Origin of the sequence: Catellatospora coxensis (genome assembly GCF_016862635.1) — a bacterium.
Classification (GTDB): domain Bacteria; phylum Actinomycetota; class Actinomycetes; order Mycobacteriales; family Micromonosporaceae; genus Catellatospora; species Catellatospora coxensis.
Window position 1 is genome coordinate 1 of record NZ_BONI01000030.1, and the last position, 55,255, is coordinate 55,255.

The following is a 55,255-nucleotide window of genomic DNA, read 5'->3' on the forward strand; positions in this document are numbered from 1 at the left end:
GGGCGGCGCGGATGACGTCTGACATGGTGCGATCTCCGTCCTGCTAGCGGTTCGCCGGTGCCCGCGGGGATCAGCACCACCAGGCCCGTCGCGCGGCGCCGGATGCGGACGACGAGGTCGGCATGCTTGGAGTCAACCGGCACGGCCGCCACAGAGGAATTGGCGCATGGTCCGACATCGGCCCGCCCGACCCCTAAGCCGTTTGTACTGTCCTACAAACCGTTCGCCGCCAACTGCTGGGTCATGAGGTTCGTTCACGACACGAAAATTTCCTTTCCGATGAATCGTCACCTATGTTGGTGCCGCGGGCCCCTGACCGGCTCAGCGCTGTTTCCGGCCGGGCACCCTGCCGCGGCACCGATCAGGGGGAGACGCCGGTGGCACAGCCAGATCCCGGGCAGGCAGCACAAGCGCGCAAACTGGTCGTCCAGTTAGGGCAGCTGCTCACCGACATCACCGCGGGCCGACCCGCCGCCAAGGTGCACCAGCAGCTGCTCGACCAGTTCGACGCCGCCGTGCACGACTACCGCATCGACGCGATGCAGCTCGGCGCGCAAGAGTTCGCCGACACCTGGCACGCGCTGCAGTACGGCCTCGACCTGCCCGTCGACGCCTGGGAGCAGATCGTCCTGCCCACCGTCGTCGGCTTCAGCGGCATCCAGAAACTGAAGATCCACCTGGAGCTCGCCACCTCGTACTGGCTGGCCGCCCGCGCCGCCGTCGACGCGGTGCCGGGCTACGCGGCCGCCGCCGCGGCGCTCCCCGATCCGTCCACCACCGACGACTCCCTCCCGGCCGTGCCGGCGCAGCCGTCGGCCCAGCCCGGCACGCCCCGGCACGCCTTCGCCACCGAGCCCGCCACCCCCACGGCGTACGCCGTCACGGACCGCCCGGCCCGGCCCGGCCCCGACCGGCGCGTGCTGGTCGCGATCGCGGTCGCCGTGCTGGCCACCGTCACCGTCATGCTGGTCTTCGTCATCAGGCCCACCGGTGACGACCCGGCATCGGCGACGCCGCAGGGGCTGCCCTCCCCGATGCTCTCGGCGGGCATGATGGCCGGCGACGGCGGCCAGCCGGTCACCCTGCCGACCGCACCACCGTCGGCGAGCCCGCAGCCTTCTCCGATGATCACCACGGAGCCGACTCCCGCGCCCAGCTGGACCCCGCCGACACCCTCGACCACCAAGCCCGGTGCTCCGTCCCCGGCCCGGCCGGTCGCGCCGTCCGCACCGACCCGCCTGATCGCGGTCGCCGCCGACGAGCACAACGTCTGGCTGTCGTGGTCTGCACCGGTCAACGGCGGGTCCGGTGGGGTCGCGTACTACCGCGTCGTCCGCGACGGGCAGCCGATCGGCTGGACCCGCGACAAGAGCGTCACCGTCACCGGGCTCGCGCCGGGGAAGGCGTACCGGTTCGCGATCATCGCGGTCAACGGTGCTGGGCTGCCGTCCGCGCCGAGCAACCAGATCACGACGATGACCGCGTCCCCGTCGCCTTCAGCGCCACCACCGTCGCCGTCCACGGTGCCGCCAGTGCCGACCGATGCGCCGACGCCGTCCCCGACGGAGACGACCGCCGAACCCACGTTGTCGCCGGTGGAGCCTTCCCCGCCGCCCTCGCCGGAGAACCCGTCACCGACCACGGAACCGCCCGTGGAACCGGAAGACCCGGCTTAGGCCTGTTCTAAGTTGATCCAGAAAAGGTCCGCTCAGAGCCCAATGCCGACTCTCCTAGCTCGCCAGTGGGCGGGCGCACGGGTAACCACCGCGCGTCCGCCTTGACGACAGGCTCCGGAACGGGACCGGGGCGCACCACCGGCAAGCGTACGGTGGCCTCGACGAGCGCCAACCTGGTCAGGAAGTGCTCACGCATCCGCACACACGTCGCGGCGACCGGGCAGGGCCAAAGCCGACCGCAGCCACACATGTTGCCCCACGACCTGCCGTGGTCGGCGAGAATGCCGTCTGCGGCCTTGATCTGCCGACGAGCGTATGTCGCGAACTGTTCGGCAGTCAGCAGGCGCATCATTCCTCCTTGGGCAACGTGAGGCCCCACGACGGGCACGCGTGCCCGCGTACGTCGTGGGGCCAATCGGCAGGGCGAGCTGGGAGACAAACCGCTGCGAATTCAGCCTCCTTTGCCTGAGGTCTGTTGTGAACCGGTTCGCTGTTGCGGCAACATCGGCAACAACAGATGGGGGCGACGGCGTGGGTCGATACGATGATCCGCTGTGCCGACTGTTCGGCGCGGCACTCCGGCAGCTACGTGAGCAGGCCGGCATCTCCCTGCGCGAACTCGGCAGACGCTGCCTCTACGACTACAGCCGGATCTCTCGGGTGGAGCGAGGTGAACACCTCATCGACGCAGCCCTGGTGCCCGCCCTCGACCAGGCGCTCGACGCGGGCGGCCTACTGACATCGCTCCGGTCGCTGCTGCCTGAGCCCGGCAACGCTGGAGCCGCCTCGGTGGCCGGCCTCATAACCGCGCTGCGCCAGGACGCTGGCGATAACGTGATGTTAGAGGTCAGCTCGCCAGGCGGGAGGATGGTCAAGGTGAACCTGCCCAGGCGTGAGTTCAACGGCCTTTTGGCCGGAGGTGCGCTGCGGGCACTGCTGCCTGGCGGACTGATCGACCTCGACCAGGCTGAACGTGTCAGCGGCGCCATCGACAATCCGCAACGCACCGACTCGCAGGTCCTCGATTACTTTCGTGACCTTCTCGCACAGCACTACACCGCCGACAAGGTGCTCGGACCGCGCCACCTGGTCGAAGTGGTGCTCGCCCAGATCGCTGTGCTCGACAAACTGCGATACGGCAGCCGACCGGGCACCGCTGAGCCCGCGATACGACTATTGGCCCAGTACGCCGAATTCGCGGGCTGGCTGTACCAGGACCTGGGGAACACAGCTGCGGCCATGCGCTGGACCGACCAGGCCGGCCAACGAGCACAGGCCATCGGCGATCATCAGCTGGCGGCTTACCTCCTGGTGCGCAGGAGCAACATCGCGCTGCTCGACGCCGACGCTGTCGACGTGATTGAGCTGGCCTCAGCGGCAAGGCGGACGCCTGGGCCGATCAGCCCCAAGCTGGCGGCGCTCGCCGCCCAACAAGAAGCTCGCGGGTGGGCGCTACACGCTAAACCCGATCGGTTCCGCCGGTTGATCGACTCCGCAGCGGACCTGCTGCTCGGTCACCCGAACGACGTCGACGACGACGCTCCGGTGTACCTGCGCAGCTACGACGTGGACACACTGGAGGAGCAGTCCGCGAGCGGTTATCGCACCTGCGGTCAGGCGGATACCGCGGTCGCGATTCTCGAACGCAGGATCATCGCGACTCCCCCCGATCAGCAGCGCGACCGGGCCCACCAACTCGCGAAACTTGCCAACGCCGTGCTGCAGTCCGCACACCCCGACCCCGAGAGGGCTGCCACCATCGGGTTGAGCTGCGCCCATGTCGCCCGCTCCACGGGATCGTCGCGCATCACCACCGAACTACGTGCGCTCGACCGAACTCTGTCAGACCGCTGGCCAGGCTTGCCTGGCACCAAGGAACTCCGAGAGGCCCTGACGATCACATGATCGCACGAGCCCACGCAGCCACCGGCTGAGCCTTCGCCCCCGGAGACCTCGTCACCGGCGACAGAAGCCGCGCGTGGAGCCCGGAGGCGACGTCTGAGGATCCACCTCGGACCAGCCGGCCCGGCAACCGTTCCATCATGACGGCCGGGGACTTCGACCTGTCGTACGACCTCGGCCAGCCCGCACGTGCCTTTCGACGACTCTACGATCTCATGGTGGCAGACTCCCCCATCCTCGGGCTCTACGACAGCTTGCTGACCCAGCCCCTCGCACAGCAGGTCAGCCGTTGGCAGGCCGCCGGTCATGTGGTCGACCTCGACCACGTCAGCGAGGCCGACGTGGCTCACCTGCTCGGCCGGTTCATCGGCGAGGCCTCGGCACGGGCACTTGCCGCGGTCCGTGGCACCGATGCTCAGGTGGAGCTCGCCAACCAGCTGCTGCGCAGCCTCGACCACACCGCGCTCGTCGAGGCCGGTCCCCGGCGGCTGCTCTCCATCATGGGCGGCGAGCCTGGCACCGACCCGCTCACCCGGCCGCTGACCTCGCTCTCCGAGGCCGCGCTGCTGACCAACGCGCGCGAGGACCCGAACCTCGCCCACGAACTGGCCGCAGAACTGACCAGCGTCGATCACGTCGACCTGCTCTGCGCATTCGTGAAGTGGTCGGGGCTGCGAATCCTGGAACGGCGGCTCGAAGATCTGCGACGGCGCGGCGTGCCACTGCGCGTCATCACCACGACGTATATGGGTGCGACCGAGCGACGTGCTCTGGATCGCCTCGTCACCGACTTCGGCGCCCAGGTGAAGATCAGCTACGAGCAGAGCTCCACGCGGCTGCACGCCAAGGCCTGGCTCTTGCGCCGCGCGACCGGCTTCGACACTGCGTATGTGGGCAGTTCCAACCTGTCCAAAGCCGCACTGCTCGACGGCCTGGAATGGAACGTACGCCTGTCCTCCGTCACCACGCCCCGCCTGCTGGACAAGTTCCGGGCGACGTTCGACTCCTACTGGGACCGCGCCGAGTTCGAGCTCTACAACCCGGCTGAGGACGGCGACCGGCTCGACCAGGCACTCGCATCGACATCGTCCGGCAAGCGGCTGTTCCAGGTACCCGCGCTCGTCCCGCATCCGTTCCCGCACCAGCGGGAGATGCTCGAAGACCTCGACCTGCAACGGACCGCCTACGACCAGCACCGCAACCTGCTGGTTGCGGCCACCGGCACGGGCAAGACCGTCACAGCCGCCTTCGACTACCGCAACCTGCAGCAACGCCTCGGCAGGTTGCCGAGCCTGCTGTTCGTCGCCCACCGGCAGGAGATCCTCGCCCAGGCACTGCACACGTACCGGCAGGTCCTCGCCGTAACCGACTTCGGCGAATTGCATGTCGGCGAGGCGCGCTCCCGACAGTGGCGGCATGTCTTCGCTTCGGTGCAGTCGCTGCACCGCGCTATCGGCGACCTGGCACAGGATCACTTCGACGTCGTGGTCATCGACGAATTCCACCACGCGGAGGCCATGACCTACCGCCGCATCCTCGATCACCTGCAACCGCAGGAGCTGCTCGGGCTCACCGCCACGCCTGAGCGGGCCGACGGCAAGTGGGTGCAGGACGAGTTCTTCGACGGGCGCATCGCCTCCGAGCTGCGCCTTTGGGACGCGCTGCACGCCGATCTGCTGTGCCCGTTCCACTACTTCGGCGTCAACGACGAAACGGATCTCACCGGCATCGCCTGGAGCCGAGGGGTCTACGACAAGGAGGGTTTGGAGGCAGCTTTCACCGGCAACGAGCAGCGGGCCAGGCTGATCTTCAACGCGCTGCGGGACAAGGTCGGCGACCTCGACGACGTACGCGGCCTGGGCTTCTGCGTCTCCGTCGCGCACGCGCACTACATGGCGGAGTTCTTCGACAAGCACGGCATCCCGGCCCGCGCCGTCGACGGGTCAACGCCTGCCGGGCAGCGCAAAGCCGCACTGGCAGCGCTGCGCAGCGGCGAGGTGAAGTTCCTTTTCGCGGTCGACCTGTTCAACGAGGGCTTGGACATCCCCGACATCAACACGATCCTGATGCTGCGCCCGACCGAGAGCTCCACCGTCTTCCTGCAGCAACTCGGACGCGGGCTGCGGCGCACGTCCGACAAGGCCGTGCTGACCGTGCTGGACTTCGTCGGGCTGCACCGGGCCGAGTTCCGGCTGGAGAATCGATTCCAGGCGCTGACCGGATTCGCCCGCGGCCGGCTGAAGGACCAGGCCGAGTCCGACTTCCCGCTACTGCCGCCGGGCTGCCAGGTCGTGCTGGACCGGGTGGCGAAAGAACGTCTCCTCGGGAGCCTGCGCGAGCACCTCAGCGTCAAGGTCAACGTCCTGGCGCAGGAGGTCCGCAGCTACGACCAGCCGACGCTTGCCGGCTACCTGGAGGCCAGTGGACGGGACATCACCGACGTCTACCGCAGTAACCGGTCCTGGACGTCGCTGCTGCGCAGGGCCGGTCGGCTCGACCAGCAGCCGTCTGCGCTGGAAGCCGAGGTCGGCAAGCGGATGCGGGCGTTCCTGCACGTCGACGACGCACGCCGGGCAGCGGCATACGCACGGCTGGTAGCCGTGCACGGGCCTGCCTACGGGGACCTGTCGCCGGCCGAGCAGGCATACGCCAGAATGCTCATCTTCTCCGTATGGCGTGACGGCGGCGGCTTCGCCGCCTACGACGACGGGTTGGCGCAGCTGCGCGGCGAGCCGCACCTGCGCGACGAGATCCGCCAGATCGTCGAGTACGGCGTCGACCGGCCGCGGCGGCTGGCCAAGCCACTGCCCGACGTGCTGTCACGGGTGCCACTGGCCATCAACGCGCGCTACTCCGCCGAGGAGATCCTCGCCGCGCTCGGCTGGGCGGAACTGGGCGGCGGCCGCGTGCCGGAGAACATGCGCGAGGGGGTGGCCTGGTCACCCGCGACGCAGTGCGACGCGCTGCTGGTCACGCTGCGTAAGAACGAGAAGGAGTTCTCACCGCAGACGATGTACCGCGACTATGCGCTGACCCCTGAGTTGTTCCACTGGGAGTCGCAGAACCGCACCGGCGCGAACTCCGTCACCGGGCAGCGCTACCGCGCCCACGCCAGTGAGGGCAGCCACGTGCTGCTGTTCACCCGGGAGAGCACGTCGACCGAGCACGGGTATCCCGAGCCGTACGTGTTCCATGGGACAGCGCAGTACGTCGAGCACCGGGGCGAGCGGCCGATGGCCGTCACCTGGCGGCTCGACGAGCCGATGCCGGAAGACCTGTTCCGCCGCGCGGCGGTGGCCGCGTAGACGCATGGAACTCCTCAGGCCGAGCGCGTGACCTCGACGCGCTGCTCGGTGCCCGGTGGCACGCTGCACGAGGCATGGGAGATCGACAGCGTGAAGCGTCGTACGGTGATGAGATCCCCGCTCGCGCTGGTGCCCGGCATGCTGGCCAACCTGCGGTGAGCTTCGCCTTCCTCATTTCGCCTCCCCGGTCAGCTCGCGGTACAGCTCGATCAGCAAGCCTGCCTGGTCGAGCGCGTCAGTCAACGCCTCGATCTCGTCGTCGTTGCTGTCGCCGTCGGCCGCGTCCAGGGCCACCGCCTTCAACTCGCAGTACGCCATGTACGCCTGCTCGATCTGGTCCATGCGTTGCCTCCTTTGTCGGGACATCGGTCATCGGTGCCGGTGTCCCACATAGCACACCTGGGCGTCAGGCGCGGCGAGCGCCATGTTCCAAGCCCGCCGTCTTGACAACCTCGACCGGCAGCCACCCCGACGTTCGCATCGTGCGACGAGCCCAGACGGTCGCGCTCCTGGCCGAGAACATCAGTGAGCGCAGGGTTTCCAAAGGTCTGCGGAGGCCCCTGCCGAGATGGCGACGTGCCACGAGTCGCATCGACCTGCGGCACGTCGGACAGACATCACCCGACCAGACCATGGTCGCGGCCGAACCTAACGACGTCACCGGCCGGGCGACCGGTGACCTGCGCGAAGTCCGGGGTGACCAGGTCACCCCAGTTCGCGGCGTACGCCGTCAGGTACTCCCCGGTGACCTCCGCCATCCACGCGGACAGACCGGCCGTTCGCATGCCGGCCACCACGTCGGCTCCGGGCACGGCCTGGTAGTCCAGGCCCAGCCGGGCCGCCACGTCGCGCATGGACAGGCTCTCCGGCCCGGTGATGGTGTAGATCCGGCCCGCATGACCGGACGGCTCGGCCAGGACCCGTGCGCCGAACGCCGCGATGTCGCGTACGTCGATGGGGCTCAGCCGCCCCTCGCCGGTGGCCCCGTACAGGGTGCCGCCGTGCACCGAGCCGAGCAGGTTCTGCTGGAAGAACGCGGGCCGGATGACGGTCCAGCCGATGCCGGAGGCCTGCAGTTCGGCGTCGGACAGCGCATGCAGGCGGCCGTTGCGGGTCGGCGCGTCGGGTGCGGCCCCGATGGCCGACAGCCGCACGATGTGCTTGACCCCGGCATGCCGCGCGGCCCAGACCGCGTTGGAACTCGCGTGCGGCGCGGTCGGACCCATGGCGGTGAGCAGCCACAACGTGTCGACGCCGGCGAACGCCTCGGCGAGGGTGTGCGGCTGTTCGAGGTCTCCGACCGCGACCTCCACGCCGGCCGGCGCTTTGGCCGGGTCGCGGACCAGGGCCCGTACGTCGGCCGACGCGTCGGCGGTGAGGGCGGCGATGAGGGCGCTGGAGACGGTTCCGTTGGCACCGGCGACCAGGATGGTCATGGCGGATCCTTTCCGTGGGATGCTGACGCGGAAGACAGTACTAGTGATAGTCAGCATTAGTGACTATCAAGTTTGGTGATTAAATTCATGCGTCGCAGTGAGCAGAAGCGGAATAACCCCGACCTCGGTGCGCTGACCGCGCGGTTGCTGTTCGCCGTGCAGCGGCAGCTGGCCGACAGCCACGCGCGGACCAAGCCCCGGCACGGCGCCGTCATGGCCTATCTGGACGAGCAGGGCAACCGCGCGACCGAACTAGCCGAGCTGTCCGGGCAGCACAAACAGGTCATCGGCACGCTCGTCGACGAGCTGGAGGCGCTGGGCCTGGTCACCCGCGAACCCGACCCGGCCGACCGCCGCGCCAAACTCGTCGTGCCCACCGCCACCGGCCTGGCCGCGATGAAAGCCGGCGACGAGGCGATGGCCGCTGTCGAGCAGCGGCTGGCCGGCGCCATCGGGCACGAGGACTACCTGGCCTTCAAACGCACCCTGCAGCGGCTCGCGGAACTGAGCACGCCGGGCGACGGCGCACCGGACTGACCGTCCAGGGCACGGCCCGAGCCGTGACTCACCGTCCCCGCCTCGTCCGGCGGGCCAGCACCAGCACCAGCACCAGCCAGAGCACCAGGCCGGCCGCGCCCAGCCCCAGCTCGAAGGCGGCGAACTGGTACGCGTCGCCGTGGGCCACGTAGACCCCGTCCGGGTCGCCGGTGTCCAGGGCCCGGAACACCGCACCGGGGCGGGTCTTCCCGCCCGGGCCGTCGTGCAGGTGCACGCCGGACAGTTTCCGGAGCCCGTCGTCGGAGGTCCAGGTCCCGATCGGGCACCCGCCCTTCTGCGGACAGCTGACCACCGTGAACACCCCGGACGTGCCGGACCCCTGGTGGGCGCGCCAGGCGGGGCCGATGCCACGCGCGCCCGTCACCGCCAGCAGCAGCAACAGTCCGGGCACGATGAGCCACCCCAGCACGGCGGCGGCGGTCGTCTCCCGGTCCACGGGGGCGCTGCCCGGAGCCCAAACCCGATCGCCCAGTTCCTCGGCCACTCGGAACCTCCCCGGTTCGCGTTCCTCCGGGGTGAATCATGCGTGTCCCCCGCCACAGGACCGCGCGCCGGGCCCTGCGTACCGCCTTGTGCGACACGCTTGCGGACCCGACCCGCCTGGACGATCCGGCGCAGCGCCGTAGGCTGACAGGCGTGACCGAGTTCGACGGCCTTCCTGTCCTGCGTTCCCCCGTCGCCATCGCCGCCTTCGAGGGGTGGAACGACGCCGCTGACGCGTCCACTGCCGTGGTCGAGCACCTCGAGCAGGTATGGGACGCGCGCGAGGTGGCGTCGGTGGACCCGGAGGAGTTCTACGACTTCCAGGTGAACCGGCCGCTGATCACCCTGGTCGACGACACGCGGCGCATCGAGTGGCCGAGCACCAAGTTCATGGTCGCCTCGCCGCCCGGGGCGCAGCACGACGTGGTCCTGATCCGCGGCATCGAGCCGAGCCTGCGCTGGCGCACGTTCTGCAACGAGATCCTGGAGATCTGCCACAGCCTGGCCATCGAGAAGATCGTGCTGCTGGGCGCGCTGCTGGCTGACGTGCCCTACAGCCGGCCGCTGCCGATCAGCGGCACGGTGACCGGCAAGCACGCCGGCGAGGAGAAGATCCAGCTCACCCCCACGCGGTACGAGGGACCGACGGGCATCGTCGGGGTGCTCCAGGACAGCGCGTCCCGCGCCGAACTCGACGCGATGTCGTTCTGGGTGCACGTGCCGCACTACGCGAACAACCCGCCGTGCCCGAAGGCGACGCTGGCCCTGCTGCACCGCATCGAGGAGGTCCTCGACCTGCCGGTGCCGATGCTGGACCTGGCCGAGGAGTCCGCCGAATGGGAGGACCGGGTCCGCGCCGCGGCCGCCCAGGACGCCGAACTGGCCGAGTACCTCCGCGACCTGGAGGAGCGGGCCGGCGACGTGGCCAAGCCGCTGTCCGGCGACGAGATCGCCGTCGAGTTCGAGAAGTACCTCCGCCGCCGCGGCGGCTCCCCCGGCCCCACCCACGGCACCTGGTAACCCGCCACCCACCGCCCCGCCCCGCCCCGCCCCACCCCGTGGCGCAACTCTTAACGAGTTGCGCCCTGCGGCGTGCCCGGAGGCCGCAAGTCTTTAAGAGTTGCGGCGGGGAGGTTGCCGGCGGTGTGGGGGGCGGCGCGTTGTGTTGGGCTTCCTAGGTCGCTAGGTATTCGGACATTTGTGCGGCATGATCGCCTCATGACCGAGACGGGCATCGGCGGGATCAATCCGGGCGCGGCGGAGCACCCGCACCGGCAGATCGCCGCCCAGCTGCGCGCGAAGATCAGACGAGGCGACTGGGCAGCCGGGGAGCAGCTGCCCTCCATCCCGGCGCTGGCGCAGCTGTTCGGCGTCGCGAAGCAGACCGTGCAGCGCACCATCGATCAGCTGCGCGTCGAGGGGCTGCTCATCACCAAGCCGGGCTCCGGCACGTACGTGCGGGGCACCCGGCGGCGGCTCAACCGGCTGTCCCGGGGCCGTTACGGCGCGCAGCGCGGCTACCACGCCGACCTGGCGGCCCGTTACCGCCAGCAGCTCACCGAGGTGACCCGGTCGGTCCCGCCGGCGGAGGTCGCGGACGCGTTCGGCGTGCCGGACTCGACGCTGCTGGTGGTGCGCCGCCATCTGGTGCGTACGCAGGACGCCGTGGTCGAGGTCGGCGCGGCCTGGCTGCGCCCGCAGGACACGGCGGGCACCTCGCTGGAGCGCCTGGAGTCCTTCGGCCGGCCGCTCTACCAGGAGGTCGAGGAGGTCACCGGCCGCCGTTACGTCACCGCGACCGACACGATCAGCGCCCGGCTGCCCACCCGCGAGGAGGCCGAGACGCTGCAGATCCGGCCGGACACGCCGGTGCTGCACCTGCTGCACGTCGCGTACGACGGCGAGCACAAGGTGATCGAGGTGGCGCAGGCGACGTGGCCGGGGCCGATGACGACACTGACGGAGGAATACCGGGTGCCCACGCCACGCCCGGACGCCGACCTGGACGGAGATCCCGATCCTGGCCTTGTCCTGGGCTAATCTGCGGGTTGTCGGGTGCCCGACACCTTTTCGCCTGCGCACCCGCGCGTTCGCCGCAAGGATGGTCCCATGACCCTTCGCCGATCCTCCGACGGAGCACAGCGAGGTGCCGAGAACCCGCCGGACGGCGCGGTTCCGCGGTCCCCCCAGGCGCTGGTGGCTCTGCTCGGCGCACTGGTCGTCCTCGTGATCGGACTCGCCCTGCTCGGGGTGCTGATCGTCGGCATCGCCGACGGCGTGCCCAGCACGGGCGTGCTGCTGCTCGGCGCACTGACCGTGGGCGTCTTCGCCCTGGCAGCCCGCCTGGGCCACGTCGCCCTGACCCTGCGCCGCCAAGCCGGCCAGCCGACCCGTCAGGCGCGCCCCCGCCAGGCGCCCCCGCAGCGGCCGTCCCGCGCCGCCGTACGCCCCCGCCCGCAGCCCCGCCCCCGCGCCTAACCCGCCCCGCGCCAAACCCCCACTCGCGCCTAACCGCGCTGAGCCGACCCGCGCCGACCCCACATGATCACGACGATCTTGCGCGAACTGTTGCCCTTTTGCCCGGTACGAGCGTGTCGTACCCACAGTTCGCGCAAGATCGCCGCGGCGAGCGGCGGTGGGGCGTGGGGCGGGGTTGGGTTAGAGCTTGAGGCCGAGGAGGGCGTCGAGGGTTTCGGTCATGAGGGTGGGGGCGTGGCGGTCGGTGCCGACGCCGGCGAGGGTGTCGTCGGCCCAGGCGTCGATGAGGGCCAGGGCGCCGGGGGTGTCGAGGTCCTCGGCGAGTTTGGCGCGTACGCCGGCGAGGAGTTCGGCTCCTGAGGGGGCGGTGGGGGACTTGGCGGCCTGGCGCCAGCGGCGCAGGCGGTGGGCGGCGGTGGCGAAGACCTCGTCGGTCCACTGGCGGTCGGCCCGGTAGTGGTCGCCGAGCAGGGCCAGGCGTACGGCCATCGGGTCGACCTTGTCCGAGCGCAGGCGGGACACGAAGACCAGGTTGCCGCGGGACTTGCTCATCTTCTCGCCGTCCAGGCCGATCATGCCGGCGTGCACGTAGTGCGCCGCGAACGGGGCCTTGCCGGTGAGCACCTCGGCGTGCGCGGCGCTGCACTCGTGGTGCGGGAACAGCAGGTCGTTGCCGCCGCCCTGCACGTCGATGGTCTCGCCGAGCAGCTCCAGGGCGATGACGGCGCACTCGATGTGCCAGCCGGGGCGGCCCGCGCCGAGCACGCCACCGGGCCAGGACGGCTCGCCGTCGCGGCGGCCGCGCCACAGCAGCGGGTCGAGCGCGTCGCGCTTGCCGGCGCGCTCGGGGTCGCCGCCGCGCTCGGCGAAGAAGGCCAGCATCTGCTCGCGGGACAGGTTCGACTCGTACCCGAACCGGGGCGCGGACGTGATGTCGAAGTAGACGTCGCCGGTGCCGTCCTCCAGCCGGTACGCCGCGCCGCGGTCGAGCAGGTCGACGACCCGCTCGGCGATGACGGGGATCGACTCGACCGCGCCGATGTAGTGGCTCGGCGGGATGATCCGCAGGGCCTCCATGTCCTCGCGGAACAGGGCGGTCTCGCGCATGGCGAGGACCTTCCAGTCCTCCCCGTCGCGGGCGGCCCGCTCCAGCAGCGGGTCGTCGATGTCGGTGACGTTCTGGACGTAGACGACGTCGTGCCCGGCGTCGCGCCACATCCGGTTCACCAGGTCAAATGTGATCATGGTCGCGGCGTGGCCCAGATGGGTCGCGTCGTACGGCGTGATGCCGCAGACGTACATCGTCGCGTGACCGCCCACCGGGCGGCTCGGGAAGGCGCCCTGGCGAGCGGAGTCGAACAGCGCCAGCGGCTGCCCGGCGCCGGGCAGGCGCGGGACGTCAAGACCGGACCACGTTTCCATGGCGCCAGCCTAACCAGCTTTATGCCGAGAGCGGATCTCCCCTTGCGCGGTTACCCGCTTGCGCGGGCGTGACGCTAGGGTCGCAGGTATGACCCATCAGGTGTACGCATTCGAACCGCCCGAGCGGTTCGTCGCCGGTACGGTGGGTCCGCCGGGCGAGCGCACTTTCTATCTGCAGGCTCGCGGCGGCGGCCGCCTGGTCAGCGTGGCTCTGGAGAAGATGCAGGTCGCGCTGCTGGCGGAGAAGCTCGAAGAGCTGCTCGCCGAGGCGCACCAGCGGTTCGGGGCGGAACTGCCCGCGGCGGCCGAGGGGCCTGCCGACAACGAGCCGCTGGACACCCCCGTGGACGAGGAGTTCCGCGTCGGCACGCTGGGGCTGGCCTTCGACGTCGAGACCAGCACGGTCATCATCGAGGCGATCGCGGCCGAGGAGGCCGAGTTCGACGCCGAGACCGAGACGGCCGACGACGAGGACGAAGACGAGGACGCGACGCCGGAGATCTCCGACGATCTCGACCGGCTGCGGGTGCGGCTGACCCCGGCGGAGGTGCGGCAGTTCATCGACCGCGCCAAGCGGGTGGTGGCCGCGGGCCGGCCGCCGTGCCCGCTGTGCGGGCAGCCGCTGGACCCGGCCGGGCACCTGTGCCCCCGGCACAACGGCTATCACCGCAGGTGAGAACGTCCGGTGACGGAGTAGCGTCACCCGGATAGCACGCAGTCCCATCCGAAGGTGAGGTCCGTCATCCCTCCCACCGGCGACCAGACGCACACCGGCAGCGCCGGTGAGCAGAGCGTGTCCCACGGCCCCGGCCGGCAGGCCCGGTCCGGCGAGGGCCGAACCGAGCTCGGCAGGCTGCTGCGCGACGCCGAGATGGAGATCGAAGGCCGGCTGGTCGAGGCGTCCAACACCACGCTGCGGGTGATCCTGTCCGGTGGGGGGCGGTCGGTGCGGGCGGTGTACAAGCCGGTGCGCGGCGAGCGCCCGCTGTGGGACTTCCCACACGGCACGCTGGCCGCCCGCGAGGTCGCCGCGTACGCGGTGAGCGAGTCACTGGGGTGGGACCTGGTGCCGCCGACGGTCATGCGGGACGGGCCGCTCGGGCCGGGCTCGTGCCAGCTGTGGCTGGACGAGACGGTCGAGCCGCCGGTGGACTTCGTGCCCGCCGACGAGCTGCCGCAGGGCTGGCTGCCGATCGCCGCCGCGCAGGACGAGGACGGGCGGCCGTACCTGCTGGCGCATGCCGACGACCCGCGGCTGGCCCGGCTGGCCGCCTTCGACGCTGTGATCAACAACGCGGACCGCAAGGGCGGTCACGTGCTGGCCACCCCGGATCAGCGGTTGTACGGCGTCGACCACGGCATCTGCTTCCACACCGAGGACAAGCTGCGCACCGTGCTGTGGGGGTTCGCGGGCCGGGCGGTGCCACCGGAGGTCGCCGCGGCGCTGCGCGCGTTCGATCCGGGCGTGCTCGACGACCTGCTGACCACGGCGGAGGTCGACGCCGTCGGCACCCGCATCAAGCAGCTCGTCGCCGACGGCCGGCTCCCCCAGCCCCCCGAGGACCGCCACGCCATCCCGTGGCCCCCGATCTGACGCTCACCCACTCCTCATTTGACTCGGCGGGTGCCGTGGGCGGTGATGTCGGCGTATTCGGGGTGCTTTTCCAGCCAGCCGGCCAGGAACGGGCAGATCGGCACCACGGTGCGGCCCTTGGCCCGGGAGTCGTCCATCACGGTGCGGGCCAGCTTGCCGCCCACTCCCTGGCCCTCGTACGCCGGGGCCACCTCGGTGTGGGTGAACACGATGACCTTGCCGGTGAGCTGGTACGTCATGAACCCGGCCACCGTCTGCTCCGCGCTGTCACGGGCCTCGAACCGTTCGCGTTCGGGCGCGTCCGCCACGTCGATCGACATCCGGTCATCGTAGCCCCGGTCGGGATCCCGACCGGGGTTGCGGCTGGTGGCGGTGGTGCGGCGGGCGGCGGCCGTGGGCGTGAGAGGATCGGCGGCGGTCTGCCCGTTCCCGAACCCGGAGGTACGCGTGTTGGTCGCGCACTGCGTGTACAGCGGTGACGGCAGCTGGGAGTTCTGGGCCGAGGACGCGAACCTGCAAGCCACCCTTCCCACGCAGCGGGGGCGTCGCCGGACCCGCGGGCCGGGGTTGCATCCGTTCGCGGTGGCCTCCGAAGACCTGGGCAAGGCGCTGGGCGCGGCAGGCGACGTCGCCGAGTACACCGGCTGGTCGGTCCTCGCCCTGCCCGCACAGCACAACCGGCCGACGCCGTCGGCGGAGCTCGGCGCGGGCGCGGAGCCCGACCGGCTGGCCCCGTTCCTCGTGCCCACGCTGCGGGTGGACGCAGCGGCGGCGTTACGGCTGCTGCCCGGCCTCGCCCCGGTCGGCGGGGCGACCGTGCGCTTCGCGACCGCGCTGGCCCGCACCGCCGCCCACCTGGTCGGCAGCGGGCTGGTCACGCCGGCACTGAGCTGGGAGGAAGAGGACGAGTACTGGTTCGCCGACTGGCGGGCGGCGTCGTCGCTGCAGGTCGCGGCCGTACGCATCCCGCTGCTGGCGGCGATGCCGCCCGCGTTCCGGTGCTGGCTGTACGACGACGAGGTCGCCCTCGCGCCCGCCGACGCGGTGTTCGACGCGGCGCTCGACTCGATGGTGGACGCGCTGGCCAACGAGGTGGTGGCAGGGCAGGGCGCAGCCCTGCTCGGCGAGCGCCGGGGCCGGGTCACCCGCCAGACACTGGCCGCCGAGCAGGTGCTCAGGGCGCTCACCTCCACCGTGAACGTGATCGACCCCGAGCAGCTCAACCCGTACGAGGCCAACCGCCTGTCGGAGGCCCTGGACGCGTGGCGGGCCGGTGGCCGGGCCCGGACCGGCGGGCTGGTGCGCACCTGCCTGCGCCTGGTCGCCCCTGGCGACACCGCCGAGCCCGACGACCTGGCAGAGCAGGCTGACCCGACCGCCGAGCCGGGGCCCGCGATCCGGCCGGGCGTCGCGGCCGAGCAGGCCGACGAAGGCGGCATCTGGCGGCTGGAGCTGCTGCTGCAGTCGCACGAGGACCCGTCGCTGGTCGCCGGGGCGGACGAGGTGTGGCGGCTGGACGGCAACGCGCTGCTGTTCGCCGAGGCCGGGGTCGACCCGCAGGCCGCGCTGCTGGCCGGGCTCGGCCGGGCGGCGCAGTACTACCCGCCGCTGGCGCGGGTGCTGCGGCAGGCCGCGCCGGTCGGCATGGCGCTGGACGGCGAGGACGCGCTGATCTTCCTGCGCCGGCACGCCGCCGCGCTGACCGCCGCCGGCGTCGGCGTGCTGCTGCCCGCCTGGTGGAGCGGCCTGCGGCCCCGGCTCGGGCTGCGCCTGAGCGCGCAGACGCCGCCGCAGCCCGGCATCGTCGCCAAGGAGTCCCAGCTCGGCCTGGACCAGCTCGTCGAGTACGCCTGGCAGGTGGCCCTCGGCGACGAGGTGCTCACCGAGCAGGAGCTGGCGGCGCTGGCCGAGGCGAAGTCGCCGCTGGTCCGGGTCCGGGGCCAGTGGGTCGAGGTGGACCAGGCACGGCTGGCCGCCGGACTCAAGCAGCTCGGCAGGTCCGGGCGGCGCCAGATGACCGCCCGCGAGGTGCTGCGTGCGGGCCTGCTCGGCGAGGGCGCCGACACCGGGCTGCCGATGGTCGGCGTGGCCGCCACGGGCTGGCTCGGCGAGCTGCTGGCCGGCGGCCCGGCCGGGAGCTTCCAGGCGCTGCCGACGCCGGAGGGGTTCGGCGCGCGGTTGCGCCCCTACCAGGAACGCGGGCTGGGCTGGCTGTCGTTCATGGACGCGCTCGGCTCGGGCGCGGTGCTGGCCGACGACATGGGCCTGGGCAAGACCATCCAGGTGCTGGCGCTGCTGGAGAACGAACGCCGGCAGGCGGCAGGGCTGGGCCCGACGCTGCTGGTCTGCCCGATGTCGCTGGTCGCGAACTGGCAGCGGGAGGCGGCGAAGTTCGCGCCGAAGCTGGCCGTGCACGTGCACCACGGCGCGGAGCGGCTGACCGGCGAGCAGTTCCGGGAGGCGGTCGCGGGCGTGGACCTGGTACTGACCACGTACAGCCTGGCGCTGCGGGACCAGCAGGAGCTGGCCGAAGTCGGCTGGCGGCGCATCGTGGTGGACGAGGCGCAGGCGATCAAGAACGCGGCGGCCAAGCAGTCGCGGGCGATCCGGGCGCTGCCCGCCCCGCGCCGGATCGCGCTGACCGGCACCCCGGTCGAGAACCGGCTCGCCGACCTGCACTCGATCATGGAGTTCGCCAGCCCCGGGCTGCTGGGCAGCGCGGAGTCGTTCAAGCGGCGCTTCGCGGTGCCGATCGAGCGCGACGGCGACGAGCAGGCGGCCGCGCGGCTGCGCAAGGTGACCGGGGCGTTCATGCTGCGCCGGGTCAAGACCGACCCGAGCATCATCTCCGACCTGCCCGACAAGATCGAGATGACGGTGGCCTGCAATCTGACCCGCGAGCAGGCCTCGCTCTACCAGGCGGTGCTCGACGACATGATGATCCAGGTCGAGCAGGCCGACGGCATCGACCGCCGGGGCCTGATCCTGGCCACGCTGACGAAGCTGAAGCAGGTCTGCAACCACCCCGCCCAGCTGCTGAAGGACGGCTCGCGGATCGCCGGGCGGTCGGGCAAGGTGGCCCGGGTCGAGGAGATCTGCGAGGAGGTGCTCGCCGCGGGCGAGAAGGCGCTGCTGTTCACGCAGTTCGCGGAGTTCGGCGGGATGCTGTCCGAGCACCTGTCGGCGGTCTTCGGCCAGCCGGTGCCGTTCCTGCACGGTACGGTCGACCGGAAGACCCGCGACGGCATGGTCGCCGCGTTCCAGGGCGAGGGCGGCCCGGGGCTGTTCGTGCTGTCACTCAAGGCCGGTGGGGTCGGGCTGAACCTGACCGCGGCCAACCACGTCATCCACGTCGACCGCTGGTGGAACCCGGCCGTCGAGAACCAGGCCACCGACCGGGCGTTCCGCATCGGGCAGCGGCGCGACGTGCAGGTGCGCAAGCTGATGTGCGCCGGGACCCTGGAGGAGCGCATCGACGCGGTGCTGGAGCAGAAGAAGGCCCTCGCCGAGGCGACCGTCGGCAGCGGCGAGGCGTGGCTGACCGAGCTGTCCACCGACGCGCTGCGCGACCTCGTCTCGCTGAACCGCGACGCGGTCGTCGAGTAGGAGCGGGCATGGCACGTCACGACGAGGACACCTGGGGGCACGGCTTCCCCACCGCGAAGCCGCGGCTGCCCGCCGACGGCATCCGGGCGCGCAGCCGGCGCGGCGACATCGCGACCACCTGGTGGTCGCGGCGCTTCCTGAAGGCCATCGAGTCGCCGGAGACCGCGAGCCGGCTCAGCCGGGGCAAGTCGTACGCGCGCTCCGGCCAGGTGCTCGCGATGACCATCGCGCCCGGCGAGGTGGCGGCGCAGGTGCAGGGCTCGCGGCGGGAGCCGTACACGGTCACCGTGGCCACGGCGCCGTTCACCCCGGCCGACTGGCGGCGGGCCGTCGGCGCGCTGGCCGAGCGGGCCGGGTACACCGCCGAGTTGCTGGACGGGCGGATGCCGGAGGACGTCGAACAGGTGCTGGAGCCGCTGGGCCTGGCGCTGTTCCCGGCCATGCGGCAGTTGGACCTGGAGTGCTCGTGCCCGGACTGGGGCAACCCGTGCAAGCACGCGGCGGCGGTGTGCTACCTGCTGGCCGAGCTGTTCGACGAGGACCCGTTCGTCATCCTGCACTGGCGCGGCATGCCCCGCGCCGAGCTGCTCGACGCGCTGCGGGCGCACCGCGCCGGGCAGGCGGGCGGCGTGGGTGACGACGGCGGCGAAGACGAGCTGCGCGGCTTCTGGACCGCCGGGCCGCTGCCCGAGCCGCCGCCGGCCGACCCGACCGCGATGACCCGGCTGCTGCAGCGCCTCGGCCCGGTCGGCGTCACCGTCGGGGCCGGCGTGGACTTCGCGCAGGCCCTGCTGCCCGCGTACGAGGCGATGGTGCGGCACCGGTGGTCGTCCCCGCTGCTGACCGGCGACCTCGCCGAGCTCCCCCCGCCGGTCCCCCGGCCTGCTCCCGTCTCGTCCGAGCGAGCGCCGACGCCTGAGCCGGCGGAGGAGCGGTTCGCGCTGCCCAGCGCGGCCGAGGTGCGGGCCTGGGCGCGCAGCAACGGCATCGGGGTCAACGAACGCGGCCGCCCACGCGTCGACGTGGTGCAGGCCTACCTCGACGCGCACCGGGCCACCTGACGGATCGCCGTCCCTCACCAGTCACCCTGGACAGGCGCGCCGCGCGCTCTCTCCTGCGGACGGGGGCCGACAGGTCGGGCTGTCGCGCCCGCGCGGCGGCGGTGCCGGCGGTCAGTGGCCCAGCGGGCTCGCGCGGTGGATGGGGCCGGCCGCGCCGGACAGGACCGCGCCGGTGCCGCCCCAGCGCAGGGCGACGATCTCGGCGGCGATGCTGACCGCGGTCTCCTCGGGGGTGCGCGCGCCCAGGTCCAGGCCGATCGGCGAGCGCAGGCGGCCCAGTTCGGCGTCGGTCAGGCCCTCCTCGCGCAGGCGGGCCAGCCGGTCGTCGTGGGTACGGCGGGAGCCCATCGCGCCGACGTACGCCACGGGCAGCCGCAGGGCCAGCTCCAGCAGCGGCACGTCGAACTTCGGGTCGTGGGTGAGCACGCACAGCACCGTGCGCCCGTCGACGCGCCCCGCGGCGACCTCGCCCTCCAGGTAGCGGTGCGGCCACTCGACGACGACTTCGTCGGCGGACGGGAAGCGCTTCGCGGTGGCGAACACGGCGCGGGCGTCGCAGACCGTCACGTGGTAGCCCAGGAACGAGCCGATGCGGGCCACCGCGGCGGCGAAGTCGATCGCCCCGAACACGATCATGCGGGCGGGCGGGGCGTACGCGTTGACGAACACCGCCAGGTCGTCGCCGCGGCGCTCGCCGTCGGGGCCGTAGTGCAGCATCCCGGTGCGCCCGGCGGCCAGCAGCCCGCGGGCGTCGTCGGCGACCGCCGCGTCCAGGCGCGCGGAGCCGAAGGTGCCCGCGGTGCCGCCCTCCTCGACGACCAGCCGCCGGCCGAAGCGCGGCGAGTCGGCCGGTGCGACGCACGTCGCCACGGCCACCGGGCGGCCCGCCCGGACCGCCGCCACGACCTCGCCGAGCTGCGGGAACGTCTCACGTGACACCTGCTCGACGAACACCTCGATGATGCCGCCGCAGGTCAGCCCGATGGCGTACGCGTCGTCGTCGCTGACGCCGTAGCGCTGCAGCAGCGGCCGCGCCCCGGGGTCGGCGGCGACCTCGGTGGCCAGCTCGTACACGGCCCCCTCGACGCACCCGCCGGAGACGCTGCCGACGGCCTCCCCGCCCGGCGCGACGAGCATCGACGCGCCGGGCCGCCGCGGCGCGGACTGCCAGGTGCGCACCACGGTCGCCACGCCGGACACGCCACCGGAGTCCCAGGCCCGCAGCAGGTCGTCGAGCACGTCACGCATGGGGGACGTCCAGGTCCGCGCCGTCGGAGACGTCGTCGCAGGGCACCGTCTCCACGTCGTGCTTGGCGAGGTAGGGCCGGGCCCCGACGTCGCCCACGGCGAGCGCCGCCGCTCCGGCCCAGTGGTCGCGGCCGAGCAGCACCGGATGCCCGCCGTCCCCGCCGTACGTGGCGACGCGCAGTGTGGCCGGGCCCGCGCCCGCCCCGACCCGGCGCACCGCCTCCGGAGTGATCCCCGGTGTGTCCACCAGCAGCACCACTACAGCGTCCACCTGCGGCGGCAGCGCCGCCAAACCGGCCCGCAGGGACGAGCCCATGCCGGTCCGCCACTCCTTGTTGATCACCACGTGCGCGCCGGGCAGCGCCGGGGCGCGCCCGGCTCCCGCGCCGAGCACGACCACGATCGGATCGCAGTCGCCGTCGCGCAGCGTCCGCAGCGCGTGTCGCACCATCAGCTCCCCGTCGCCCGGCACCACGGCCAGTGCCTTGGGCATCCCGTACCGCCGCCCGGCCCCCGCCGCGAGCAGCAAACCCCCGATCGCCATGTCTCTCAGCCTCCCCCAGCCTCCTGATCCGTCCACGGTGCGGCGAGCTCGTCCCGGGCGGCGGCCGTCAGGCTGCCGTACAGGCGCAGCCGGGCCATACCGCCGTCGGGGTAGATGTCCAGGCGAGCCCCGTGGACCGGCCACTCGTGCGTGAGCCGGAACCGGTGCCGGGTGTCGGGCTGCAGCCGGGTGCGCGGCAGCAGCGGTTCGCCGCCACTGCCGGTCAGCGCGGCCCAGCCGGGGGCGTTGCCCTTGAAGTGCGAGGTGTCCAGCTCGGCCAGCTGGAGCACGCCGGGCGCGGCCAGCCGCACCTCGACCCAGTCGTTGCCGGCGTCGCGCCGCCGCCGGGTCTCCCAGCCGTCGCCCATGACGGCCGCCAGGCCGGGCAGCAGCAGGTTGCCGGGCGAGCCGTAGAAGCGGTCGCTGCAGTCGACGACGCGGCCGCCCAGCTCGGCGGCGGCCAGGTCGACGGTGTCGGGCAGCAGGCGCGGGTCGGGGGCGGGCGTGCCGTGCACCCGCAGCCGGGCCACGCCGCCGTCGGGGTGGATGGTCAGCCGGACGTGGGTGACCATCCGCCCGGCGTCGACCGGGAAGCGGTTGCGGGTGTCGCCGTGCAGCGGCGAGCGCTCGACCAGCGGGAACCAGTCCGCGTCGGCCAGCTCGGCGGGCGAGGGGTAGCCGGTGACCCGGCAGCCCTCGACGGTCGCCTCGGGCGGGTAGTTGCCGGTGAAGAACGCGGTGTCGACGACGACGCCGTGCACGTGGCCGGGCGCGCCGAGCCGGATCACGGCGTGGTCGTGGCCGGGTTCGCGGCGGCGGCGGGTCTCCCAGCCGTCGTACACCTGGCCCTTCGCGCCGAAGGTACGCGGGGTGAAGGTCGGCGCCCACGGGTTGACCAGGTTGTCGCGCTCGGCGAAGAACTCGTCGTTGGCGGCGACGACACTGCCGCCGACCGCCCGCGAAGCGAGATCGAGCAGTTCCTCGAAGCTCATGCCTTCTCCTCGCTGCGCTCGCTCATGCCCCGCCCCCGGGCCGGAGCAGGCGGCCGATCGGTTCCACGCCGGCGAGGCGGCCGCGCAGCCAGGTGTCGCGGACCACGCCGCGCAGCGGCATGCCGTCGTACGGCGAGACGTGGTGGCGGTGCAGCAGCCGGCTCGCGTCGACGGTGAACTCGGCGTCGGGGTCGAAGGCGACCAGGTCGGCGTCGGCGCCCTCGGCGATGCGGCCCTTGCGCGGCAGCCCGACCAGGTCGGCGGTGTTGCCGGCCATCCAGCGCACCACGTCGGCCAGGCCGTGCCCGCGCCGGGCCGCGGCGGTCCACACCAGCGGCAGCCCGAGCTGCACGGACGCGATGCCGCCCCAGGCCGAGCCGAAGTCGCCGGCCTTCAGTTCGGGCGGGCACGGCGAGTGGTCGGACACCACGCAGTCGATCACGCCGTCGGCCAGCGCCTGCCACAGCGCGTCCTGGTGCGACTTGTCCCGGATCGGCGGGCAGCACTTGTACTGCGTCGCGCCGTCGGGCACCTGGGACGCGTCGAGGGTGAGGTAGTGCGGGCAGGTCTCGGCGGTGACCCGGACGCCCTCGCGGCGGGCCGCGGCGAGCAGCGGCAGCGCGTCGGCGGCGGCCAGGTGCAGGATGTGCACCCGCGCGCCGGTACGCCGGGCCGCCTCGATCGCGGCGGCCACCGCCCGGCGCTCGGCCTGCGGCGGGCGGGACGCGACGAAGTCGGCGAAGTGCTCCCCGTGCGCCTCGGTGACCAGCGTCGGGTCCTCGGCGTGCAGCACGAACAGCGCGTCGACCGCGCCGAGCGCCTCCTCCAGCCCGGCCGGGTCCAGCGGCGGGAACTCGGGCACACCCGAGTCGATGAGGAACGCCTTGAACCCGAACACGCCCTGGCTGTGCAGCGCGGGCAGCTGTCTCGCGTTGCCGGGCACCGCGCCGCCCCAGAAGCCGACGTCCACGAAGCACTGCTCGACCGCGGCGGCCCGCTTGACGTGCAGCGCCTGCACGTCGACGGTGGGCGGGACCGAGTTCAGCGGCATGTCGACGATGGTGGTGACACCGCCCGCGGCGGCGGCCCGGGTGGCGCTGTCGAAGCCCTCCCACTGGGTGCGCCCCGGCTCGTTGACGTGCACGTGGGTGTCGACCAGGCCGGGCAGCAGCGCGCACTCCCCCAGGTCGATGACGTCGTCGCCGGACAGCGCCTGGAAACCGGCGACCGCGGCGATGACTCCGTCGCGGATGCCGACGTCGGCGGGCCTCTCGCCGTCCGGGGTGAGTGTCCGGTGCGAGCGCAGAATGAGGTCGTAGTTCACAAGGCTTCCAGCATAGATCGATCGACACCGAATTCGCCGACATCCAGCGCGCCACATGTCGCGGCGCGTCGCAGGAAGCCGGACAGGGCCCGCGCGGTCGCGGGTTCGTCCAGGTAGCCGGTGCCGCGCGCGCCGCTGTCGCGCTGCGCGGCGCTGTCACGCCCGTCGAGCCAGGCCCGCAGCCTGGTCGCGGCCGCCGGCGCACCCTCCCGGAAGAAGGTGTACGCGGCCGCGTAGCGCGTCGGCAGCTGCGCCGGATGCAGGTCCCAGCCCTGGTAGAAGCCGCGTTCCAGGCTGCGGCGGACCAGCCGCAGGTGCAGCGCCCAGGCGGCGTGCACGGCCGCGGTGTCGCCGACCGGCAGCACGTTGGTCGAGCCGTCGACGACGCGTACCCCGGTGCCCGCCGCGGCCACCTGCATGACCTGCTTGGCGTGGTCGGCGGCCGGATGCTCCATGGATTGGCACGCCGCCGCGATGCCGAGTGCCGCCGAGTAGTCGTACGTGCCGTAGTGCAGCCCCACGCAGCGCCCCTGCGACGCGTGGATCATCGCGGGCAGCGGGCAGGTCCCGTCCGGGCCGAGGATCGCCTGCGGCATCTCGACCTGCAGCTCGAAGCGCAGCTGGCCGGCGGCCGGTTCGAGGTGGCGGCACAGCCACACCAGGGCCTCGACCTGGTCCGCCGAACTGACCTTCGGCAGCGTGAGCACGAAGTTCGGCGGGATCGTGCCCAGCGCGTCGAGCAGCCGTTCCAGCGTGCGCAGCGCCCGGGGCCGGGTGTCGGGCTCGAGGCTCTTGATCCGTACGCCGGTGAACGGGGCCGGCCGCGCCGCCAGGAACGCGGCGACGCTGCGGGCGTGCGCGTCCTCGGTGGCGTCCTCGCGGCGGCCGTAGCCGTCCTCGAAGTCCACCCGCAGGTCCTCGATCGGCTCGGTGGACAGCTTGCGCCCGATCCGCTCGTGCAGCTCCTCCGGGTAGGGCAGCCCGTGCTCGGACAGCGCCGCGAGGGCCTGCTCGCCCCAGCGCTCGGCGAGGCCGGTGCGCACCCGGTCGGCGGGCACGTACACGGTGTGCAGCGGCTGGCGGTCGGACGGCTCGTCCGGCCGGCGGTCGAGCAGCAGGCCGTCGGCCGCGGCCAGCCTGCGGTCCAGCTCCCGTTCGGGCAGCTTGACCACCGCGTCGCGCGGCACGCCGGGCGACTCTCCCGGTCCGGCGGGCCGCATCAGTCGATCAGCTCCCCGGCCGGCAGGGTCAGGAATTCGGTGAAGTCGTCGGACAGCGCGACCTGCTCGAAGATCCTGCGGGCGGGGGCGTAGTCGTCCCCGAGCGTGTCCATCTCCGCCTGGATCAGCTGTTCCAGCAGGTCACGCGTGATCGGGGTGCCGTCGGCGAGGTCCGCGCCGTTGTGCATCCACTGCCACAGCTGCGAGCGGGAGATCTCGGCGGTGGCGGCGTCCTCCATCAGGTTGTTGATCGCGGCCGCGCCGTTACCGGCCAGCCACGACCGGATGTAGCGGATCCCGACGTCGATGTTGGCGCGTACGCCCGCCAGCGTGATCTCGCCGGGCGTGGTGCGCACGTCCAGCAGGTCGTGGGCGGTGACGTGCACGTCCGGGCGCTGCCGGGTGAGCTGGTTCGGTGCTCCATCCAGCGCCTGCTCGAACACCTCCAGGCAGATCGGCACCAGGTCGGGGTGCGCGACCCAGGAGCCGTCGAAGCCGTCGGCGGCCTCGCGCTGCTTGTCCTCGCGCACCTTGGCCAGCGCGGTCGCGGTGACGCCCGGGTCGCGCCGGTTCGGGATGAACGCCGCCATGCCCCCCATCGCGTACGCGCCACGGCGGTGACACGTCTTGACCAGCAGCTGCGCGTACGCCCGCAGGAACGGCGCGGCCATTGTCACCTGTCCCCGGTCGGGCAGCGTGTACGCCGGGAACGCGCGGAACTTCTTGATCAGGCTGAACAGGTAGTCCCAGCGTCCGGCGTTCAGCCCGCTGGCGTGGTCGCGCAGCTCCCACAGGATCTCGTCCATCTCGAACGCGGCCGTGATCGTCTCGATGAGCACGGTGGCCCGGATGCTGCCGTACGGGATGCCCAGCAGCTCCTGCGCGGCCGTGAACACGTCCTGCCACAGCCGGGCCTCGAGGTGGCTCTCCATCTTGGGCAGGTAGAAGTACGGGCCGCTGCCGCGGGCCAGCAGCTCGGCCGCGTTGTGGAAGAAGTGCAGGCCGAAGTCGACCAGCGCGGCGACGCCGGGCTCCCCGTCGACCTCGAAGTGGCGCTCGTCGAGGTGCCAGCCGCGGGGGCGGACCACGATGGTGGGCAGCGGGCCGGGGTGCAGCGCGTACAGCTTGTCACCCTGCTGGAGGCTGATGGTGCGGCGTACCGCCTCGTAGAGGCTCTGCTGGCCGCCGATGACGTTGGCCCAGTGCGGGGTGTTGGCGTCCTCCAGGTCGGCCAGCCACACCTTCGCGCCCGAGTTGAGCGCGTTGATGGTCATCTTGCGGTCGGTCGGGCCGGTGATCTCGACGCGGCGGTCGACCAGGTCGGCCGGGGCGGGTGCGACGGTCCACTCGCTCTCGCGGATCTCCGCCGTGTCCGGCAGGAAGTCCAGCGTGCCGGTGCGGTCGATCTCCTCCTGCCGGGCCCGGCGCGCCGCGAGCAGCTCGTCGCGGCGGGGGCGGAAGCGGCGCTGCAGCTCGGTGACGAACCGGACCGCTTCGGGCGTCAGGATCTCGGTCACTCATACCCCCACGATGTGTTCGGGCCGGACCGGCACCCGGGTCAGCGCGGCCCCGGTGGCCGCCCGGATCGCCGCGACGACGGCCGGTGTGGATGAGATCGTCGGCGGCTCGCCGACTCCGCGCAACCCGTAGGGCGAGTGCGGGTCGGCCAGTTCGAGCACGTCCACTGTCATCGGCGGCATGTCCATGATCGTAGGGAGCAGATAGTCGGTGAAGGACGGATTACGCACCTTCCCGTCCACGACCTGGATCTCCTCCATCAGCGCCAGGCCGAGGCCCTGGGCGGTCCCGCCCTGGATCTGGCCGGTGACGGCGGCCGGGTTGACGGCCTTGCCGACGTCCTGCGCGGTGACGATCTCGACGACTTTCACCAGGCCGAGCTCGGTGTCCACGTCGACGGTGGCCCGGTGCGCGGCGAAGGCGTACTGCACGTGCGCGTCGCCCTGCCCGGTCTCCGGGTCGAGCGGGAACGTCGGCCGGTGCCGCCACTGCACGGTCTCCTCGATCGCCCCGTCCGCGAGCAGCTCGGCGATGTCGGCGACCACCGTGCCGTCCTCGCCGAACACCTGACCGTCCGCCAAACGCAGAGCTGTTTCCCCTGCTCGCCCGCCCTCCGATGATGGCAAGGTGCCCTTCCTATACGTATGGCGATGGGAAGGTGCCCTTCCTTCGAGACGGGTCAGCAGGCGGTCGCGGATGGCCTGGCAGGCGGCGCGAACGGCGCCGCCGGTCATGTAGGTCTGGCGGGAGGCGGAGGAGGAGCCGGCGCTGCCGACGGCGGTGTCGGCGGGGGCGATGGTGACCTGGTCGACGCCGAGCTCGGTGCGGACGATCTGGGCCTGGACGGTGACCAGGCCCTGGCCGACCTCGGCGGCGGCGGTGTGCACCAGGACGGCCGGGCGGCCGGCGATCAGTTCCAGGCGGACGCGGGCGGTGGCGTAGTCGTCGAAGCCCTCGGAGAAGCAGACATTCTTGATGCCGATGCCGTAGCCGACGCCGCGGACCACGCCCTCGCCGCGGGTGGTGTTGGCGGTGCCGCCGGGCGGGAAGTCGGCCTGCCCGGCCGGTGGCTTGGCCTGCACCAGGCGGAGCAGTTCGGCGACCGGGGCCGGGCCTTCGACGAGCTGGCCGGTGGGCATGCGGTCGCCGGTGTGCAGGGCGTTGCGGACCCGGACCTCGACCGGGTCCAGGCCGAGGGCCGCGGCGAGCTTGTCCATCTGGGACTCGTACGCGAAGCACGCCTGGACCGCGCCGAAGCCGCGCATCGCCCCGCAGGGCGGGTTGTTGGTGTAGAGCCCGTAGGCGTCCATGACGACGTTCGGCACGTCGTACGGGCCGATGCCCAGCGTCGCCGCGTTCGCCACGACCGCGCCGGAGCTGGACGCGTACGCGCCGCCGTCGAGCAGGATGCGGGCCTTGACGTAGACGAGGCGGCCGTCGGCGTCCGCGCCGTGCTCGTAGCGCAGCCGGGCCGGGTGGCGGTGCACGTGGCCGAAGAACGACTCCTCCCGGCCGTACACCATCTTCACCGGGCGGCCCGTGTGCAGGGCCAGCAGGCACGCGTGCACCTGCATGGACAGGTCCTCGCGCGCGCCGAACGCGCCGCCGACCCCGGCCAGGGTAAGCCGGACCTTGTCGGCGGGCAGGCCCAGGCACGCGGCCACCTGCTGCTGGTCGACGTGCAGCCACTGGGTCGCGATGTACAGGTCGACGCCGCCGTCCTCGGCGGGCACGGCCAGCCCCGACTCGGGGCCGAGGAACGCCTGGTCCTGCATGCCGACCTCGTACTCCCCGGTCACCACGACCGCGGCGGTCGCGTGCGGGTCGCCGCGCCGGATCGGCACGTGGCGCAGCAGGTTCGGCCGGTCGGCGTGCACCCGCGGCGCGCCGGCGTCGTCGAGCGCCGCCTCGGGGTCGGTGACCGGGTCGAGCACCTCGTACGTGATCCCGATCGCCTGGACGGCGCGCCGCGCGGTCTCCGGATGGTCTGCGGCCACGACCACGATCGGCTCGCCCTGGTAACGCACCTCGTCGGCGGCCAGCACCGGCTGGTCGACGTGCTCCAGCCCGTACAGCCGCCGACCGGGCACGTCTTCGTGCGTGAGCACCGCGTACACCCCGGGAATCCGCAGCGCCGGACCGAGGTCCAGCCCCGTGATCCGCGCCCGGGGGTGCGGGCTGCGCAAGGTCGCGCCCCACAGCATGTCGTCGGCCCACAGGTCGGACGAGAACGCGAACTCCCCCGTCACCTTCAGCCGCCCGTCCGGCCGCAACGGCGAAGCCCCCACCCCACCCGTCACGGTGGCCGCCAGCCCCACATGCACTGTCGTGGTCATCGGCCGGCCTTTCGGAGGAGGGTGCGGCTGACGCGGGTGAGGTCGCGGGCCAGGGAGTCCTCGTCGGGGTGGACGAGGCGGCCGTGGCGGACGACCGGGGTGCCGCCGACGAGCAGGGCTTCGACGCGGGCGGGCGGGCCGAAGACGAGGGCGGCGACCGGGTCCTCGATGCCGGCGTGGCCGAGGTCGTCGATCCGCCACAGGGCCACGTCGGCGAGCTTGCCCGGCTCCAGGGCGCCCAGCTCGCCGTCGCGGCCCAGGCAGCGGGCCCCGCCGGTGGTGGCCAGGGCGAGCGCCTCGCGGGCGGTCAGCGCGGCCGGGCCGCCGCGCAGCCGGGCCGCCAGCATCGCCTGGCGCAGCTCCGGGCCCAGCTCACCGGCCTCCTGCGAGGCCGCGCCGTCGACGCCGAGGCCGACCGGAGCGCCCACGTCGAGCAGGTCGCGCACCCGGGCGACGCCCGCGCCGAGGCGGGCGTTCGAGCTGGGGCAGTGCGCCACGCCGGTGCCGGTCGCGCCGAGCCGGGCCACCGCCGCGTCGTCGAGGTGCACCCCGTGCGCCAGCCACACGTCGTCGCCGAGCCAGCCGAGCTTCTCCGCGTACTCCACGGGCGTGCAGCCGAAGCGGTCGCGGCAGAACGCGTCCTCCTCGACCGTCTCGGCGAGGTGGGTGTGCAGCCGCACGTTGTGCGCGCGGGCCAGGGACGCGGCCTCGCGCATCAGGTCCGAGGTGACCGAGAACGGCGAGCAGGGCGCGACGGCGACGCGCACCATCGCCGACGCGGACGGGTCGTGGTGCCGCTCGATCGCGGCGGCGGTCCCGGCCAGTGCCGCGCCGGTCGACTCGACGATGTTGTCCGGCGGCAGCCCGCCCTGCGACGCGCCGAGGTCCATCGAGCCGCGGCAGGCGTGCAGCCGTACGCCGACCGACGCGGCCGCCTCGACCTGCGTGCCGATCAGGTCGCCCGAGCCGCGCGGGAACACGTAGTGGTGGTCGGCGGCGGTGGTGCACCCGGACAGCGCCAGCGCGCTCAGGCCCGCGGTCGTGGTGACGTACACGAGCTCGTCGTCGAGCCCGGCCCACACCGGGTACAGCTCGACGAGCCAGTCGAACAGGTTGCTCTGCTGGGCCAGCCCCCGGGTGGCCCACTGGTACAGGTGGTGGTGCGTGTTGACCAGGCCGGGCGTGGCCAGGCAGCCCCGGCCGTCGATGACCTGGTCGGCGGGTCCGTCGTAGTCGCCCGCGCCGACCTCGGTGATCCGGTCGCCGTCGATGACGAGGTGCCCGCGCGGGTACTCCGCGCCCGCCGCGTCGACGGTCGCGATCGCGCAGCCGGTGATGACGGTCCGCATCACGACCCCGCCCCACCGGCCGCGGCCAGGCGTACCGCGTCCATGATCTTCTCGTAGCCGGTGCAGCGGCACAGGTTGCCGGCCAGCGCCTCGCGGATCTCGGGGTCGCTCGGGTGCGGGACGCGGGCCAGCAGGTCGTGCACCGAGACGATCAGCCCCGGGGTGCAGAAGCCGCACTGCACGGCCCCGGTCTGCAGGAACGCACGCTGCACCGGGTCCAGCTCGCCCTCCGGGGCCAGCCCCTCCACGGTGCGCACGTCGCGCCCGGCGGCCTGGCCCGCGGCGACCAGGCAGGCGCAGACCGCGGTCCCGTCCAGGTACACCGTGCACGAGCCGCACTCGCCCTGCTCGCAGGCGTTCTTGCTGCCGGGCAGGCCGAGCCGCTCGCGCAGCACGTAGAGCAGGCTCTCGCCCGCCCAGACGTCGTCGGCGGTCCGGGTCGTGCCGTTGACCGTGCAGGTCAGCCGCATAGGTCCCTCCAGGCCCAGGTCAGGGTGCGCTGGGCCAGGACGGCCAGCGCGTGGCGGCGGTACGCGGCGGTGCCGCGCACGTCGTCGATCGGGGACGCGGCCGCGGCGACCAGCTCGCCGAAGCGCCGCGCCACGCCGGGTTCGAGCGCGGCGAGGGTGTCCCAGGGCAGCTGCCCGGCGGCGAACAGCTCCGCCTCGGTCGCCCGGCGCGGGGTGGGCGCGGCCGAGCCGATGCCGGTGCCGACCTCGCGCCGGCCCGGGTGCAGGGCCAGCGAGAACGAGCTGACCGCGATCACCATCGCGTTGCGGGTGCCGATCTTCGAGAACTGCTCCGGGCCGTCGGCGGGCCGCACCCACACCGCGGCGATCAGCTCGTCCGGGGCGAGCACGCTGCGTTTGGGACCGGTGAAGAACTCCGCGACCGGCACCAGCCGGGTGCCGCGCACCGAGGCCAGCTCGACCTGGGCGCCGGAGGCCAGCAGCGGCGGGTGGCCGTCCCCGGCGGGCGAGGCCGAGCCCAGGTTGCCGCCGAGGGTGCCCCGGTTGCGGATCTGCGGCGAGCCGACCGTGCGCGCGGCCATGGCCAGCCCCGGCAGGCGGTCGCCCAGCTCCTCGATGATCCGGGTGTACGAGACGCCCGCGCCGACGCGCAGCAGCTCCCCGTCCATCGCCCAGGTCGTCAGGTCGCCGATGCGGGTCAGGTCGAGCAGCACACCCGGCCGCCGCCGGTCGAAGTTCAGCTCCACCATCACGTCGGTGCCCCCGGCGATCGGCACCGCGTCCGGCCGCTCCGCCCTGATCGCCAGGGCGTCGGCCCAGGTCGGCGGGGTCATGAAGTCCATCAGGCTGCTCCCAGTTCCCACGCTAGCCCCGGCTCGGGAGCGCCGTCGCGCCGCACCGAGCCCTCGATCAGGCCGTACGGGCGGTCGGCCGCGAAGTACACCGCGTCGGGGTTGTCCAGGCCGAACGGCGACAGGTCGACCAGGAAGTGGTGCCGGTTCGGCAGCGCCAGCCGCACCTCGGCGACCTCGGGCACCTGCTCCAGCACCCGCTCCCCCATCGCGTACAGGGTCTGCTGCAGCGAGCGGCTGTACGTGTCCACGAACGCGCCCACCAGCCCGTCCCGGACCCCGTCGAAGGCCGCGTTCCAGTCCACGTCGAGCGTGGCGAACCGCCAGCGGGCGTCGACGGCCGTGGCCAGGATGCGGTCGTCGGCCTCGGGCAGCGTCGTGTACCGGTCGCGCGGGAAGCCCTTGAACTGCGAGCCGGTCGTGTTCAGCAGCGTCAGCCCGTGCAGCCCGCCGACGGCCCAGGCCCGCTCCGCGGTCGCGGTCAGCGTCGCGGTGCGCACCTCGTCCCCGGCGCGGGCGAACGAGTGGCCGCCGAGCCGCCGCCAGCCGTACGCCTCGACGTGCACCTGCGCCCGCTCGATCGCCTCCTGCCCGGTGACGAAGTGGCGGGCCAGCCGCAGCCCGAACTCCTCGATGCTCGCGAAGCCGTCCCGGGCGAACGCGTACACCGTGTTCTTCTGCGTGTCGGTGGGCAGCACGTCGGCGTTGTCGCCGGTCAGGTGCGTCGCGTCGAGGCGGCCCGCGAGGCGGGTGCTGACGTTCAGGTCGGTCAGCTCGTGGCGCGCGCCGTCGCGGACCACGGTGACCAGCCGGCACTCGGCCTTGCCGTACCGGTTCGGTCCGAGGTGGAACGTCATCAGGACCCCCGGTAGGTGGTGTAGCCGAACTTGCTCAGCAGCAGCGGCACGTGCAGGTGGCGGGTGGTGTCGGTGACGTCGAAGACCACGGTCACCTCGGGGAAGAAACTGCCGAGCCCCTGGTACGCCGCGACGTCGAAACGCAGCCCGTAACGGCCCACCAGCCACTGCTCGGCGGGCACCCAGTCGGCGAGCCGCCCGTCGGCGTTCGTGGTCCCGGTCGCCACGACGACCCAGCCGTACTGCCCCATCCGCTGCAGCGTGACCTGCACGTCCGCGGCGGGCTCCCCCCGGCAGGTGTCCAGCACATGCGTCGACAAGGTCATCCGGCGCTCCACTCCGTCATGTCCCGAACAACCGGTCAAGGCGCAGCAAGGTGATCGCCGTCAGCTCGCGGCGTACCACGTCGCGCTCGGCTGCCTCGTCGTTGGCCAGCCGCCGCCGGGCCGCGGCGAGCATCTCGTCCGCGGATTTGCCGCTCGCGAAGATGAGGAAGACGTGGCCGAAGCGGTCCTCGTACGCCCGATTGGCCTCGACCAGGGCCGCCGCGGTCTGCTCGTCGGCAGACGCGGCCCCCGACTGCTCGCGCCGCGACCAGGCCGCCTCCCGGCCCGCGCCCGCGGCCCGCTCGCCGATGCGCGGGTGCGCGTCGAGGGCCTGCCGCACGTCCGGCCAGGACAGCGCCGCGACCGCCCCGGCGGCGACCTCGCGCAGCTCGCCGAGGCTCGCGTACGGCCGCCCGGCCGTCACCGCCCGCGCCCATGCGCTCGACGCGTTGCAGGTCAGCAGCTCGCGTTCGGCGTCGGGGGCGGGCAGAGCGTTGAACTCGGCCGGCGACATGGAATGAGTCAACTGCCCCGCCCTCTGGCGCTGAAGGGTGAGAAGGACCGAAACTGCAACAAAGCCTGGCTAGGCTCTTTGGAGGTTACGACAAAGGCGGTGCGCATGCGGCTACGTGACGTGCTGGAACAGCCGGGTGTCCGGCTGCCGGTGCTCGCCGGGGAGGGCGAGCTGGACCGCCCCGCGCAGCTCGCGTACACCACGGACCTGCTCGACCCCGGCCGCTACCTCGCGGGCGGCGAGGTCGTGCTGACCGGCATGATGTGGCGGCGCGAGCCCGCCGACTCCGAGCTGTTCGTCGCAGCGCTCGCCGGAGCCGGGGTCGCCGCGCTCGGCGCGGGCGAGGCGCTGCTCGGGCCGGTCCCCGCCGACCTGGTCGAGGCCTGCCGGCGGCACCGGCTGCCGCTGTTCGCGGTGCCCGCCGAGGTGTCCTTCCGCGAGGTCACCGAACGCATCAACACGGTGCTCTGGGCCGAGCGCGAAGCCGGGGCGCTGGCCGCCCGCAGCCGCCGCCGGGGCCTGGTCGCCTCCCTCGCCGCCGGGGCGGACCTCGCCGAGGTCTGGCCCGCCACCGGAGCCTGGGTGCTGACCAGCACCGGCCGCGCCATGGTCGGCGAACGCGGCGGCGCGCCGCACGACCTCGCCGTCGGGCGGCGGCTCGCGACGGCGTTCCTGCGCGCCGACAACCTGCCCGCCCGCCTCCGGATCGGCGAGCAGGAGTTCCACCTCGACGCGCCCGCGCCCGCCGCCGCGCCGGGCATGCGCTTCGTCGCCTGCGCCGACCCGGGCCTGCTCGAAGAACTCGTCGAACTGACCGCACTGGACGCGGCCCGCTCCGACCGCGCGCGCCGGATCGAGCGCCGCCTCGCCACCCACCTCGCCGACGCACTGACCTCCGCCACCGACCCCGCCGAAATCACCCCCGCCCTCCACGCCTGCGGCCTACCCCCCACCGGCCCATACACCGTCCTCGTCGCCTCCCTCCCCACCCCGTACCCCTCCGGGCCCGCTTCCGGCGCGGCCGGCAGTTTCGGGGAAAGCAAACGAAACGGGTTCGCGAAAGGTGCGGTTTCCCCGAAACTGCAGAGCGCCGACGGCGCAGCCGTCGCGGTGGTCGAGGAGATGGTCCCGGGAGCGGTCGTCGCGGGCGTGGGCGGGGAGGTCGTGGCGGTGGTCGCGGGCACCGGCGGGCTCGATGAGCTGCGCGAGGCGGCACGGCATCTCACGACGGCGGCTCGGGGCACGCGGTTCGCGGCAGGCGTGAGCGAACCCGCGGCGACCGTCGCCGAACTCGCGGGGGCGCTGTCACAGGCCCGGCACGCGCACGGGTACGCCCTCGACCGGCCGGACCGGGTGTCGGTCGTCGGCAGCGACGAGCTGGCCTCGCACGACCTGCTGCTCGCGGGCGTGCCCCGGGCGGCCCGGCAGGCGTTCGCCGACCGGCTGCTCGCGCCGCTGCGGGCGTACGACGCCGACCACCACGCCGACCTGGTGCGCACCCTGCAGACGTTCCTGGCCTGCGACGGCTCGTGGACGCGCTGCGCGAGCGCGATGCACCTGCACGTCAACACGCTGCGCTACCGCATCCGCCGCATCGCCGACCTCACCGGCCGCGACCTCGACCGCTTCGCCGACCGCGTAGACCTCTACCTCGCCCTGCGCCTCGACACCTGACGCCCGCCCGTCATGATCGCTCGACTTGCCAGGCACCTGGGCGTATGACCGCTCAAGATACGCACGAGTGCCCGGCAAGTCGGACGATCTTCGGCCTTGCCGCGGCCCGCCGAGAACGCCCGTCAGGCGTGGGCGGGTTGCATGGCCTCGGCGAGCAGGGCGACCGAGCGCAGGCGGGCCGCGCCGGTGGCGTGGTGGGCGACGATCAGCTCGTCGACGCCCGCCTGCCGGACGAACGCGTCGAGGTAGGCGCGCACCTCGGCGGGCGTCCCGAGGGCCGAGTACTGCAGCATCTGGTCGACGTGCGCGCCCGCGCCCTGGGCCAGCAGCTGGTCGGCCTGCTCGTCGGTGAAGGTCTGCCCGCGCCCGAACAGGCCCGTGGCGAACGCGCGCCGGGTGCCCTGGAACTGCTCCCGGGCCTCGGCGGTGGTGTCGGCGGCTACGACGTTGACCCCGGCGATCACGTACGGCCGGTCGAGCTGCTCGGACGGCCGGAACTCCCGCCGGTACGCCGCCACTGCGGCTTCCAGGGCCTGCGGCGCGAAGTGCGAGGCGAACGCGTACGGCAGGCCGAGCGCGGCGGCCAGCGTCGCCCCGAACAGCGACGAGCCGAGGATGTACAGCGGCACCTGGGAGCCCTTGCCCGGCACCGCGTCCACCCCGGGGATGCGGGACTTGCCGGCCAGGTAGGCCTGCAGTTCCAGGACGTCGTTCGGGAAGCCCTCGGCCGACTGCGCGTCGCGGCGCAGGGCGCGCATGGTGTTCTGGTCCGAGCCGGGAGCCCGGCCCAGGCCGAGGTCGATGCGCCCGGGGTACATGGCGTCGAGGGTGCCGTACTGCTCGGCGATGGTCAGCGGGGTGTGATTGGGCAGCATGACGCCGCCCGCGCCGAGCCGGATCTCGCGGGTGAACGTGCCGACGTGCGCGATCAGCACGGCCGGGGCGGAGGACGCGATCGTGGGCATGTTGTGGTGCTCGGCGTACCAGACCCGACGGTAGCCGTGCTCCTCCGCGGCGCGGGCCAGGTCGACGCTGGCCGCGATGCTCTCGCGCGGGGTCTCGCCGGGGCCGATGCGGGCCAGATCGAGGATGGAGAGCGGGATCGTCATTACGGCTGTCCTTCTGACTCGACGGGCACCGACCGGCCCGGTGGGTCGGCGAGACCTGGCACGATCTCGCCGACCACGGCCGGTGCAGGCGGTCCGGCATGAAACGGAGCGCTTGCTCCGCCTGCTCCTCGACCGTAGCACCGAAACGGAGCAGCCGCTCCGGTAGGGTGTGTGCATGCCGTCACCCTCGGCCGCCACGCCCGCGGCCGCCCCGCGCAGCGACGCAGCCCGCAATCGCGGCCGGCTGCTCGACGCCGCGGCCGGGCTGATCGCCGAACGGGGCAGCGACGTCGACGTACGCGAGATCGCCCGCCGGGCCGAGGTCGGCATGGGCACCCTCTACCGGCACTTCCCCACCAAGGAGGCGCTGCTCGACGCGGCCCTGGAGCACGTGTTCACCTCGTGGGCCACCGCGGCGTCGGCCGCGCTGACCGGCCGCGCCTGGGCTGATCTGAGCGGGTTCCTCGCCGACGCGCTCACCCGGCAGACGGCGTCCCCGGGACTGCTCGACGCGTACTGCCAGGCGCTGCCCGGCCAGGCCGGCAACACCGCCCGCCAGCACTGCCGCCAGCAGGTCGGCCCGCTGATCGCGGAGCTGGTCCGCGCCGCCCACGCCTCCGGCGAGCTGCGCCCCGACATCACCGCCGAGGACGTGTCCCTGCTGCTCGTCGCCCTCGGCCGGATCGCCCCGGTCGTGCCCGAGCCGTCCTGGCGCCGCATCCTGCACGTCACCCTCGACGGCCTGCGCGCCACCTCGGCCACCCACCTGCCCGACCCCGACCGGCCCAGCTGACGAACCCGCCGCCATCGGCCGGCGCCCGGACGGCACCCGGACGGTGCCCGGACGGTGCCCGCCACGCGCCGCCCACCATAGACGTTGGCCTATCTCGTCGAGTTTTCGCGACTCGGAGTCGACGGGATAGGCCAACGTCTATGAAGTAACGGGGTGTCTGGCAGCGCACGCCACCCGGACGGGACGGGTGCCGAGGCGAGTGGGGTCAGGCGCCGCCGCCGAGGACGGCGTCGCTCTCGGCGGTCTCCTCGGCCGGTGGGCGATGCTTGTGCAGCAACGCGGAGACCGGGGTGCCGGTGTCGTTGACGCGCAGCACGAACGGCCGCTGCGGCGTGTAGCGGATCGCGGTCACCGAGGACGGCTCGACCGAGATGCGCTGGAACAGGTCCAGGTGCATGCCGAGCGCGTCCGCCACGATCGCCTTGATCACGTCGCCGTGGCTGCAGGCGAGCCACACCGCGTCATGGCCGTGGGACTCGCTGATCCGGGCGTCCCAGGCACGTACGGCGGTGACGGCGCGGTTGGCCATCGCCGCCATCGCCTCCCCGCCCGGGAACACGACCGCGGCCGGGTGGTGCTGCACGGTCGACCACAGCGGGTTGTCGGCCAGCTCCTTGAGCGAGCGCCCGGACCACTCGCCGTAGCCGCATTCGCGCAAACCCTCCTCGGTCACCGGCGCGACGCCGGGCAGGGCGAGCTCGAGGGTCTGCCGGCAGCGGACCAGCGGGCTGGTCACCACGACGGCCAGCGGCAGCCCGGCGAGCCGGCCCCGGGCCTGCTCGGCCTGGGCGACGCCCAGCTCGTCGAGCTCGACGGGCAGGTCTCCGGCGAGGATGCCGTCGGCGTTGGCGGTGGTGCGTCCGTGCCGCAGCAGCAGTAGCGTGGCCACGATCGCCAGCCTAGGTGGCGGAGATGGTGTTCGTGGCGAGCAAGGCGATGATCGCGCCGCCCAGGATCACCCGATACCAGACGAACGCCATCAGAGAGTGGTGCGCGACGAACTTCAGCAGCCAGGCGATCGAGGCGTACGCCACGAGGAAGCTGACGATCGTGCCGACGATCAGCGAGGCGGCCGTGACGGTGGGGCTGCCCAGCGCCTCGGGCAGCTCGTAGATGCCGGCGGCGACGAGCGCGGGCACGCCGAGGAAGAACGACAGCCGGGTGGCGGTGACCCGGTCGATGTCGCGCAGCAGACCGGTGGTGATGGTGGCGCCGGACCGGGACACGCCCGGGATCAGGGCCAGGCACTGGGCGAAGCCGATGACGATCGTGTCGACCAGGCGCAGCTGCTTCTCGCCGCGGGTCTGGGTGGCGGCGTACTCGGCGAAGGCCATCACGCCGCTCCACACGATCAGCGACCCGGCCACGAACCACATGCTGCGCAGCGGGCCGGTGATGAGGTCGCGGCCGAGGAAGCCGACGATGCCGATCGGGATCGAGCCGGCGATGACGTACCAGGCGAACTTGTAGTCGAAGATCTGGCGCGCCTGCGCCGAGAACAGGCCCTTGAACCAGGCGCCGGCCAGGCGGGTGATGTCCTTGAAGAAGTACACCAGCACCGCCGCGATCGCTCCGATCTGGATCACGGCGGTGAAGGCGGTGACTGCGGGATCGTCGATCGGCAGGCCCATCAGCTTTTCGGTGATGGTCAGGTGTCCGGTGGAGGAGATCGGGAGGAATTCGGTGATCCCCTCCACGATGCCCAGCACGATCGCCTGCCAGATCTCGATTTCCACTTAGTCTCCCAGTCCGCTCTCCGCGTACGCCTCGGCCACCGTACGCAAGGTCTCCTTGCCGGAGTCGGCGTCTGCGACGAACAGCGCCAGCGACAGCGTAGTCACGCCCGATTCGGCGAAGTCACGCAGGCGTCGCGCGATGCGCTCCTTGGGACCCAGCAGTGAGGTGCGGTCGATGAACTCCATCGGGATCGCCGCGGCGGCGTCGCGCTGGCGGCCGGCCAGGTACAGCTCCTGGACCTGCGCGGCGGCGTCGCCGTAGCCCATACGGGTGGCGAGCTGGTTGTAGAAGTTCTGCTGCCGGCTGCCCATGCCGCCGACGTACAGCGCGGCGTAGGCGCGCACGAGTTCGGCGCACATCTCGATGTCGTCGCCGACGACGACGGGCACGCTGGGCACGACGTCGAAGCCGTCCATGGTCTTGCCCGCCTTGGCGCGGCCGGCGGCGATCTGGCCGAGCTGCTCGGCCGCGAACTCGGGCGCGTAGAACACGGCGAGCCAGCCGTCGGCGATCTCGCCGGCCAGTTCCAGGTTCTTCGGCCCGACCGCGGCGAGGTAGACCGGGATGTCGGTGCGCAGCGGGTGGAAGTTGAGGCGCAGCGCCTTGCCGGGGCCGTCGGGCAGCGGCAGGGTGTGGAACTCGCCGTCGTAGGTGACCTGCTTGCGGGACAGGGCGAGCTTGACGACGTCGACGTACTCGCGGGTGCGCGCCAGCGGCTTGGCGAAGCGCACGCCGTGCCAGCCCTCGGAGACCTGCGGGCCGGACACGCCCAGGCCGAGGCGGAACCGGCCGCCGGACAGCGTGTCGAGGGTCGCGGCGGTCATCGCGGTGGCGGCGGGGGTGCGGCCGGGGATCTGCATGACGGCGCTGCCGATGTCGATGCGCTCGGTCTGCGCGGCGATCCAGGAGAGCAGGGTCGGCGAGTCCGAGCCGTACGCCTCGGCCGCCCAGACCACCGAGAAGCCGAGCCGGTCGGCCTCCCGCGCCAGGGCCAGCAGGTTTTCGGGCGTGGACCACGGCGTCAGATAGCCGATGTTGAGACCGAGTCGCATGGTGACCTCCGTTGGCCGGGCCGCGTCGGCGGCGGTGGGCCAACGTTACCGAGTGGTAGGAATCTTGGGAAGGACGACCCCCGGCTCAGCGTGCGGGCACGCCGGACGGCGCTCGCACCACGTCCGGGGCGGGGCGGCGCGGCGCGGGAGCGGACGGCAGCAGCGCCGGCGGCCGCTTCGCGGCGAGGTCCTCGACCCAGCCGAAGCACAGCACCGCACCGGCTGTGAGCACGGCCGCGACCGCGACGGTGAGCACCGGCGGCCCGGCCAGCGGACCGAGCAGCCACAGCCCGAACGCCACCATCGGCAGCTGCCACACGTAGACGGTCACCGCCCGCGCGTTGAGCAGCGCGACCGCCCGGCGCAGCGGCCCGGCCAGCCGGTCCAGCCGCGGCCGGGCCCGCAGCGCCACGAGCACCACCGCCGTGCCCCACAGCACCGGCACCAGCTGGTCGTGCAGCCCCTCCCGATCGGCGGCGGCGCGCAGCAGCGCGGCCGCGCCCAGCGCCCCGGCGGCGGCCAGGCAGACGGGCCAGGCCAGCCGGTCCAGCAGCCCGGACTCGCGGGCGTACCCGAGCACCCACGCGGTGCCGTACGCCGCGGTGCTCCAGATCACATCGGTGACCGCGTTGCTCGGCAGCCGGACCACGGTCGACAGCAGCACGGCCGCCACCAGCGGGGTCAGCAGCGTCGCCACCGGAGCGCGCTCGAACAGCCAGCGCAGCACCGGGGAGAGCAGCACGAACCACAGGTAGACGCGCAGGTACCACAGCGCGACGACCAGCGCCGCGCCCCACTCGCTGCCCGGCGGGTTCACCAGCGGGAACACCCACGGGATGAGATCGGTCCAGGTGAACGGGTGCCAGCCGTGCAGCAGCATCAGCGGCACCCCGATCGCGCCGAGCAGCCACAGCGGCGGCAGCAGGCGGCGCAGCCGCGAGCGCACGGTGCGCGCCGCGCCGCCCCGGCGCAGCGACACCGCGGTCAGGTAGCCGGCGAGGCCGAACATGACCCACATCGCGGGCAGCAGCGTGGTGAGCGCACCCAGTGGCGCGGTGTGCTGCAGGAACACCCGCACGATCGCGGCGGCGCGCAGGGTGTCGATGTAGGGGCTGCGGGAACGGGCGGTGGCGGGCTCGGCCGGGCTTCCACCGGCCGTACTGCTCGACATGATGGTTCGGCGCTCCTGGGGCTGGGTCGACCGTGCACCTCAACCACAGCTCACTTCCCTCAAAACCAGCTGGGTAAACCGGTCCCGCAGCACGTTCTGTGCCGCATGTCGCGCGCGCCACCCACCGACCCCCGTCGCGGTGTCAAGCCGAATACAGTTCACCCCATGCAGCAACGACCGCTGGGCCGTAGCGGGCTGGTGGTCTCCCGCCTGGCCCTGGGCACCATGACCTGGGGCCTGGACACCGATCCGGACGACGCGGGCGCACAGCTCAAGGCGTATGTGGACGCCGGCGGCACGCTGCTCGACACCGCCGACGTGTACGCCGACGGCGAGGCCGAAGCCGTGCTGGGCACGCTGCTGGACGCCATGGTCGCCCGCGACGACGTGCTGATCGTCGCCAAGGCCGGGCTGCGGGCACGGGCCGGCCGCCGCCACGACGGCTCGCGCGGGCACCTGCTGCGCACCCTCGACACCACGCTGCGCCGCCTCGGCGTGTCTTATGTGGACCTGTGGCAGGTGCACGGGCACGACCCGGACACCCCGTGGGAGGAGACCCTGGCCGCGCTCGACCACGCGGTCAGCTCCGGCAGGGCCCGCTACGCCGGTGTGTCGAACTTCTCCGGCTGGCAGACCGGCCGCGCCGTGACCTGGCAGCAGGCCTGGCCGGGCCGCGCCCCGATCGTGGCCACCCAGATGGAGTACTCGCTGCTGCAGCGCGGCATCGAACGGGAGGTGCTGCCCGCGGCGGCGGCCCTGGGCCTGGGCGTGCTGCCCTGGTCACCACTGGGCCGCGGGGTGCTGACCGGCAAGTACCGCCACGGCCGCCCGGCCGACTCGCGGGCCGCGTCACCGCACTTCGAGCGCTCGGTGCTGCCGTACCTGCAACCGCGCTGCTCGGCGATCGTCGAGGCGGTGGCGACCGCCGCCGACGGCCTGGGCGTGTCCGCCGCCGAGGTCGCCCTGGCCTGGGTGCGCGACCGCCCCGGGGTGACCGCGCCGATCCTCGGCGCCCGCAACGTCGGCCAGCTCGTCGCGGCACTCCAGGTCGAGGAGATCGACCTGCCCCCCGAGATCTCCCGCGCCCTCGACGACGTCTCCGCGATCCCCCTCGGCTACCCCGAGCTGGAGTAGATCATCCGACTTGCCCGGCACCTGTGCGTATCTTGACCGGCCATTCACCCGGTTGCCTGGCAAGTCGAACGATCAAGGGGCGCCGGGCGGCGTGAAGCAGGATGTTATGCCCCAAAAGGCCCCCGAACAGGCGTAATACCTTCAGATAGGGTGCCCGCCGTGCTTGCCTGACCTGGGAGCGAGGTGCACCATCGCTCTATGGACTACGAATACGCACCGCTGCGGTTACCTCCGGATGTCGATCGGTTGACCGCCGCGGTGCGGCTCGCGATCCAGGCCGAGTACGGCGGCTGGGAACTGGCCCGCGTGCAGCTGATGAAGGACGGCACCCGCAAGGTGCTGCTTCGCCGGCCGCTGCGGGCCTTCCCCTTGCCCGGCCTGTCCGCCTGACGCTGCGACCAGGGCACCCCCACGCCGCCCGGCCCGGCGGCGGGTGCCGACGCGCGCGGACGAACGTTATTTGATGACGTAGAACTCAGGATGGGCCAGCCAGGCGGCCATCGCGGCGGCGTCGACGAAGAAGACGGTGTCGTCGTCGGCGGCGGCCACGCACCGTCCCGCCCGTTCGAAGAGCTCCCGAATGCCCGCAGGCGGCGGATCGTGGAGGTCGATGTAGACCCACCCGTCGGCCTCGACCGCCAGCCGGTGCGCCATGCGGCCCAGCGCGGGCCTGCCCGCCGGATCACTGACCCCGATGTGCACCTGCACCTGGCAGGCCATCTCCACGCCCGCGGCCGACTCCAGCGGTGCCGTCTCCTCGGGGCCGAACTCGAAGTCTGTCGCCTCCAGGTAGTAGGCGTAGGGCCGCCCCGCCGCGTCGTACCAGTCGCGTGTGCGGTCGGCGTGCCGGACCAGGCCCTCGGCCCGGAACGCCGCCTCGACCAGCGGCTCGACCAGCGCGGCGGGCAGCGGGCTGAAGACACACAACGCGGTTCCACCCATGGCCGACGAGTATGCCCCCAGGAACACGGACGGCGCGCCCCGTTTCCGGGAGCGCGCCGTCGTCAGGCGGAGCAGGACGTCAGTCCTGGTCCTCCATGATGTCGCCGTTCAGGTGCTCGTCCAGGCGGGCCACCAGCTTGTCGGAGGCGCCCAGGGTGAACGGGCCGTTGGCGTCGGTCTCCTCGAAGTCGTCGGGCTCCAGGGACTTGTCCACCTCGGCGACGGTGACGATGCCGTCCAGCGGCTCCAGCTCCGGGATGTCCAGCGCGGCGAGCGAGCCGTCGGAGCTCTGCAGCAGCTCCAGCACGGCGTCGGCGACCGAGGCCACCGGCTCGGAGTCGCCGTCGCTGAGACCGGCCTCACGGCGGGCCAGCTCGGCGGCGTTGATCAGCGCGGAGACGCTCGGGATCAGGTAGTCGCGGCGCTGGCGGACCGAGATCACCTTCGGGTGCGGGTCGGTCGGGGCCTGCTCGGCGGCGACGAGGTCGGCCATGAACCGGTCGGCCTTCTCCAGGTCGATCGGCTCCACCTCCCAGGGCAGCGGCTCGCCGTACGTCTCCGAGAGGGCGTCGTCGTAGGTGACGGCGGCGTTGTTGAACGCCACGTAGGCACGCCAGACGTCATCGCTGTCGACCTCGCCCTTGGCGTCGCGTACTGCGGCCAGGTGCGCCCGGGCGGCGGTGATCATCTCTTCCAGCGCGGCCTCGACGGCGGCGTGGTTGTCGCTCATTACTCGGTTACTCCTTCATACGACGAGACAGGCCGGTTCCCGGCCGCGCACGACCGGGCCTAACTCTGCCGCAGGAACCTGTCCAGAACCCGCACGCCGAACTGTAGTCCCTCCACCGGCACGCGCTCGTCGATGCCATGGAACAACGCGGAGAAGTTCAGATCGGGCGGCAGGCGCAGCGGCGCGAAGCCGAAGCAGCGGATGCCGAGCCGGGCGAACGACTTGGCGTCGGTGCCGCCCGACAGCATGTACGGGACCGCGTGCGCGCCGGGGTCCTCGGCCTTGAGGGCGAGCGCCATCGCGTCGACCAGCGCCCCGTCGAACCCGGTCTCCAGCGCGGGCTGGCGGTGAATCGACTCTATCTCCAGATCCGGCCCGAGCACCTCCGCGAGCTGCTCGCGGAACAGCTCGAACTGCCCCGGCAGGGTCCGGCAGTCGATCGTGGCACTGGCCCGGCCGGGGATGACGTTGTCCTTGTAACCGGCGTTCAGGCGGGTCGGGTTGGCGGTGTTGCGGATCGTGGCGCCGATCATGGTGGCGATCGGGCCGAGCTTGGCGATGGCCGCCTCGGGGTCGTCCGGGTCGATCTCGATCTGCAACGCCTCGCCGACCTCCTCCAGGAAGGCCCGCACGGTCGGGGTCACCACGACGGGGAAGCGGTGGCGGCCCACCCGGGCGACCGCCTCGCACAGCGCCGTCACGGCGTTGTCGTCGTGCACGAACGAGCCGTGCCCCGGGCGGCCGGTGGCGTGCACGCGCAGCCAGTCGATGCCCTTCTCGGCCGTCTGGATCATGTACAGGCGCAGGTCGTTGCTGACCGTGTAGGAGAAGCCACCGACCTCGCCGATCGCCTCGGTGCAGCCCTCGAACACGTCGGGGTGCTCCTCGACCAGGAACTTCGCGCCCCAGTCGCTGCCCGCCTCCTCGTCGGCGGTGTAGCAGAGCACGATGTCGCGCGGCGGCACGTAGCCGGCGCGCTGCCAGTCGCGCACCACGGCCAGCGACATGGCGTCGAAGTCCTTCATGTCGACCGCGCCGCGACCCCAGATGAAGTCGTCCTTGATCTCCCCGGAGAAGGGGTGCACCGACCACTCGCTCGCGTCAGCGGGCACGACGTCCAGGTGGCCGTGCACCAGCAGCGCCCCGCGCGAGGGGTCCGCGCCCGGGATGCGGGTGACCACGCTGGCCCGGCCGGGCCGGCTCTCGAACAGCTGCGGGTCGAGGCCGACCTCGCTGAGCTTGGTCGCGACGTACTCGGCGGCGGCCCGCTCGCCGGCGCTGGTGGCCAGATCACCCGTATTGGTGGTGTCGATGCGGATCAGGTCGCGGCAGAGGTCGATAACCTCGTCAGTGGCGGGCGTACGCATAAGGATCTTCCTACCAGGTCGGGCCGGAATGTCCCAGCCCAGGACGCGGGCGCTTCCCGGCCGATGCTGGACAGGCTAGGCTCACCTAACCCGACGACCGCTGGAGATCACGTGACCGCCACCCGGCCCGACCCCGCCGGTGAGACCTTCGCCGAACTGCTCGGCGGACGTCGTGCCGCCCTCGACGCCACCGTCGGCCCGCTGGCGTTCGGCGTCGCGTTCGTGGCCGGCGGCCGGTCGATCGAGTGGGGCGTCGGCGCGGCGGTCGCGGTCACCGCGGCGATCGGGGTGTGGCGGCTGCTGCGCGGCGACAAGCTCGGCGCGGTCCTGGTCGGCCTGCTCGGCGTGGTCGTCGCGGCGCTGATCGCGCTGTACACCGACCGCCCCGAGGCGTTCTTCCTGATCCGCATCGCCACCAACGCCGCCAGCGCGCTGGCCTGGGCGGTCAGCATCGTGCTGCGCTGGCCGCTGCTCGGCGTGGTCGTCGGCGGCGTGCTCGGCCAGCGCGGCACCTGGCGGCGCGACCCGGCGCTGCTGCGCGCCTACAGCCGGGCCAGCTGGATCTGGGTGATGCAGTACGTCGTGCGGCTCGCGGTGTGGCTGCCGCTGTTCTGGGCGGGGCAGGCCGAGGCGCTGACGGTCGCCACGATCGCGCTGACCTGGCCGGTGGTCGCGGCGTGCCTGGCCGTCAGCTGGTACGTGATGCGAAAGTCGCTGCCCGTGGGGCACCCAGGCCTGCGCCACCCCGTGATCGACAAGGAGCCGGCGGGGGTCTAGCCTCGCCCGGTGAGTCTCACCGCGGAGCCGATGCACGCCCGTCCCCGGCCGCCGGAGCAGCTCGAAGCGCTGTTCGGCGAGGGCTGGCCGGAGTTCATCTTCCACGACCCGGAGACCCGGCTGCACATCGGACGGATCCGCGAGCTGTTCGCCGGCCTGGAGCTGGTGCTGCTCGACGGCGACGAGCCGGTGGCGGCGGGCTGGGCGGTGCCGCTGTGCTGGAACGGCGAGGTGTCCGACCTGCCCGCCGGGTACAACGACAGCCTCGCCCGCGCCCTGGCCGCGTACGACGCCGGGAGCACGCCGGACACGCACGCCGTGCTCGCCGCGCAGGTGCACCCCGACCGGCAGGGCGCCGGGCTGGCGGCGCGGCTGCTCGCCGCGCTCTGCGAGGACGCCGCCCGGCGGGGCCGCACCCGGGTGATCTGCCCGGTCCGGCCCACGCACAAGGCCCGCTACCCGCTCACGCCGATCGAGCGCTACCAGGCCTGGACCCGCCCCGACGGGCTGCCGCAGGACCCGTGGCTGCGCACCCACGTCCGGATGGGCGCGCGGGTGCTGGCCGCCGCGCCCCGCTCGCAGGTCATCACCGGCTCGGTCGCCGACTGGGAGAGCTGGACCGGGCTGGCCCTGCCCGACACGGGCGACTACGTCATCCCCGAGGGGCTGAGCACCCTGCGCGTCGACCGCGAGGCCGACACCGGCGTGTACGCCGAACCCAACGTGTGGGTCCAGCACCGCTGATCTCAGCTACCCAGTGCCACGGATCGGTCACTCGAAGTTCATATACCAGCCATACGGATGTATGCACGATACCGCATACAGTGCTTCACTGGGCTTTGTGGACGGCGAGCCGACTGCGCCGGTCGCCAGGTCCGCCGTCGGCAGTCACTCCGGACGGTAGACCGGCGCGGCACGCGCGTTGCGCAACGCGCTGGTCGGCTCGACGTTCCACGGGCGGCGGGCGTGGCAGAATCTCGCGGATGCGCAGCCCCACGCAGCCCGAGCTGACCCTGGCCGACGTCACGGCGAAGGTGCGGGCGGCCTTCGGGTCCGGCCCGGCGGTCACCGACAGCGCCGAGCTGTCCGGGGGCGGCTTCGCCGCGGTGTGGCGGGTGCGCCTGTCCGACGGCCGCGACGTGGTGCTCAAGGTCGGCCCGTCCCCCGAGGTCCCGCTGCTCACCTACGAGCACGGCATGATCGCCTGCGAGGCGGACTACTTCCGGCTGGTGGCCGACCGGCTCCCGGACGTGCCGACGCCGCGCGTGCTGCACCACGGCGACGGCTGGCTGATCACCACGTTCCTGCCCGGCGTGCCGCTCAGCGCCGGCCGGGGCGAAGACCATGACGCGGTACGCGAGCAGCTCGGCCGCGCCGTGGCCCGGGTGCACACGGTGACCGGCGGCCACTTCGGCTACCCGGGCCCGCGACCGCGGGCGGCGACCTGGCGCGCGGCGTTCACGGCGATGGTCGAGGCGATGCTCGCCGACGCGGTGGCCTGGCGGGTGGCCCTGCCCGTCAGCGCGGACCTGATCCGCGCGGTCGTCGCGGACAGTCCCGAGCTGGACGAGGTCGACCGGCCCGCGCTGGTCCACTTCGACCTGTGGGACGGCAACGTGCTCGCCGCGGGCGGCCGGCTCACCGGCCTGGTCGACGGCGAGCGCTACCTGTACGGCGACCCGCTCGTCGACTTCGTCTCGCCGCTGCTGCTGCGCCGCGCCGAGGACGAGCCGGAGCACCCGTTCGTCCGCGGCTACGCCGCCGCCACCGGCACGCCCGTGGTGTTCGACGCCCCGGCCCGGCGCCGCCTCGCCCTCTACCGCCTCTACCTCTACCTGCTGATGACCGTGGAAGTGCCCAGCCGGGGCATCACCGACGAGTGGCGGCAGACCGGCCTGGCCCGCCTGCTGACCGAGGAGGTCGAGCGGCTCGCCCGCTGACCTGTCAACGTCGCGTTGACATGATGGGGGCCGAACCCCGACCATGGCCGCGTGATCCCCTCACCTGCCGAACCGCGCCATCGATCCGGCACCCGCCGACCCACCGGTGACCTGCCGGCCCGGTCGGGCATGCCCGCTCCCGGCGACGCCGGGCGCTGTCACCACACCGGCGCGATCGGACTGGACCTGCACCGGCGCGTGCTGGCCGCAGCCGGCGGCGACCCGGACGGGATCCTCGGCGCACTGGCGGACCTGCGGGAACTGCGTGCCGCGATCGACCATGCGGAACGGGATCTGCTGGCGGCGGCGCGCCGGCGCGGGGTGAGCTGGGCGCGGGTCGCGTCGGCGCTCGGCCTGCGGTCCCGGCAGGCCGCCGAGCAGCGCGCGGCCCGGCTGGCCGAGCAGGCGGACACCGGGAACGGCAGCAGCTGTCAACACTGCGTTGACATCGGGCCGGTCGCCGAGCTGCGCTCCGCCGCCCGCGCCGCGGCCGAACAGATGGCCGCGGACCCCTCCTGGGACGGCGTGCAGCCGCGCGCCGCGCTCGTCCGAACAGGCCTCAGCGCGGCGGCCGAAGCCCCCGCCGGAGCGCTGTATTCGCTGGTGGAGCACGCCGTCTCCGACCTGGTCGCGGTCGAGCTGGACGGCCGGCCGGTGCTGCTGCGGGTCGCCGTCGCCCGGCTGCGCCAGGCGTTCCGGGACGCTGCACCGCATGCCGTGGCGGGAGTCCGCGCGGGCTGAGGTCCACATTGACAAGCCCGGTAGCGCCGCCCAGGATGAGCCACTCCGGCTCAACTTTCAGGGAGGACCGTCATGGGCGGCGGCATGGCAGCGGTGCTCGGCGACCGCAACGCACGGCTGTTCCTCGGGGTGACCCTCACCTCCGGGTTCGGCAGCACGGCGATGTCGCTGGCCGCCTCGGTCTGGGTGCTCACGCTGACCGGCGCGGCGAGCCTCGCCGCGCTGTGCGGGCTGTGCGTCTACCTGCCGTCGCTGGCCGGACCGGTGCTGGGGGCCCTGGTCGACCGGCTGCCCCGGCAGCGGCTGCTCGTGACGGCGAGCCTGGCCATGGCCACGCTCCTGCTCACCCTGCTCGCCGTACGCGGACCCGGCCAGACCTGGCTGATCTTCGCGGTGATGCTGGGCTACGGCGTCACCTTCGTGCTGCTCGACGCGGGCGAGGCCGTGATCCTGCGGGCGGCGTTGCCCGCCGACCGGTTGGGCGGCGTGAACAGCCTGCGGATGAGCGTGCAGGAGGGCCTGAAACTGGTCGCGCCGCTGGCCGGGGCGGCACTGTTCACCCTGCACGGCGGCCGGTCGGTGGCCGGGCTGGCCGCGCTGGCGCTCGGGCTGGCCGCCGGCTGCTACGCGGCGATCCGGCCAGGCCCGCTGCCGGGTGCCACGCGTGGCGAGCGCTCGCTGCTGCGGGACACCCGCGCGGGCGTGGGCTTCCTGTGGCGGCACGCCACGCTGCGCGGCCTGGTCGGGACCGGTGCGGCGGCGGTGGCGACGTCGGGGCTGTCCAACGCGGCGGCGTACCTGGTCATCGTCGGGGATCTGGGCCGGGCGCCGGAGTTCGCCGGGGTGCTGGCCGCCGCGCAGGGGGCCGGGTCGGTGGCGGGCGGGCTGCTGTGCGGGCGGGTGCTGGACCGCCGCGGTGAGCCCACCGCGGCGTGGTGGGGCGCCGCGCTGTCCGCGCTGGGCCTGGCGCTGCAGTGCGTACCGTCGACACCGGTGGTCGCCCTGGCCCGGGTGCTGATCGGGGTGGGTCTGCCGTGGACGGTCATCGCGGCGATGACGGCCGTGCAGCGGCATACGCCCGCGGAGTTGATCGGACGGGTGGCCGCGACCGCGAACACCGTGGTCTTCGCGCCGACGGCGCTGACCATCGCGCTCGGCGCGGGCGCGGTCGAACTGCTCGACCACCGGTTCGTCCTCGGCGTCGCCGCGGCCCTCACCCTGCCGGCCGCGACGCCGCTGCTCGCCAGGCTGCGCACGACGCCCGCCGCGGCCACGGCCGGTCACCAGGACACCGGTCCCTCCCCCACCGCGGGGACCGAAGGCGCGGAACCCTCGGCCGCGGCGGTCAGTCCGCGTCGCGGAGCCGAACGCCGCGGCGGCTGAGGAACGCCAGCGAGCGCTCCAGTTTGTCGAGGTCCTCCGGCGCGATCAGCCGGGCGGTCTGCCTGCCGAACGGATGGAAGAAGCCGTCGGAGGCCAGCCTGCGCAGGAAGCCCTCCTGCTCGCGGCGCAGCCCCGGGTCGGCCTCGGGCTGCCGGGCATACCCGGCCCGGTCCCGGGCGGCCTGCCGCGGCGGGTACGCCCGGTGCCGCTGGACGAACGACGCGAACGCCTGGATCTCCTGCACCGCCGCGCCCACGCCCGCGAGCGCGGCGTCGCCGTAGTCGCACCACGGCGGCTCCTCGGCGGCGTGGGTGAGCGTGAGGTCGAGCAGCCCGTCCAGCGTCATCGTCGCCACGCACAGCGGCACGGCCCAGACGATCGCGTTCGCGGAGTCCTCGTAGCGCTGCCAGGCCAGGTCGCGCAGCCGCTCCTGGTCGGCGTCGCCGTCCGCGCCGACGTGGTCGGGCGCGTCCCAGGCCCGCTCGCTGATCCGCAGCAGGGTCAGCGCGTCGTCCCGGAACCGCGAGCCGGACCGAGCGGCTTCGGCGAGCATGCCGATCTCGTAGACGTGGGTCAGGGCGCGTACGGCTTCGATCAGTTCCGGCGACGTGGGCGCGTCGCCCAGGTCGACCACGAGTCGGAGCAGTGCTCGGTCGGATTCGGCGGCCTTCGGTCGCGGCATGTGACGCCTTGCCATCGGAGATCATCTGGGTGCAGGCAGTATCCAACATGGATCACCGGTAGCACCAGGACCGCATGCGTACACCTGGGCGCGCGCCGGGCACACCGACCCGCGTCACCGCGTCAGAGCAGCCCGGACAGGTACGCGGCATGTTCGGCGGGGTTCGGCGGCGGCCACGGCCGGGTCTGCGACGCGTCCTGCGAGAGGTCGGACGCCGAGGGCCGCGGTGGCGGCCAGGGCCGGGCGGGCGTATCGGTCGGGGCCGCGCCGGACTGCAGCAGGGCCGCCGCGCACAGCGCCACGACACCCAGCGCCAGGGCCGGTCGGGTCCGGCCGTCGGACGGGGACACCACTCACCCCCATGATCACGTCTTCCCCCATTATCCGCCGGTTCGCCCTGGCCGGCGGCGAGACCCGGGCGACGATGGGACGGTGACCGGCTGGGTGCTGCACGTGGACCTGGACCAGTTCGTGGCCGCGGTCGAGGTGCTGCGCCGGCCCGAGCTGCGCGGGCGTCCGGTGGTGGTCGGCGGCGACGGCGACCCGGCCAAACGCGGCGTGGTCAGCACCGCCTCGTACGAGGCCCGCGAGTACGGCGTGCACTCCGGCCAGCCGTTGCGGATCGCCGCCCGCAAGTGCCCGGACGCGGTGTTCCTGCCCGTCGACTTCGCCGCGTACGAGCAGGCGTCGGCGCTGGTCATGGCGGCACTGCGGGAGACCGGCGCGGTGGTGGAGGTGCTCGGCTGGGACGAGGCGTTCCTCGCCGTGGACACCGACGACCCGGAGGCCGCCGCCCGCGACGTGCAGCGGCGGGTACGGGCGGCCACCGGCCTCGACTGCACCGTCGGCATCGGCGACAACCGGCTGCGCGCCAAGCTCGCCACCGGCTTCGGCAAACCCGCCGGGGTCTTCCGGCTCACCAGGGCGAACTGGGCCGAGGTGATGGGCGGCCGGCCCACCGACGCGCTGTGGGGTGTCGGCGCGAAGACGGCGAAGCGGCTCGCCGCGCACGGCCTGCACACCGTCGCCGAGCTGGCCGCCGCCGACCCGCAGGAGCTGGCCGCGGCGTTGGGCCCGGCCACCGGCCCGTGGCTGGTGCGGCTCGCGCACGGGGAGGACGACACCCCGGTGACGGGAGCGCCGTACGTGGCGCGTTCGCTGAGCAAGGAGACGACGTTCCAGACCGACCTCGACGACTGGGCCGACGTACGCCGCGAGGTGCTGGTGCTGGCCGCGCAGGTCGCCGACGCGGTGGCGGCGCAGGACCGCGCGGTGGGGCGGGTGGTGGTGAAGGTGCGCTACGTCCCGTTCACCACCCGCACCCACGGCCACAAGCTCGACAACCCCACGACCGACCCGGCCACCGTCGAGCAGGCCGCCCTCGCGGCCCTCGCCGCCTTCCCCGCCGACCGCCCGGTCCGCCTCCTCGGCGTCCGCGCCGAATTCACCCGCACGGACTGACCCCGCCCTCCGCTTTTCAACGACGTTGGCCTATCTCATCGAAAAAACGCGCGCCACAGTCGACGTAATAGGCCAACGTCGATGAGCGGCGGAGCAGGCGGCGGGCAGGCGGCGGGCGGGCGGCGGGGGTTACTCGGCGGCCTCCTCCGAGGTGCGGCGTTCGGTGTACAGGTCGGGGCCCTGCTGGGCGCGCAGGGTGCGGATGTCCGACTCGGCCAGGATCGCCTCCGCCTGGGCCCGCGGATCGTCGCTGCCGACGGCCAGCTCCTCGGGCAGCAGCTTCTCGGCTCGTGAGGTGGTGCGCTCCTCGTCCATGCCCCACGGCTACCGCGCCGGGGCCGTCCTTAAACCCGCTGGTCGAGCCTGGTCACCCGATCGAGCAGCGCGCCGACCACCCCGCGTACGTCGGCGTCGACGACCACCTCGACCACCGGCCCGTCACCGGCGTCCGGGTCGAGATCCACCACGGTGTTGCCCCGGCTGGGGCCGTAGCCGGCGTCGACGTGGATCCGGGCGGGCCGGGTCGTCATCAGTTCGGGATGTAGCAGCGCGAGCACCGCGACCGCGTCGTGCACCGGGGTGACCGCGCCGAGGCCGTGCCGGTAGCCGCCCAGCGCCCGCGCGGTGAGCGCGCCGATCCGGCCGGACTCCGCGAGCACGGCCAGGTCGGCGTCGACGAGGCCGGTGCGCCGCGTGACGTCCAGCGGCACGAGGGTGGTCGGCACGGACACGCCGGGGTCGGTCAGCACCCGGTGCGCGGCCTCCGGGTCGAACCACACGTTGAACTCCGCCGCGGGGGTCATGTTGCCCGCGCCGATCGAGCCGCCCATCACCACCAGCCGTTCCAGCCTGGCCGCGACCTGCGGGTGCAGGGCATAGAACAGGGCCACATTGGTCAGCGGGCCGACCGCGAACAGGGTGACCGGATCGGACGCGGCGGCCACCGTCGCGGCGAGGAACTCGGCCGCGGGCCGGGCGTCGACGGCTCCCGGGGGTTCGGGGAGCACGATGCCGCCGAGCCCGCCGTCGCCGTGCGCGCCGTCCTTCTCGCCGGCGGGTCTGCGTACCAGCGAGCGGGCCGCGCCCGCGGCGACCGGGACGTCGCCGCGCCCGGCCAGACCCAGCACGGCGCGGGCGTTGCGGGTGGTCAGCTCGATGCCGACGTTGCCGCCGACGCTGGTGACGCCGCGCAGGTCCAGCTCGGGGCTGGCGCAGATGGTGAGCAGGGCCATCATGTCGTCGATACCCGGGTCGCAGTCGATCATCACAGCGCGCGCCATGCCGCCCATCCTCCCCCATCGGGTGATCGGCTGCCGCCCTGTCACGCTCACGACGCCCGGTATGCCGATTCGGACGGTTGCCAGACCCGTTGCCCCGCAACAAGGTGTCCCCATGCCCGTGCCCCGCTACGACGCCGCGCCGGTGGACCGCCCGTCCGGCCTGATCCCGCCCCCTGTCGACCTGTCCGGGGTGACCGAACTGCGCCTGCACGGCGTCGGCGGCACCACCGCGGAGGACCTGCTCGGCGACCTCGCCCCGCAGCAGGTATCCGGCGACCGCATCGCCGGCTTCTACCGCACCGCCGACCTGCCCACCCGCCACGTCGAGGCGTACTCGTGGGGCGGCCTGACCTCGCGCAGCGGCTCACGCGTGCTGTGGCTGCTGCTGCTGCCGTTCGCGATGGCCAACCTCGCCGGGTGGATGTGCACGCCGAAGACCCACGGGTCCGGCTGGCGCTTCCGGCTGCACCGCACGTTCGTGCGCTGGACCGCGCTCGGCATCACCGTGAACGTCGTGCTGATCATGGCGATGGGCACCATGGAGCTGCTGGCCTACCAGTGCGGCGGGCGCGACGACTGCGCCGGTGACAACTGGCTGCTCAGCTGGCTGCGCAGCCCGCTGCTCGCCGAGCACGCCGGGCGGCGGCTGCTGATCGGCGCGCTGGTGCCGGTGCTGTTCGTGGCCTTCCTCGCCGTGCTGACCCTGCGCAGCATCAACCGGTACGAGGAGGTGGACCCGCCGTACCAGGTGGGCAACAAGCCGCCGCGCGCCGCGACCAGCGCCGCCCAGCCGAGGCTGACCCTGGCCGACCGCACCTTCTGGGACGGCCGCCGCAGCGCCTTCGACCTCGGCTGCGCGCATGTCGCCGCGGCGCTGGCCTTCGTCGCGCTGGCCCTGGCGTACACCGGCCACGGCCTGGTGCGCGGTAGCGACCTGTCCGAACTCACCGCCCGCTGGGCGCTGCTCGCCGCGATCGGCCTGGGCCTGGCCGCGGTGCTCGGCGCGCTGATCGTGACCGCGCTGGACGAGTGCCGCCGCTGGGCGGCCGGGCTGCTGATCGGCCTGGCGGTCGCCGCGCTGGCCGCCGCGGCCGTGTTCCTGCTGGCCCAGCCCGCGATGGGGTCGGCCTGGGGCTACCTGCCGAACATGCGGTACACCGTCAACTTCGCCTTCGGCGCCATCTTCGGCGCGCTGGGCCTCACGCTGGTGTCCACGCTGCTGGGCGGCTGGAAGCGGGGCATCTTCTTCATCTTCGGGCCGTTCGTCGTGCTCGCGGTCAGCATCGCGCTGCTCAACGCGGTGATGCTGGGCGCGATGCTGCGCATCACCGACCTTTTCGGCGAGGTCAACTCGCTGACGCTGATCCCGGTGTTCGCGCCGGAGCCCGGCGAGCTGTACGTGTACCCGATCATCGCCACGCTGCACCAGTACCTGACCCTGGTGCCGCTGGCCCTGATCGTGCTGTTCGGCCTGTTCGAACTGGTCGCGTACTGGCGTGCCGGCGCGAGCCGCAAGGCCCGCGCGGTCGCCGAGAAGTACTACGCCGTCGATCGCTACCCCCAGCCCGACGGCGAGCCCGACTGGTACGACAACGCGGCCGGGCAGCGGCGCTGGATCGCGAGCGTGGTCCGGGCCCGGGTGGTCGCGAAGATGCCGCGCCACATCGACCGCCTGCTCACCGCGATGGCGGTGGTCGGCGTGATCCTGCTGGTCGCGATCCAGATCCGCTACTGGGTCTTCCACCAGCTGCCCTGGGGCACCCAGTGGACGGTCACCGCGGGCAGCTACCTCACCGCCGCGCTGCCGATCCTCGTCGTGCTGCTGCTGCGCCGGGGCTGGACCAACCTGGCCAGCCGCCGCCGCATCGGCGTGATCTGGGACGTGTGCACGTTCTGGCCGCGCGCGTTCCACCCGCTCGCGCCGCCGTCGTACGCCGAGCGGGCCGTGCCCGAGGTGCAGCGGCGGCTGTGGCGGCTGCACAGCAACGGCGGCAAGGCCGTCGTCGCGGCGCACAGCCAGGGCAGCGTCATCGCCGCGGCGGCGCTGCTGCAGCGCGACAACCTGCCCGCCGACGGCCAGTACGCGCTGGTCACCTTCGGCTCGCCGCTGCGCACCCTGTACGGGTGGGCGTTCCCGGCGTACTTCACCGACGGCGTGCTGCGCTCGCTGGAGCCGCGGCTGCTCGCGTGGCGCAACTTCCACTACGACACC

At 73.0% G+C, this 55,255-nt stretch carries 53 protein-coding genes (1 of these 53 cut by a window edge); 23 read left to right on the plus strand and 30 right to left on the minus strand.

Annotation, left to right across the window (positions count from 1 at the left end):
- Positions 1–377: 377 nt before the first annotated feature.
- From Cco03nite_RS42895 to Cco03nite_RS42900, 4 genes are all read left to right on the plus strand, one after another.
- Positions 378–1,676, plus strand: a complete 1,299-nt coding sequence (locus Cco03nite_RS42895; protein ID WP_203693389.1) for a fibronectin type III domain-containing protein — start codon at positions 378–380, stop codon at positions 1,674–1,676.
- 531 nt (positions 1,677–2,207) lie between these two features.
- Positions 2,208–3,581, plus strand: a complete 1,374-nt coding sequence (locus Cco03nite_RS18560) for a helix-turn-helix domain-containing protein (RefSeq protein ID WP_203693390.1) — start codon at positions 2,208–2,210, stop codon at positions 3,579–3,581.
- 215 nt (positions 3,582–3,796) lie between these two features.
- Entirely contained in the window at positions 3,797–6,883 is a 3,087-nt protein-coding gene (locus Cco03nite_RS18565) for a DUF3427 domain-containing protein (RefSeq protein ID WP_239167479.1), read from the plus strand.
- 27 nt (positions 6,884–6,910) lie between these two features.
- Positions 6,911–7,042 carry a hypothetical protein gene (locus Cco03nite_RS42900; protein ID WP_275412053.1) on the plus strand — a complete coding sequence of 44 codons (132 nt, stop codon included), beginning with the start codon at positions 6,911–6,913 and terminating at the stop codon, positions 7,040–7,042.
- 12 nt (positions 7,043–7,054) lie between these two features.
- Here Cco03nite_RS42900 and Cco03nite_RS18570 read toward each other — a convergent pair whose 3' ends face one another.
- On the minus strand, positions 7,055–7,225 hold the full coding sequence (locus tag Cco03nite_RS18570) for a hypothetical protein (protein WP_203693391.1): 171 nt from the start codon (positions 7,223–7,225) through the stop codon (positions 7,055–7,057).
- A gap of 275 nt (positions 7,226–7,500) precedes the next feature.
- A complete protein-coding gene (locus Cco03nite_RS18575) occupies positions 7,501–8,319 on the minus strand; it encodes an SDR family oxidoreductase (RefSeq protein WP_203693392.1) in 819 nt (272 codons plus the stop codon).
- 87 nt (positions 8,320–8,406) lie between these two features.
- On the opposite strand from Cco03nite_RS18575, the gene Cco03nite_RS18580 reads away from it, so the two are divergent.
- On the plus strand, positions 8,407–8,856 hold the full coding sequence (locus Cco03nite_RS18580) for a MarR family winged helix-turn-helix transcriptional regulator (protein WP_203693393.1): 450 nt from the start codon (positions 8,407–8,409) through the stop codon (positions 8,854–8,856).
- 28 nt (positions 8,857–8,884) lie between these two features.
- On the opposite strand, the gene Cco03nite_RS18585 is transcribed toward Cco03nite_RS18580, so the two are convergent.
- The gene (locus Cco03nite_RS18585; RefSeq protein ID WP_203693394.1) at positions 8,885–9,361 is read right to left on the minus strand and encodes a hypothetical protein; all 477 of its coding nucleotides are present in this window, start codon (positions 9,359–9,361) and stop codon (positions 8,885–8,887) included.
- 152 nt (positions 9,362–9,513) lie between these two features.
- On the opposite strand from Cco03nite_RS18585, the gene Cco03nite_RS18590 reads away from it, so the two are divergent.
- From Cco03nite_RS18590 to Cco03nite_RS18600, 3 genes are all read left to right on the plus strand, one after another.
- Positions 9,514–10,380, plus strand: a complete 867-nt coding sequence (locus tag Cco03nite_RS18590; RefSeq protein ID WP_203693395.1) for a PAC2 family protein — start codon at positions 9,514–9,516, stop codon at positions 10,378–10,380.
- Between the two features lie 198 nt (positions 10,381–10,578).
- The gene (locus tag Cco03nite_RS18595) at positions 10,579–11,400 is read left to right on the plus strand and encodes a GntR family transcriptional regulator (protein ID WP_203693396.1); all 822 of its coding nucleotides are present in this window, start codon (positions 10,579–10,581) and stop codon (positions 11,398–11,400) included.
- Positions 11,401–11,469: 69 nt separating this feature from the next.
- Positions 11,470–11,838: a hypothetical protein gene (locus Cco03nite_RS18600; RefSeq protein WP_203693397.1), complete on the plus strand. Its 369-nt coding sequence runs from the start codon at positions 11,470–11,472 to the stop codon at positions 11,836–11,838.
- Between the two features lie 180 nt (positions 11,839–12,018).
- Here the strand turns inward: Cco03nite_RS18600 and mshC are convergent, their stop codons facing one another.
- Positions 12,019–13,260, minus strand: a complete 1,242-nt coding sequence (gene mshC / locus Cco03nite_RS18605) for a cysteine--1-D-myo-inosityl 2-amino-2-deoxy-alpha-D-glucopyranoside ligase (RefSeq protein WP_203693398.1) — start codon at positions 13,258–13,260, stop codon at positions 12,019–12,021.
- 88 nt (positions 13,261–13,348) lie between these two features.
- Between mshC and Cco03nite_RS18610 the strand changes: the two genes are divergently transcribed.
- Together Cco03nite_RS18610 and Cco03nite_RS18615 are read left to right on the plus strand one after the other, a co-directional pair.
- On the plus strand, positions 13,349–13,936 hold the full coding sequence (locus Cco03nite_RS18610) for a DUF3090 family protein (protein WP_120315659.1): 588 nt from the start codon (positions 13,349–13,351) through the stop codon (positions 13,934–13,936).
- Positions 13,937–14,131: 195 nt separating this feature from the next.
- Positions 14,132–14,854, plus strand: a complete 723-nt coding sequence (locus Cco03nite_RS18615) for an SCO1664 family protein (protein WP_203693472.1) — start codon at positions 14,132–14,134, stop codon at positions 14,852–14,854.
- Positions 14,855–14,868: 14 nt separating this feature from the next.
- Here the strand turns inward: Cco03nite_RS18615 and Cco03nite_RS18620 are convergent, their stop codons facing one another.
- Positions 14,869–15,174 carry a GNAT family N-acetyltransferase gene (locus Cco03nite_RS18620; RefSeq protein ID WP_203693399.1) on the minus strand — a complete coding sequence of 102 codons (306 nt, stop codon included), beginning with the start codon at positions 15,172–15,174 and terminating at the stop codon, positions 14,869–14,871.
- Between the two features lie 145 nt (positions 15,175–15,319).
- Between Cco03nite_RS18620 and Cco03nite_RS18625 the strand changes: the two genes are divergently transcribed.
- Together Cco03nite_RS18625 and Cco03nite_RS18630 are read left to right on the plus strand one after the other, a co-directional pair.
- Positions 15,320–18,460, plus strand: coding sequence for an SNF2-related protein (locus tag Cco03nite_RS18625; protein WP_373314271.1), 3,141 nt, complete (start codon positions 15,320–15,322; stop codon positions 18,458–18,460).
- A gap of 8 nt (positions 18,461–18,468) precedes the next feature.
- Entirely contained in the window at positions 18,469–19,521 is a 1,053-nt protein-coding gene (locus Cco03nite_RS18630; protein ID WP_203693400.1) for an Lsr2 family DNA-binding protein, read from the plus strand.
- 111 nt (positions 19,522–19,632) lie between these two features.
- Here the strand turns inward: Cco03nite_RS18630 and Cco03nite_RS18635 are convergent, their stop codons facing one another.
- The 13 genes from Cco03nite_RS18635 to uraD are packed head-to-tail and all read right to left on the minus strand — an operon-like array spanning position 19,633 to position 33,070.
- Positions 19,633–20,769 carry an XdhC family protein gene (locus Cco03nite_RS18635; protein ID WP_203693401.1) on the minus strand — a complete coding sequence of 379 codons (1,137 nt, stop codon included), beginning with the start codon at positions 20,767–20,769 and terminating at the stop codon, positions 19,633–19,635.
- Positions 20,762–21,313 (minus strand): nucleotidyltransferase family protein, encoded by a 552-nt coding sequence (locus tag Cco03nite_RS18640; protein ID WP_203693402.1) that lies wholly within the window; start codon positions 21,311–21,313, stop codon positions 20,762–20,764. The genes Cco03nite_RS18635 and Cco03nite_RS18640 overlap by 8 nt, the downstream gene beginning before the upstream one ends.
- A gap of 5 nt (positions 21,314–21,318) precedes the next feature.
- Positions 21,319–22,305: an allantoicase gene (gene alc / locus Cco03nite_RS18645; protein WP_203693403.1), complete on the minus strand. Its 987-nt coding sequence runs from the start codon at positions 22,303–22,305 to the stop codon at positions 21,319–21,321.
- A 22-nt stretch (positions 22,306–22,327) separates the two neighbouring features.
- A complete protein-coding gene (gene allB / locus Cco03nite_RS18650; protein WP_239167481.1) occupies positions 22,328–23,629 on the minus strand; it encodes an allantoinase AllB in 1,302 nt (433 codons plus the stop codon).
- Entirely contained in the window at positions 23,626–24,849 is a 1,224-nt protein-coding gene (locus tag Cco03nite_RS18655) for a DUF6986 family protein (protein WP_203693405.1), read from the minus strand. Before Cco03nite_RS18655 ends, allB begins: the two co-directional genes overlap by 4 nt.
- On the minus strand, positions 24,849–26,366 hold the full coding sequence (aceB, locus tag Cco03nite_RS18660; protein WP_203693406.1) for a malate synthase A: 1,518 nt from the start codon (positions 26,364–26,366) through the stop codon (positions 24,849–24,851). Before aceB ends, Cco03nite_RS18655 begins: the two co-directional genes overlap by 1 nt.
- Positions 26,367–28,703 carry a xanthine dehydrogenase subunit D gene (gene pucD / locus Cco03nite_RS18665; protein WP_203693407.1) on the minus strand — a complete coding sequence of 779 codons (2,337 nt, stop codon included), beginning with the start codon at positions 28,701–28,703 and terminating at the stop codon, positions 26,367–26,369. It lies immediately after the preceding gene.
- The gene (locus Cco03nite_RS18670; protein ID WP_203693408.1) at positions 28,700–30,052 is read right to left on the minus strand and encodes an 8-oxoguanine deaminase; all 1,353 of its coding nucleotides are present in this window, start codon (positions 30,050–30,052) and stop codon (positions 28,700–28,702) included. The genes pucD and Cco03nite_RS18670 overlap by 4 nt, the downstream gene beginning before the upstream one ends.
- Positions 30,052–30,522 (minus strand): (2Fe-2S)-binding protein, encoded by a 471-nt coding sequence (locus Cco03nite_RS18675; protein WP_203693409.1) that lies wholly within the window; start codon positions 30,520–30,522, stop codon positions 30,052–30,054. Before Cco03nite_RS18675 ends, Cco03nite_RS18670 begins: the two co-directional genes overlap by 1 nt.
- A complete protein-coding gene (locus tag Cco03nite_RS18680) occupies positions 30,513–31,364 on the minus strand; it encodes an FAD binding domain-containing protein (protein ID WP_203693410.1) in 852 nt (283 codons plus the stop codon). Before Cco03nite_RS18680 ends, Cco03nite_RS18675 begins: the two co-directional genes overlap by 10 nt.
- Complete coding sequence (gene pucL, locus Cco03nite_RS18685) at positions 31,364–32,230, minus strand: factor-independent urate hydroxylase (RefSeq protein ID WP_203693411.1); 867 nt, start codon at positions 32,228–32,230, stop codon at positions 31,364–31,366. Before pucL ends, Cco03nite_RS18680 begins: the two co-directional genes overlap by 1 nt.
- Positions 32,230–32,556 carry a hydroxyisourate hydrolase gene (gene uraH / locus Cco03nite_RS18690; protein WP_203693412.1) on the minus strand — a complete coding sequence of 109 codons (327 nt, stop codon included), beginning with the start codon at positions 32,554–32,556 and terminating at the stop codon, positions 32,230–32,232. The genes pucL and uraH overlap by 1 nt, the downstream gene beginning before the upstream one ends.
- A gap of 16 nt (positions 32,557–32,572) precedes the next feature.
- Positions 32,573–33,070 (minus strand): 2-oxo-4-hydroxy-4-carboxy-5-ureidoimidazoline decarboxylase, encoded by a 498-nt coding sequence (uraD, locus tag Cco03nite_RS18695; protein ID WP_203693413.1) that lies wholly within the window; start codon positions 33,068–33,070, stop codon positions 32,573–32,575.
- A gap of 105 nt (positions 33,071–33,175) precedes the next feature.
- On the opposite strand from uraD, the gene Cco03nite_RS18700 reads away from it, so the two are divergent.
- On the plus strand, positions 33,176–34,744 hold the full coding sequence (locus Cco03nite_RS18700) for a PucR family transcriptional regulator (RefSeq protein ID WP_203693414.1): 1,569 nt from the start codon (positions 33,176–33,178) through the stop codon (positions 34,742–34,744).
- A gap of 122 nt (positions 34,745–34,866) precedes the next feature.
- Here the strand turns inward: Cco03nite_RS18700 and Cco03nite_RS18705 are convergent, their stop codons facing one another.
- Positions 34,867–35,853 (minus strand): LLM class flavin-dependent oxidoreductase, encoded by a 987-nt coding sequence (locus Cco03nite_RS18705; protein ID WP_203693415.1) that lies wholly within the window; start codon positions 35,851–35,853, stop codon positions 34,867–34,869.
- 175 nt (positions 35,854–36,028) lie between these two features.
- Here Cco03nite_RS18705 and Cco03nite_RS18710 point away from each other — a divergent pair, with 175 nt between their 5' ends.
- On the plus strand, positions 36,029–36,646 hold the full coding sequence (locus Cco03nite_RS18710) for a TetR/AcrR family transcriptional regulator (protein ID WP_203693416.1): 618 nt from the start codon (positions 36,029–36,031) through the stop codon (positions 36,644–36,646).
- 205 nt (positions 36,647–36,851) lie between these two features.
- On the opposite strand, the gene Cco03nite_RS18715 is transcribed toward Cco03nite_RS18710, so the two are convergent.
- From Cco03nite_RS18715 to Cco03nite_RS18730, 4 genes are all read right to left on the minus strand, one after another.
- Positions 36,852–37,544, minus strand: a complete 693-nt coding sequence (locus tag Cco03nite_RS18715) for a histidine phosphatase family protein (RefSeq protein ID WP_203693475.1) — start codon at positions 37,542–37,544, stop codon at positions 36,852–36,854.
- A 1-nt stretch (position 37,545) separates the two neighbouring features.
- On the minus strand, positions 37,546–38,376 hold the full coding sequence (locus tag Cco03nite_RS18720) for an undecaprenyl-diphosphate phosphatase (protein WP_203693474.1): 831 nt from the start codon (positions 38,374–38,376) through the stop codon (positions 37,546–37,548).
- A 6-nt stretch (positions 38,377–38,382) separates the two neighbouring features.
- Complete coding sequence (locus tag Cco03nite_RS18725; protein WP_203693417.1) at positions 38,383–39,435, minus strand: LLM class F420-dependent oxidoreductase; 1,053 nt, start codon at positions 39,433–39,435, stop codon at positions 38,383–38,385.
- A gap of 85 nt (positions 39,436–39,520) precedes the next feature.
- Positions 39,521–40,606, minus strand: a complete 1,086-nt coding sequence (locus Cco03nite_RS18730; protein ID WP_203693418.1) for an acyltransferase family protein — start codon at positions 40,604–40,606, stop codon at positions 39,521–39,523.
- A gap of 165 nt (positions 40,607–40,771) precedes the next feature.
- On the opposite strand from Cco03nite_RS18730, the gene Cco03nite_RS18735 reads away from it, so the two are divergent.
- Both Cco03nite_RS18735 and Cco03nite_RS18740 read left to right on the plus strand, forming a co-directional pair.
- Positions 40,772–41,740 carry an aldo/keto reductase gene (locus Cco03nite_RS18735; RefSeq protein WP_203693419.1) on the plus strand — a complete coding sequence of 323 codons (969 nt, stop codon included), beginning with the start codon at positions 40,772–40,774 and terminating at the stop codon, positions 41,738–41,740.
- Positions 41,741–41,938: 198 nt separating this feature from the next.
- Entirely contained in the window at positions 41,939–42,130 is a 192-nt protein-coding gene (locus tag Cco03nite_RS18740; protein ID WP_155375451.1) for a DUF5703 family protein, read from the plus strand.
- A 66-nt stretch (positions 42,131–42,196) separates the two neighbouring features.
- Here the strand turns inward: Cco03nite_RS18740 and Cco03nite_RS18745 are convergent, their stop codons facing one another.
- From Cco03nite_RS18745 to Cco03nite_RS18755, 3 genes are all read right to left on the minus strand, one after another.
- On the minus strand, positions 42,197–42,682 hold the full coding sequence (locus tag Cco03nite_RS18745; protein ID WP_203693420.1) for a hypothetical protein: 486 nt from the start codon (positions 42,680–42,682) through the stop codon (positions 42,197–42,199).
- A gap of 79 nt (positions 42,683–42,761) precedes the next feature.
- Complete coding sequence (locus Cco03nite_RS18750; protein WP_203693421.1) at positions 42,762–43,412, minus strand: hypothetical protein; 651 nt, start codon at positions 43,410–43,412, stop codon at positions 42,762–42,764.
- A 59-nt stretch (positions 43,413–43,471) separates the two neighbouring features.
- Entirely contained in the window at positions 43,472–44,779 is a 1,308-nt protein-coding gene (locus Cco03nite_RS18755; protein WP_203693422.1) for a M20/M25/M40 family metallo-hydrolase, read from the minus strand.
- A gap of 63 nt (positions 44,780–44,842) precedes the next feature.
- Here Cco03nite_RS18755 and Cco03nite_RS18760 point away from each other — a divergent pair, with 63 nt between their 5' ends.
- From Cco03nite_RS18760 to Cco03nite_RS18780, 5 genes are all read left to right on the plus strand, one after another.
- Entirely contained in the window at positions 44,843–45,556 is a 714-nt protein-coding gene (locus Cco03nite_RS18760; RefSeq protein WP_203693423.1) for a DUF3159 domain-containing protein, read from the plus strand.
- Between the two features lie 9 nt (positions 45,557–45,565).
- Positions 45,566–46,300, plus strand: a complete 735-nt coding sequence (locus Cco03nite_RS18765; protein WP_239167483.1) for a 50S ribosomal protein L36 — start codon at positions 45,566–45,568, stop codon at positions 46,298–46,300.
- A 239-nt stretch (positions 46,301–46,539) separates the two neighbouring features.
- Positions 46,540–47,496 carry a phosphotransferase family protein gene (locus tag Cco03nite_RS18770; protein ID WP_203693424.1) on the plus strand — a complete coding sequence of 319 codons (957 nt, stop codon included), beginning with the start codon at positions 46,540–46,542 and terminating at the stop codon, positions 47,494–47,496.
- A 51-nt stretch (positions 47,497–47,547) separates the two neighbouring features.
- Positions 47,548–48,237, plus strand: coding sequence for a hypothetical protein (locus tag Cco03nite_RS18775; RefSeq protein WP_203693425.1), 690 nt, complete (start codon positions 47,548–47,550; stop codon positions 48,235–48,237).
- A gap of 72 nt (positions 48,238–48,309) precedes the next feature.
- Complete coding sequence (locus Cco03nite_RS18780) at positions 48,310–49,620, plus strand: MFS transporter (protein WP_203693426.1); 1,311 nt, start codon at positions 48,310–48,312, stop codon at positions 49,618–49,620.
- Here Cco03nite_RS18780 and Cco03nite_RS18785 read toward each other — a convergent pair.
- Both Cco03nite_RS18785 and Cco03nite_RS18790 read right to left on the minus strand, forming a co-directional pair.
- Entirely contained in the window at positions 49,583–50,302 is a 720-nt protein-coding gene (locus Cco03nite_RS18785; protein WP_203693427.1) for a hypothetical protein, read from the minus strand. The two genes, Cco03nite_RS18780 and Cco03nite_RS18785, sit on opposite strands and share 38 nt — an antisense overlap.
- 122 nt (positions 50,303–50,424) lie before the next feature.
- Positions 50,425–50,655: a hypothetical protein gene (locus tag Cco03nite_RS18790; protein ID WP_203693428.1), complete on the minus strand. Its 231-nt coding sequence runs from the start codon at positions 50,653–50,655 to the stop codon at positions 50,425–50,427.
- A gap of 79 nt (positions 50,656–50,734) precedes the next feature.
- On the opposite strand from Cco03nite_RS18790, the gene Cco03nite_RS18795 reads away from it, so the two are divergent.
- Positions 50,735–51,763: a DNA polymerase IV gene (locus Cco03nite_RS18795; protein ID WP_203693429.1), complete on the plus strand. Its 1,029-nt coding sequence runs from the start codon at positions 50,735–50,737 to the stop codon at positions 51,761–51,763.
- A 129-nt stretch (positions 51,764–51,892) separates the two neighbouring features.
- Here the strand turns inward: Cco03nite_RS18795 and Cco03nite_RS18800 are convergent, their stop codons facing one another.
- Together Cco03nite_RS18800 and Cco03nite_RS18805 are read right to left on the minus strand one after the other, a co-directional pair.
- On the minus strand, positions 51,893–52,078 hold the full coding sequence (locus Cco03nite_RS18800; RefSeq protein ID WP_203693481.1) for a hypothetical protein: 186 nt from the start codon (positions 52,076–52,078) through the stop codon (positions 51,893–51,895).
- 29 nt (positions 52,079–52,107) lie between these two features.
- Complete coding sequence (locus Cco03nite_RS18805) at positions 52,108–53,043, minus strand: nucleoside hydrolase (protein WP_203693430.1); 936 nt, start codon at positions 53,041–53,043, stop codon at positions 52,108–52,110.
- 112 nt (positions 53,044–53,155) lie between these two features.
- Here Cco03nite_RS18805 and Cco03nite_RS18810 point away from each other — a divergent pair, with 112 nt between their 5' ends.
- Positions 53,156–55,255, plus strand: partial view of a DUF2339 domain-containing protein gene (locus Cco03nite_RS18810; protein WP_203693431.1) — the 5' portion only. 246 nt of this gene lie beyond the right edge of the window; only the first 2,100 of its 2,346 coding nucleotides appear in the window; the start codon lies at positions 53,156–53,158; its stop codon lies off the right edge, out of view.

Excerpts from the sequence above, each read along its gene's own strand:
- Cco03nite_RS18655 (WP_203693405.1), bottom strand. The coding sequence starts at position 24,849 with ATGCGGCCCGCCGGACCGGGAGAGTCGCCCGGCGTGCCGCGCGACGCG.
- Cco03nite_RS18570 (WP_203693391.1), bottom strand. The coding sequence starts at position 7,225 with ATGGACCAGATCGAGCAGGCGTACATGGCGTACTGCGAGTTGAAGGCG.
- Cco03nite_RS18610 (WP_120315659.1), top strand. The coding sequence starts at position 13,349 with ATGACCCATCAGGTGTACGCATTCGAACCGCCCGAGCGGTTCGTCGCC.
- Cco03nite_RS18780 (WP_203693426.1), top strand. The coding sequence starts at position 48,310 with ATGGGCGGCGGCATGGCAGCGGTGCTCGGCGACCGCAACGCACGGCTG.
- Cco03nite_RS18670 (WP_203693408.1), bottom strand. The coding sequence starts at position 30,052 with ATGCGGACCGTCATCACCGGCTGCGCGATCGCGACCGTCGACGCGGCG.
- Cco03nite_RS18680 (WP_203693410.1), bottom strand. The coding sequence starts at position 31,364 with ATGGACTTCATGACCCCGCCGACCTGGGCCGACGCCCTGGCGATCAGG.
- Cco03nite_RS18800 (WP_203693481.1), bottom strand. The coding sequence starts at position 52,078 with ATGGACGAGGAGCGCACCACCTCACGAGCCGAGAAGCTGCTGCCCGAG.
- pucD (WP_203693407.1), bottom strand. The coding sequence starts at position 28,703 with ATGACCACGACAGTGCATGTGGGGCTGGCGGCCACCGTGACGGGTGGG.
- uraD (WP_203693413.1), bottom strand. The coding sequence starts at position 33,070 with ATGTCGCCGGCCGAGTTCAACGCTCTGCCCGCCCCCGACGCCGAACGC.
- Cco03nite_RS18770 (WP_203693424.1), top strand. The coding sequence starts at position 46,540 with ATGCGCAGCCCCACGCAGCCCGAGCTGACCCTGGCCGACGTCACGGCG.
- Cco03nite_RS18755 (WP_203693422.1), bottom strand. The coding sequence starts at position 44,779 with ATGCGTACGCCCGCCACTGACGAGGTTATCGACCTCTGCCGCGACCTG.
- Cco03nite_RS18615 (WP_203693472.1), top strand. The coding sequence starts at position 14,132 with ATGGAGATCGAAGGCCGGCTGGTCGAGGCGTCCAACACCACGCTGCGG.
- Cco03nite_RS18600 (WP_203693397.1), top strand. The coding sequence starts at position 11,470 with ATGACCCTTCGCCGATCCTCCGACGGAGCACAGCGAGGTGCCGAGAAC.
- Cco03nite_RS18745 (WP_203693420.1), bottom strand. The coding sequence starts at position 42,682 with ATGGGTGGAACCGCGTTGTGTGTCTTCAGCCCGCTGCCCGCCGCGCTG.
- Cco03nite_RS18735 (WP_203693419.1), top strand. The coding sequence starts at position 40,772 with ATGCAGCAACGACCGCTGGGCCGTAGCGGGCTGGTGGTCTCCCGCCTG.
- Cco03nite_RS18760 (WP_203693423.1), top strand. The coding sequence starts at position 44,843 with ATGCTGGACAGGCTAGGCTCACCTAACCCGACGACCGCTGGAGATCAC.
- Cco03nite_RS18630 (WP_203693400.1), top strand. The coding sequence starts at position 18,469 with ATGGCACGTCACGACGAGGACACCTGGGGGCACGGCTTCCCCACCGCG.
- Cco03nite_RS18805 (WP_203693430.1), bottom strand. The coding sequence starts at position 53,043 with ATGGCGCGCGCTGTGATGATCGACTGCGACCCGGGTATCGACGACATG.
- alc (WP_203693403.1), bottom strand. The coding sequence starts at position 22,305 with ATGAGCTTCGAGGAACTGCTCGATCTCGCTTCGCGGGCGGTCGGCGGC.
- Cco03nite_RS18635 (WP_203693401.1), bottom strand. The coding sequence starts at position 20,769 with ATGCGTGACGTGCTCGACGACCTGCTGCGGGCCTGGGACTCCGGTGGC.
- Cco03nite_RS18595 (WP_203693396.1), top strand. The coding sequence starts at position 10,579 with ATGACCGAGACGGGCATCGGCGGGATCAATCCGGGCGCGGCGGAGCAC.
- Cco03nite_RS18740 (WP_155375451.1), top strand. The coding sequence starts at position 41,939 with ATGGACTACGAATACGCACCGCTGCGGTTACCTCCGGATGTCGATCGG.
- Cco03nite_RS18705 (WP_203693415.1), bottom strand. The coding sequence starts at position 35,853 with ATGACGATCCCGCTCTCCATCCTCGATCTGGCCCGCATCGGCCCCGGC.
- Cco03nite_RS18725 (WP_203693417.1), bottom strand. The coding sequence starts at position 39,435 with ATGCGACTCGGTCTCAACATCGGCTATCTGACGCCGTGGTCCACGCCC.
- Cco03nite_RS18750 (WP_203693421.1), bottom strand. The coding sequence starts at position 43,412 with ATGAGCGACAACCACGCCGCCGTCGAGGCCGCGCTGGAAGAGATGATC.
- Cco03nite_RS18785 (WP_203693427.1), bottom strand. The coding sequence starts at position 50,302 with ATGCCGCGACCGAAGGCCGCCGAATCCGACCGAGCACTGCTCCGACTC.
- Cco03nite_RS18575 (WP_203693392.1), bottom strand. The coding sequence starts at position 8,319 with ATGACCATCCTGGTCGCCGGTGCCAACGGAACCGTCTCCAGCGCCCTC.
- uraH (WP_203693412.1), bottom strand. The coding sequence starts at position 32,556 with ATGACCTTGTCGACGCATGTGCTGGACACCTGCCGGGGGGAGCCCGCC.
- Cco03nite_RS18640 (WP_203693402.1), bottom strand. The coding sequence starts at position 21,313 with ATGGCGATCGGGGGTTTGCTGCTCGCGGCGGGGGCCGGGCGGCGGTAC.
- Cco03nite_RS18730 (WP_203693418.1), bottom strand. The coding sequence starts at position 40,606 with ATGTCGAGCAGTACGGCCGGTGGAAGCCCGGCCGAGCCCGCCACCGCC.
- Cco03nite_RS18700 (WP_203693414.1), top strand. The coding sequence starts at position 33,176 with ATGCGGCTACGTGACGTGCTGGAACAGCCGGGTGTCCGGCTGCCGGTG.
- Cco03nite_RS18710 (WP_203693416.1), top strand. The coding sequence starts at position 36,029 with ATGCCGTCACCCTCGGCCGCCACGCCCGCGGCCGCCCCGCGCAGCGAC.
- Cco03nite_RS18675 (WP_203693409.1), bottom strand. The coding sequence starts at position 30,522 with ATGCGGCTGACCTGCACGGTCAACGGCACGACCCGGACCGCCGACGAC.
- mshC (WP_203693398.1), bottom strand. The coding sequence starts at position 13,260 with ATGGAAACGTGGTCCGGTCTTGACGTCCCGCGCCTGCCCGGCGCCGGG.
- Cco03nite_RS18620 (WP_203693399.1), bottom strand. The coding sequence starts at position 15,174 with ATGTCGATCGACGTGGCGGACGCGCCCGAACGCGAACGGTTCGAGGCC.
- pucL (WP_203693411.1), bottom strand. The coding sequence starts at position 32,230 with ATGACGTTCCACCTCGGACCGAACCGGTACGGCAAGGCCGAGTGCCGG.
- Cco03nite_RS18580 (WP_203693393.1), top strand. The coding sequence starts at position 8,407 with ATGCGTCGCAGTGAGCAGAAGCGGAATAACCCCGACCTCGGTGCGCTG.